The following is a 57,161-nucleotide window of genomic DNA, read 5'->3' as shown; positions in this document are numbered from 1 at the left end:
TCCTCTTCACATCACTGACATTGGTCTGGCAGAACAATGTCAGGCCGCCAATCTGACCGCAGTACAGTGCCTTCGGCACCCGGTTCACGCCGTGGTCATGAAGATAAAGCAGATTCCCCGCTTCCCGTTCGAACAACGCTGCCACTTCAGGATTGTCCGTAGCCTTACAGTACGCAAGAACCTGGGGGCCTCGAGAAATCTGCATGACCACCTTTTGATGCGCACCGGGAGTACCGCCGAAGAAGGAACAGTCGACCGGCCCACCAAACAAATCAGAGAACAGCATGCGAATTCCCGGAACCAGTGAATAGTTCGCACGAACGAATCCCAAGGCTCGGCATATAGCTGGGGAATGATGGATCAGCGGGAATGCAAACTTGACTGCCTTGCCCTTAAGCGCAGTCGGTTGATACAGTCCGAATGCGGTTCGTACGAAAGAGTCGCGGATGAGCCACCGTTTGCCCGCACTGTTGTGCAGATCATAATAGGCAGCCCCGTGTTTCTCCTTCAGGGCGATTGTCTCGATGAGATCCGTGTTCATGTTCTTCCTTGGTGATGCGGCTGTTGCTCATCGGCCGTCGACGTACGGCTTTCAGTGCTTTTTGGACTGGTACCACTTATGCTGCAGGCGCTTAGAAAGCAACAGAAGATTCAGCGCCAACCCCCGGTATCCGCTGTACGTTTCCAAGTAGTAGACACGGCTTTTATGGAATTCCGCCAAGCGTCTCCTCGGATCGCCCTTCTCCGACTCGATATGCATGTGATATGCCTTCAAATCCGCGCAATAGTATTCATGCAGCCCCTCATGCGCCACTGTGGCGGCGAGGATTGGCTCCTCGCAGTACAGGAAAACATGCTCATCGAAATAACCGACGCGATCAATGAAGTCCATACGCACGAACAGGCAGCAGCCAGATACCTTGCGGCAGTATCCCGATACGCTGGAATCGCCCATGTAGAGGCGCTTCTTAATCTTGTTCCGCACCAATTCGATGGGCCAAAGAAGTTCCTCACGGTAGTTGGGCTCACGCATGGGGTTTTGATGCAGCCCGTCCATGTCGATGATGTCAGTCCCCAGCACGGCGATCGAAGGGTCGGCATCCATAATGGCGACGGCATCCTTGACGTAGTGCTCGTCTCTGATCTCCATGTCGGGGTTGATGATCATGGCATAGTCACAGCCCAAGGATGCGGCACGGCGGAGACCGACATTGTTGCCGGCGTTGTATCCACCATTTGCGCCCGATTGAATAAATATGCATCCATTGTCGGCGCATGCCTGTTCTAGGCCGGTAACGTCTTCAGTGGACTGGTTGTCCACTACGATGATCTTCAGATTCGTATCGGCCTGTTTTTTGAGGTGCGCAATGCAGCGCACACAGTAGTCCGAGGAGTTGTAGTTAAGAAGAATCGCGGCGGTTGTCGTCATGTCAGTTTCCTCCGTGCCCATTTGGATTCTCATTCGTTTGTTTGCGTTCGTCGTCCAATTCGGCAAGCACGTCCTCCATATGCGCGGACACGCTGTCCCATGAGAATTGCTCCTCGATACGGCGGCGTGCCGCAAGTCCCATACGGCGCCTGAGCATCTTGTCTACGATGAGCTTCTCCATCGCACGTGCAAACGCCTCGCGTGTTGTCGAATAATCGCCGGGGGTAATGCGGATGGAGGTCTCGTCCGTGGTGATCATGCCCATGCCAGTCCAATCGAGGCACACCGAGGGAAGTCCCACAGACATCGCCTCCATCAGACTCCACGATCCGCCCTCCCTCAAACTTGGCAGAAGATACACATCCGCATCAGCCAGTTTCCCAAGGAGCTCAGCACGTGGCATCTCCTTAATCATCCGCACTCGGTTCGTCAGATTGCGGTCTTCGATGTACCGTTCGATCCTGGAACGTTCAGGTCCTTTGCCGATGATGGTGAGATGCGCCTCAGGATGGTCATGGGCGATCGAATCAAACGCTTCGACAGCCATCGGCACGTTCTTGAACGGTACGAGCCTTCCGGTGATAAACAGTTCGACACGGCGGGCACCATCGGAAGCATGTTCCGCTTCTGACATGTCCCCTTTGCACCGCGGGAATGCGGCAACATCCATCGCGGTTTCGAGGATGACCTTCGTCTTGTTCCGATATTTCCTCGGTATGGCTCGTGCGTTGTTCTCCGTGCGACACAGAATGACTGACGCCTTTCGGCTCGGAATCGCCACAAGGGGATTCATGAATGACGTCGCGATCAACACGTAGCGCAGGCTTTGAACCATACGCTGTTTTGCCGGAAGGATGTGCAGCAGGCTCCGGGGGACTCCATCGCCACCGCCCACAGGCCCCCAAATGAACGGGGTGTGAAAGAACGGCAGGAACGTCGGCATCCATAGGCTGCCGAAGGTCAGGTGCATCGTGTAATCGAAATCATCCTCACGCAGCAGTCTGCGAACAATCGGGACGATGCCGATCTGCCATAGCAGATAGTACAGGTACAGCCCCTTCTCCTTGCGCTTGATACGTTGGAGGATGCGTGGGGTGTCGTAGTACGTGAAGGTAAGGTTGCCAGCAACTTCGGCAGGAAGGTTCCTCTCGATTTTCTCCCGGTCATTGCGACGGGTGATGACATGGAGTTTATTGTGCCTCGCCATCTGCAACACCCAGTTCCAGCCGACGCCGGCTTCGGAGCCTCTACCGGGCTCACAGCCATAGGCACTCACCAGAATGCGTTTCATGCTCGCACCTTCCGCGTGTACCTATCCACAATGATTCGAGCGGCCTGACGGACGATTTCGTCAGGCGTTTGGCCCGCATCAAGTTCCACCGCATTAGGCAGCATTCGCTCCAATGCGGAGAATTCACCCAGCTGACGGTCAATTTCCTCAAGTGTCAGTTCCTGCTTGCGACAATACACGGTCTCCGCATCGGTCATGAGCACAAACGTGACGTCCGGCTGCGGCACGGATTTTGCGAACGCGATGCGTAATTTCTTCGGCAGATTGATACGTGAACGCAACGGGTCGACGACGAAGTCGTAGATGTACCTGTCGAAAATCGAGAACTGGTCGAACTGCACGTCCTTGCGGATAACGATCCATCCACCGACGATGTAGTCAATCCAGTAGTAGCCCATACGCAGCAGGGAGCTCAACGGGCTGGCAGGCTTGTTGCGATGCGGATTGGTGAAGTCCTTGTCCTGCTCCATGACCTTCATCTTCTCCCCCACCGCGCCAAGATTGGGCAGCAGCGTGGGACGGAAGTGATATACGTGCATCTTCTCGATGTCGCACACGAATAGTTTGGCGAGTTCAACGCGCAGACCGTCGATGAACGTGGTCTTGCCGGTACCGTCGGGGGCCTCGACCGCGATGAACTTCCGATACCGCTTCGGGCGCATGATGATACGATGAACCTTCTCGGCGAGGAAGGAGACGATACGGGCCGAGGTTTTCAGCGGATGACGCCGCATGGCGAGTTTCTTGGTCTGCTCGGAGATGTTCCTTGCGTTGCGTTCGAACCAGTCGTAGTTCTCGGCGGCGAGATGCGCAACGACCTCGTCCAACAGGGACTTCGGCATGACCGATTCCAGAATACGGTTCACCTGCACTGCATACCGTGCGTATCCGACCGAAATCTGCTCGCGATACGCCTGCTTGAGCGTCTTGGCGTTGATGACCTTGTACAACAGCAGCATGGCGATGTCATATTGATCATTGAGAACGCGGTAGCCCTTATAGTCAATCGTATTCGCGTACAACGTGTCGAAGGGAATCAGCTCAAAGCCCTTGTTCACGTACCCCTCGATGAGGTCGATGTGGATCGCGAAGCTCTTGTCAACGTCTATGCCGAACCAGCAATGAACCCGTTCGTATTTCACGACATAATAGTTCGACACATCGTGCTTACGAAGGATGTCCAAGAAGATGGCCTTGGCCCTCCGATACGTACCGGGACGGATAATCACGTCCACGTCCTTGGAATCGTTGCGTTCCGGCAGTCCCTGATAGTTGCGCAGGATGAAACAATCGACACCCGCCTGGGCGTATGCCTTGAGCAGGTCGTCCAGTATCCGCGCATGCAGATCGTTCCACTCATATTCGATTTCATGCATGATGCGTGCTCCCGTCCGTTCAGCGCAGTTTCTCTCGTATACGGTTTTCGATGGCCTTCGTTCGTTCCTTGCCGAGAAGACCTGTCAGCACTCCGCGCGCGCCTTTCAGCATCGGCCGGAACACATTGCGCCAAATAACGTTTGTGCCGCGCCGTTTCTCTCGCTCGGTGAGCCAGCTGCCGGAGAATCGGTGAATAGTAACGCTACGATCGGTAACAGCGAATTCATCCTCACCCAGTTTCTTCGGGCAGAAAATGTCTCGTTCGTAAACGTGGATCTCGCCAAGATCCTGCTCGGAATTGGCTCGCTCGAATCCAAGGTCGGTCAAAATGTCCGTCAGGATAACCACGTTCGTAGTCGGGTCCATATTGCCGTTCGCATCAACGAACGCATGATGATCGTAGTAATCCAGCATCCGCTCGATCACAGGCGAATGGGCTTCCGCGCCGATGATGCCGGTGCCAACCATCGTTCTGTTCTCGAAACCCACGAATGCCTTGTTTCCGAGAAACTTGTCAAGGCTGGATAACGCCTCGACGTCTGTGTCCAGATACACGCCGCCATAATCGTATAAGGCTCGCATACGGGCATAATCGCTCACGAAGGCGTATTTGCCTTTCTCATAAGCCTGTTTGGCGTACAGGGAGCCGGAGATGTCGAAGGTCTCCTCGTTCCAGAACATGATTTCATAGTCGGGCATGAGTCGCTTCCATGACTCAATGCACGCCCGTTCACGTGCAGGCAGGTCGTTCGGCCCGAACCAGCAGTAATGGATGATCTTGGGGATGCTCATGGTCTCCTCATCTCAGTGATGACGGTCTTGTATTGCTTGATGACATATTCGGCATGCTCGTCGAACGATGGCGCGGAGAACTGGCTTCGGATGTTCTCCTGGGCTGTGCAGATGTCGGCACGCTTAAGAGAGTCCAGTACCTGTGCCATTTCATCCGGAGAACCGTTTCCAAGAGAAAAACCGCTTCCTGCTGGGATCATGTCCCAGGCACCCACGCAATCGGTGGCCATAACCGGCATGCCGGCGCATAGCGCTTCAAGCGCCACGAATCCGAAAGACTCATATGTCTGGCTCGGCACAATCACGACATCCTCTTCCGCCATAGCCGTCATGAAGTCGGAAAAGGCAGGTTTGAATGACACAGTCGGCGTATCCGCGCCATGCACGCCGTAGACGTCGAGATGCCAGCAGCGGGAGGCACCGGTAGATATCGACTTGGATTCGGTGATGCGAACCGCCTCGAGCAGAGCCGACAACCCCTTGTACGGCCGACTGCCCCCGAGGAAAGCGATGCGAATAGGCGCATCGGCGGGATCACTGGAATCATCACGGTCGGCGAGCGTCTTCGGCAGACCGTTATGAATGACCGGAATCACAACGGATGCTTGTGGGGCACAGTACCGTTCGTAGGCGCGCTTCGACACTGTGCTGTTGTACATCACGAGGTTCATGTGTTCCAGCATGGAGACCTCGTAATCACGGAATGCAGAGTAACGTTTCACCTCGATCGACGCGGCATCCATCGTGGCCCCCGTTGTGGTATCCAACGACTCCGTTGACGATTCCACCGATTTCGTCAAGCGAACAGCGGAAAGCACGCTGAACAGCTTACGAACAATTGTGGAGCTCTTAATAAAGCGCATCGCCGGCGATTGATCCAATCGAATCTTCTTCAAAGACGGAGCACCGGAATTGATACGGCTGCATTCGCCATCGGTGAGACAGCGATCCATTGGATAGATCTCATTCATCGGGTACAAACCGAAGAAATCATGTGTTGTGAACACCGTAGGTATGTCACAAGCACGAGCCGCATCAAGAAACTCACGATGCAGTCCCTGCAGTGTGTGGATGTGCACGACATCAGGCTGAAGGCTCTTAAGAAAACGGCGGTATGCTTCGCCATCCACCGGATAATGGAAGGCATCGGGCTCCCCCACCGGCTTGTCCAGAACGACAGGCAACGGGTTGCGCAGCTCATAGGAGCGTATGCTGCCAACCTCTCGGTGACGAGTGATGCATGGATTCACATCATGCGTCATCCGGCCGGGCCATAGCATGGCTACGGCATGACCGGATTTCTCCTGGGCCTTCATCAGATCCATCACGTATCGGGTCAGGCCGCCTGAGCGGTATGGCGCAAAACCCAGGGCGTAATGCAGTATTCTCATCGTTCACCTTCGACTACGTCGGGACGCGGAATATTGTGTCGGATTCAACGTCCTGATTCGGGACCATCAAGGAATAGCCGTTCATATTCGTCGGCGATGAAACGCCAACTGTAAGCATCTGCGATGCGACGCTTTGCTTTCATTCCCAATGCGCGGATTTCATCCGCATTCATTCTGTCTGCCTTATGGATTAAAGCACTGAGACTTCCGGGAATCTTCGTCCAGTACAATGCCGAATCTTCGGCCACTTCACGATTGAAGCCCACGTCCAGAAGCAAATTCAGATCGGTGCTGCCTAATGCTTCCAATAGGGAGGGGTTGGTACCGCCGACCTCATGACCGTGAAAATACCCGTAAGCATTCTCACGAATCTTCATAAGCAGTTCCTTGTCGTATACGGTACCGACGAACTTGATGCGTGGATCACGATCGAAACCGGTTTTATCCTTCAATTCGTCAAGGAATTTGTCGCTTACATTCGTGATAAGCGCGAAATCATGCTCTGAATCGCTTGCCATGAATTCACGAATCATCGTCTCATAGTTGTTTTCAGGCACGAAACGACCGACGACCAAGTAGTAGGACTTGGCAGAAAGCCCCTTTTCGCGGTACCAATCCAACAGCTTCGGATCATCGTCTGAAAGGCCGCTTTTGCGCGTTTCCGCTCCATAGGAAATGAACAAAGTTTGGGGATTATACCTGTCATATTCCTCATGAATATAGGACTCGATATTCATCGAATCACAGACCAGCAAATCACAATGTTTGGTCATCATCTGTTCCGAGATTTTCCAATACCGACGTACCGGAGCACTCCACTTGGCTCTCATCCACTCGTGACCGTCAGGATTGATATATAATTTGCCTCCGAGCCGGTGGATCACACGCTGGAAATGCGCCATAAACGGACCGATACGGCACGCGAGAATATACACAATCGGATGCTCGATGTGATTTCTGCGAATATACGAAACACATTCATTAAGCGCAGCGACATCATAATAAATCGCCTGGGCAGGACCAATATTAGGCACTTTGACATTGAAGCAATCAGCATTGTGATAGGAGAAGCGCTGTCGATCCTGCGCTTTGCAGGCCACATGGTATTTCAGGAGTTCATTGGTCTGATGATATTCCGTGAGACGATCCACAAAAGTCTCGTATCCACCATAATTTCCCGGAATACCCTTAGATCCCACAATAAAAACATGTTGCGGAGCGGCCATTCTCAGTCCTTCGCTTGTTCGGTCTTTTTATGCTGGCGCTGGCTCTTCTTGCCATGGCCGGATTTACTATCGTCGTAATAGTAGTAGTAACCCGTCTTATGGGATTTATCGGGTTCTGCGTAATTCATAGCCACACCAGCTGCATGGATGTCAAGGGTATCGAGCTCTCGGATGGTTTGCTTCAGCGCACGCTTATCCGTGACGTTTAGGCCAGCCACCAACAGCAGTTCCGGTCCTTCCTTGACGAACACAGCAGCGTCGTTGGCTACCTGCATCGGGGCGGTGTCCACGATCACGTAGTCGTAGGCACCGGATACCTGGTCAATGAGCGCCTTCATCGCACGCGAGTTGAGCAGGATGCTCGGGTTCATGGTCTGGGTGCCGGCCGGCAGCACGTGAAGGTTCTGCTTCCAATAACGCTGGATGGCGTCCTGCGAGGAGACCTGGTTAGTGATGAGGTGGGTCAGCCCCACATTGCCTTCGATGCCAAGCTTGTCGCTGACGGAAGGGTTGCGCACGTCGGCGTCGATAAGCAGCACCTTGCTGTCGTTTTCCGCGAAAGCCGTGGCCAAATTGACGGACAATGTGGTCTTACCCTCGGATGGACCGGCGGAGGTTACCACAATCACATTGGACTGGGGACCGTCCGGCAATGCGAACATGAGGTTGGTACGCAAACGGCGAATCTCTTCGGCTTCACGAGACGCCGGTTTGGCGATGATAACGGGCGTCTTGTCCGCATACGCATCGTCTCTGCTGAGCGTACCCAGCATCGGCGAATTAATGAGACCGGCCACATCCGAATCCGAACGGACCTTGGTATCCAACAGACTTCTGCCCAAAGCCATCATGACACCCAAAACGATGCCGGCCACCACGCCGATCGCCAGATTCATCTTCACGTTCGGCGAGCTCGGGGAGGCCGGAGCGTAAGCCTGCTGCACCACGGTAAGGTTCACCGGAGAGACGATCTTGTCGCCTTCGTCGCTGTACAGCGTGGAGGTGACCTGTTTCTTGAGGCTTTCGGCCACGGCGTTGGCGATGGTGGAGGCGGTCTTCGGGTCGGCATTCTCCACGGAGATGTCGACAAGCATAGTGTCGCTCGGGTTGGAGGCGGTCACCGTGGCGGCCAGCTCCTTGACCGAACTGTTCAGTCCCAGATCGTCGATCACGGGCTGAAGCACGGATTCGGTCTTCACCAGCTGCGGGTAGGTCTGGATCTGGCTGTTGATATAGCTGGCGCCGGAGTTCAATTCGTTGCCGGAGCTACCGGTGGTCGAGGCCGAAGTGCGGTAGGTGGCCAGCAGCTCGGAGGTCGCCGTGTACATCGGCGTGCGGGTGAACGTGTAGCCGGCAGCAGCAGCGATCACGACCACCAGTGTGATGATCGCCGTGACGAAATGCTTTTTCAAGGCGCCCAGCACGTCAATGGTGATGACGTCGTTCTGGATCTGTTCGGTTTCGCTTGCCAAACGATGCTCGCTTTCTGCAGATTCGTATCTGTTCTACTGTAATTGAAGGGGGTACCCCCACCACGAGGAGGGTGTCTGGCACCCGGCCGTCAGTCGGTCGAAGGGGTCTGGCGTATGGTCGGCTCGGTGTTGCCCGCCGAGGCACTCGCCAGCACGTGGATGGTGGTGGTGAACCGCTCCCCCGGCTCCAGGGTCACGGTCTTGGCGCCCACGGTGAGGCCGTCGTGCGTGGCGATCTGGTCGAAGTCCTCGCTCCAGTCCACCAGACGGCCACCAGCCGGCGCGTATACGTACAACACGGTTTCTATTTCGCCATGGCGAGGCTTGCCATCGTCGTCATAACCGCGCAGCAAGTCGGGGGCCGCAGCCACGGCCGAAGCGTCGGCGGTGTTGGTGAGCGTCACGGTGAGCGTGTACTGGCGTGCCCCGTTGGGGTAGGTCTTGTCGTACTTGCTGGTCACCTCGCGTTTCAGGTACCAGTCCATCTTGCCCATGGTGGCATCGTTGAAGTAGACGCCGATTTCAGGCTGGGCGGGCTTGGAGGACAGCGCGCCGGAGACCTGCACGCCGGCCAGTTGCTCCTGCTCGGCCTCGTGCGCGCTCCAGAGATACAGGTGGCCGTCCTGGACCGCCTGCCGCACGGTCTTGAGCATCTGCATGCCCTTGCCGTCGAGGTTGTGCAGCACATGGTCGAAGACCTGGCTGGCGGCCAGTGCGAAGAACATGTCCTGTTCGGACTGCGTGCTGGAGCCCAGGTAGATGCGGTTGAGCAGTATCTGCGCGGCGTTCTGGCCGTTCAGGGTCACGTCCGAGCCGCCGCTGCCCGTGCCGCTGTCGCCCGCACCGCCGCTCAACAGGGCACTGGCCGTATCGTCCAGCGTGACCGGCCCCGCCACGGCGAGCAGCCGTTGCAGGAACACCGGGTCCACGCTGATCACGCCGTCCACGCCGCCGTTGCCAGCACGCTTCCAGATGTCATGCGCCAGTTTGGCGGTGCGGGTGAAGTCCGGCGTGAAGTTGATGTCCTGGTAGTCGGTGGCCATTTTGGTGGAGAACAGGTTGCGCTCGTCCGCCGTGAGTACGCTGCGGGCCTCGGCGTCGCTGAACACCGCGTCCGAGGGCGGGGTGGCGAACGAGCCGAGCGCAAGCCTGCCCGCGCTGATGGTCAGCACGCCCCACGAGCTGGCGATGCCGCCGGTGGCGCGCAGTTCGGCGTTGTTCTGGGCCAGCACCAAGTACGTGCGGGTGCCGCCTGACTCCCCCGTGGCCAGCATCGACGGCAGGATGCTTGCCAGGTTGCCTGCCGTGCCGGTCAGATCGGCCAGCGTGCCGAGCTGTTCGCGCCCCTGCGTGATGGCGCTGTTGAGTTGCGGGAAATGCGTCTCGCCCACGGTGTTGAGCTGGGCGACGGCATCCGTAAGCGACTGGTTGGCCCGCGCGAGGTCCGGGGCCACGTCATCCAGTCCTCCCAGTGAAATCACGCCGTCCTTGATGCCGATGTCGTCCAGGTCGACCGTTCTCGCCACGTTGGCGAGCGCGGGCATCGCGTTGTTGGATACGTCCTCGAGGATGCGCACGACCTCGCGCACGGTTCTGATGTCCGAACCGTAGTGGGGCGTGAACTCGGCGAGCGCCCACACCGGCTGGCTGGTCTGCGCGTAGGTCCGGTCGATGTGCAGTGAAACTTCGTCGATGCCGTCCGCGATCTTGTCAAGGTCGATGTCGCCGTCCTGCACTTGGGCTTGCAGGCTTTTCGCGGAGTTTACCGCGGCCTCCACCTCACCTTTGGCGGTCCATGCGGACGCGGCGAACCAGCCGGTCAGCGCGACGATCGCCAATGCCAGCACGCCGAGCACGGCAAGTACGATTCGGCGGCGTGTGCGGGCACGCTTCATGCGGGCCACGGACGCGCGGCTCATGCGACGGCGACGCTGGGGCGCGGAACCGCTGGAATCGGTCTGGTGACCGGCATCGAACGAATCGTTCGGCCCGTCGGCACGCGAAGTCACGGTCGCTGCGGAAGAAGCGGGCGCCACGGGCGGCTTGGGCGGCTCACCGGAGGCCCATGTCGGGCGAAAGTCGCTCATCAGTAGGCCCCCTTGTGGCTCAGCACGGCCCCCACCGTGCGGAACATGAGCCCGATGTCGCCCAGAATCGACCAGTTCTGCACATAGGCCACGTCCAGCGCCTCGCTTTCCGCGGCCGACAGGTCGGAGCGGCCGGACACCTGCCACGGTCCGGTGATGCCGGGTTTGACCAGCATGCGCGTGGCGTACAGCTTGTTGTATCGCGCGTATTCCTCGGGCAGCGGCGGCCGCGGCCCCACGGCGGACATGTCGCCCTTGAAAACGTTGAGGAACTGGGGCAGCTCGTCGATGGAGAAGCGGCGAATGAACCGGCCCACCGGCGTGATGCGCGGGTCGTCCTTCATCTTGAAGATGAACCGATTGGTCTGGCCGGTCTGTTCGGCGAGGGCGGCCTTGAGCGCGTCCGCGTTGGTGACCATCGAGCGGAACTTGATCATCTCGAACGGTTTGCCGTTGAGGCCGATGCGGGTTTGGGTGTAGAACACCGGGCCGCCGTCGGTGAGTTTGATGGCGATCGCCACCGGCACGGTGATGATCGAGGAGCAGATGATGGCCAGCGCGGAGACGACGATGTCGAACATGCGCTTGGCAAGGCGCACGGACGGCGAGTACTGGGCGAGCCGTTGGGTGATGATGGTGACGCCCTGGATGGAGCGGACCTGGAACTCGTGGTTCGCGGTGTCCGCCGCGGAGGCGAGCATCGCGATCTCCAGTCCGGAGGATTCCATGCGGGCGCAGAAGATGTTGTAGTTGTCCGAGTAGCGGCGCAGCTCGTCCGCCACCAGCACGGTCTGGGCGTTCATGTCGATGATGCGGCGGGCCAGGTCAGTGTCACTGTACTGCAGGACCGGAAGCGAGACGCCCCAGGAGTCCGCGAGCGCGGCTTCCACCGAAGCCAGGTCGAGGTCCGGTTCGATTAGGCCCGTCGTCTGGTTGCAGCGAATCGGGCAGACGGCCACCGGACGGTAGTTGAGCTGCTGCCGCATGCGCAGGAACCGCAATGTGTGGCCGATGCCTTTCGGTGAGCCGACGATCACCGTGCCATAGGCGAACTGGCCTTTGCTACGGCTGCGGGTCAGGAACAGACGGGATACAATGCGCTCCGCCAGGGTCAGCCAGCTGCCGGCGAGCACCATGATGGTCAGCGTGGTGAGCGTCAGGCGGAAATCGAAGACGTAGTCGAATGTGCAATGCACCATCCAGCACAGGGCCGTGCCCTTGCCGAGCAGCATGTTCACGCGGTAGCCGTCGCCCATGACGTGCCGGTGGTAGATGCCCACGGCCCGGATGGACCAGACCCAGATGCCCGCAGCGATGACCAGATACAGCGTGGGGTCCATCGTGAATCCGAAACGCATGGAATAGAGCGGCAGGTTGCTGCGGCGCAGGTTCAGCACGGTGGCGCCGGCGATGATGAACATGGCCGCGTCCACAAGCATGAGCGCCATGTTGACGAAGAACCGCCAATAGAGCACTTGGGAGAGCTGCCGCTGACGGAGGTCGCTGAATTGCTCGTCGGTGCGTTCGCGGAGTTGAGCTGTCTGAACCACTGATCCACCCTGCGCTGATCGAAGTCGTATGTGTGCCTGAAAACATGGTCGGCATTCCGGGCGGCGAGCGCGGGTCGTATATGCCATTCCGAGGTCAGCCGGAAGGTCCGAAACACCCCCGAACTGCGGAAAATATTGTACAGGACCCCCTACGACTCACGGGGGTGGCCGGTGTCGAAATCAGTCGTTGCGGTCGGCGTGGTTGCCGCGCTTCCTGAGCTTGTCGATCTCCTGTTCGAGCTGGATGATGTACCGGACCTGCTGGCGGATGAGCTGGTCGCGCAGATCGTCGCCGTCGGATACGGAGAACGCAGCAGGCACGGTCGGAACGGCCGAATCAGCGGACGGCGCATCGGCGGACCTGAACGGTTCGGCATCGTCCGCATGGACGGCGAATCGTGCGGCCTTGGATCCGGCACTGCCCGCGGACCAATCGCGTGCGGGCAGCGGGGCCAGCACCGACCTGTCGTTGGCGGCTCCGGCGGTCATGCGACGGCCGCGCACCTTGCCTTGCGCGGACTTGGCCTCGTTCGCCGGAATCTCCCCGGAGAAGATCTCGGCGGCGGACTCCCTCCAACGAGAGAAACAGCGCTCGATGCGCTTGTATCCGATGAGTTCCGGCGGCAGGCCCGCCTTGCGGAACAGGTCGACCGGGCTGCCGCCCTGATAGTAGCTGGTCAGGCACTAGCGTTTGAAGACGGTGGTGTAGGTGATGCGCACCGCCGAGGCGGAGGCCACCGCCGGCAGGCTTTCGAGATAGCTGATCTGTTCTTTGGTAAAAGGCGCTCTGCTGCTCATGGTGTGGCGCGGTCTCCCCGATGCTTGTACCGCAGACGTGTGCGATCCGCGGACGGTAAGGGGTTCAACATCGAGTTCCGTCATGGTCAGGGTCGCTTTCATGGTCTCAACAATCGTGTATTTCCCTGAGGCTGACCGGTCACACAATCAAACTCCAACCAACCGATGCCACCTCGGGGCAACATTCTAGCTGTTAACGTTCACACCCACTAGAACGTTGCAGAAAATTTCATATTCCGAAGTGCTGGGCGTTCTCATCGCGGACAGTCTTCGCCGTGCAGGCACTGCACTGTTACTGAAAATCGATTGACACGATGCCAGCAAATATGGACATTCCAGCAACCCCATTGTCCGGCATATGACCATCGCAACGCCTACGTACCTCACGCTGCATGGTTGCGTACGCCCGGCCGTGTTCCCGCGCTTCCCGTACGGCGGACGGACGCCAACGCACCAGCCAATATGCGGAAACGAGGGGATGCGGACATGCGTGAACCGACCACCCCTGGGTATAGCGTATTGGGGTGCTTTTGAGTGGGCCGCCCGGCCCGGCACGAGGACAACGACGGGTCGCGCGAAGAGGAACCACCGGGAGAACCTGAGGAACCACACATCATCCGACATCGCCGGAAACCATATGGCTGGACGGTACGGAAGTGGAGTGTGCGTGGCAGGGATGAGCGGCAACGAACGTAGGGGCGGACATGGCCTGGGCGCGCGACGCGGCGAGCTGCAGCGGGTGCTCAGCCAGGAGGAATCGTACGTCGACGGCAAGCTGAGCCATGCGGCGTTCGTCTCGATCGCCATCCTGACCTTCATCACGTTCGTGGGCAATTTCACGCAGCTGCAGCTGAGTTCCGCACTGCCGATCATCGTCTCCGAATTCGGCATTTCGGTGACCACCGGCCAGTGGCTCACCTCGGTCTTCCAGCTGGTCATGGGCGTAATGGTGCCGCTGACCGCGTTCCTGACCCGCCGTTTCTCCACCCGTCAGATCGTGATCTGCTCGATGGCCGTGTTCACCGTGGGTTCGGTGCTGGCATGGCTGGGCCCGAACTTCCTGTGGGTGCTCGTCGGCCGCGTGCTGGAGGCGGCCGGCACTGGCGTGATGTGGCCGGTACTGCAGATCACCGTGTTCTCCATCTACCCGCTTTCCCGCCGCGGCTTCGCAATGGGCACGGTGGGCATGGCCATGAGCGTGGCCCCCGCGATCGGCCCCACGCTGGGAGGCTGGCAGACCGACGCCAACGGCTGGCGCTCCATCTTCCTGACCATGACCGTGATCGGCGTGCTGTCGCTGCTGGCGGCCATGTTCGGACTGCACAACTTCGGCTCGCATGACCCCTCGGCCCGCGCGGACTTCTTCTCGGTGGCGCTGTCCGTGTTCGGCTTCGGCGGCCTGATGTTCGGTTTCACCAATTCGGAGGCCTACGGATTCGCCGCGCCCGTGGTGTGGGGGCCGATGCTCGTGGGTCTGGCCGGCATCGTCTGGTTCGCGGCGCGCAACATCAGGCGAGGCAGGGCGTACCGCGCGGCGAAGGCGGCGGTTGCGGAGACGCCGGATGGTCAGGCCGTGGCTGCGGGTACGTCCGCAAACGCAACCACGACGTCCGCAAACGGAAACGATAACGCTAACGCCACTGCGGCCGCCGGACGCCCCGCGCTCCCCCAGCCGCCGCTGCTCGACCTGGCCGTGCTCAAGAACCGTTCGTTCACCATCGGCACCATCACCGCCTCGCTGGCGTTCTTCGCGTTCAGTTCGATTCTGGTCATCATGCCGCTGTATATCCAGACCGACCGCGGCTATTCGGCCACGATGAGCGGCCTGATCATGCTGCCGGGCGCCATCGGCCAGTGCGTTTCCCAGTTCTTCGGCGGCCGTGCGATGGATCGGTTCGGCGCACGCCCGGTGGCCCTGTTCGGTTCGATCGTGCTCACGGTGGGCACGCTGGGCATGTCGCTGGTGGCGATGGATACGTGGATCTGGTGGGTGTCGATCTGCCAGTTCGTCCGTCAGATCGGCATGGGATTCCTGCTGATGCCGATTACGACGTGGTCGTTGAACTGCCTGAACGGGCCTGACGAGGTGTCCGCCGGCTCCTCGGTGACGAATACCGCCCGTCAGATCGCGGGTGCCGTGGGTGCGCCGGTGCTGGTGATTCTCATGGAGACGTTCGAGGCGTGGCGTCACGCTTCGGGCGCGTCCACCGTGGCCGCTTCGATCTTCGGCATCCAGTGGGCGCTGCGCGTGTCCGCCGGCATCTGCCTGATCATGGTGCTGCTGGTGGCGTTCGGCGTGCGAGGCGACGGTGCCGGACGCACGCGCGACGCCATCTCCCTGCACGTCCTGCGCCGCCGTCTGCATCGGGTGTAAGGCCGGCTCCCCTCTCTGAGGGGAGCCAGAGAAACTCACGCCTTGCCGAGCGCCGTCAGGACGATGAGCAGCACGTTGAGCGCGATGATCAGCACGGCCACCACGATGAAGATGGCATGCTTGACCGCACCGTCCACCCATTCGCCCATCAGGGTCTTGTCATGCGTGTACCGCATCAGCGGGATGATGGCGAACGGGATGCCGATGGACAGGATCACCTGGCCCACCACCAGCGCTTCGGTGGGGTTCGGCGCGAACCACAGCACGATGAGTCCCGGCACAAGCGTCACCACGCGGCAGGCCCACATCGGCGCCTTGATGCGCAGCAGTCCGTGCATGATCTCGGAACCGGCGTAGGTGCCCACCGACGTGGAGCTCAGCGAGGAGGCCAGCAGTCCGATGGAGAAGATCGTGCCGATCACCGGACCGAGCACGGCGACGATGGCGTGCTGCGCGCCTTCGATGGAGTCGGTGCCCTTCATGCCGTACAGCGAATTGGCCGCCAGGATCAACAGGCTCAGGTTCACGGTACCGGCCAGCAGCAGCGCCCAGAACACGTCGACCTTGGACCCGTCAAGCAGACGCTTGATGCTCGGCTTGGCCTCTCCCCCGGCGTAATGGTCGTTGACCAGCGTGGAATGCAGGTAGATGGCGTGCGGCATCACCGTGGCGCCGAGCATCGAGGACGCCATGAGCACGGAATCCGTGGTGGTGAAGTGCGGGATCAGGCCGCCCGCCACGTCGGCGGGGTTCGGCGGGTCGATGAACAGGCCGGCGATGAAGCCGAACGTGATCACCAGCAGCAGCGCGATGACCATTTTCTCGAACATGCGGTGCGTCTTGCCGCCTTCGAACATGAGCAGCACGGTGGAGACCGCGCCGATCACGCAGCCGCCCAGGAACAGCGGCAGTCCGAACAGCAGGTTCAATGCGATGGCGCCGCCGATGAGCTCGGCCAGATCGGTGGCGATGGCGATGACCTCAGCCTGCGCGAAGAACATGAACCGCCCGGCGTCGCTCATGCGCTCGCCCAGCAGTTCCGGCAGCGATTTGCCGGTGACGATGCCGAGTTTGGCGGACTGGTACTGGATGAGCACGCTCATGGCGTTGGCCAGCACGAGCACCCACACCAGCAGATAGCCGTATCGGGCGCCGGAGGTGATGTTGGCGGCCACGTTGCCGGGGTCCACATAGGCCACCGCGGCCACGAACGCCGGGCCGAGGATGCCGGCGAGCGCATGGCCGTGCGCGTGATGTTCGGCCTTGTCTGCCTGGACACCTTGCGCCGCGCGGCGTTCCTTGTCGATTTCGGCCTCGGAACCGTCCAGATCGGTACGGTGGGCCAGGGCCTCGGCGTCGAGGATGTTGACGTCCGGGTGGTCCACGGCGAGACGGGGATTGTCCGGGTGGATGACACGTCGCTTGTCGATGGTGTGCATGCGGCCGTAGCCGCGGCCGTGTTTGCTGCTGACGATGGTCGGGTCGTTGGTGGTGGCCGGAGCCGTACGGCCGGTCTGGCCGGTGCCGTTGTTCGGAGTCTCTGGTGTCGATGATGCCGATGATGCCGATTCGCTCACGTTGTCGTTCATGTCCCCTGCTATGCGCTTCCCTTCAAATACCGGGCCCAGTTATAGCGCAGGCATGTTTCGCTCGTCAACAGCGGGAGCGAAAAGCGCTTACGCCATCTGTTCGTGCACGGAGGCGTTGACCCACTGGTGCTGTTCGACGTTGTATCCGGAGAAGATGCCGATGTCGAGCATGCAGTCGCGGTAATCGCGACCGTGGGCGATGGTGATGTAGTTGTCGTCCACCAGACGGTTGTGCGTGGGGTCGAGTCCCACCCATCGGCCGTCCTGATAGACCTCCACCCAGGCGTGCGTGGCACCTTCGCCGCCCAAAAGGCCGGCGATGTACCGGGCGGTCAGGCCCACGTGACGGCATACGGACAGCATCACATGCGCGTAATCCTGGCACACGCCCTTGCGCTGGGCCAACGCCTCCTCGGCGGTGGTGCGGATCGTGGTGGAGCCGGGGGTGTACACGAAGGCCTTGTAGACCTCGTCCATCACCTCGCTGGCCCGTTCGACTGGCGTGGCGGAGGACGGCAGGCCGCCCAGACGTTCACGGCACACGCCGATCATGGCCTCCACGCACGGTCCGGGGATGGTGAGCGCGGAGTTGAAACGGTAGAGCGGCTTGTAGATCTCGGTCTTGATATGCGCGTTGTCCACGAACGCGATGCCCGTGACCGAATAGTTGAACACGTCGTGCGGTTCGGGGATGAACCCGGTCATGACCACGGAATCGAAGGAGTCGATGGTGGTTTCCAGCTCGGTTTCGGGAGTGAGCTTCACCTCGACGTCGATCACCTGCTGTCTCGGACCAGTGGCGGGAATGCAGCGCAGCTGGAAACGATGATCGGTGACCGGCGAGCTGAAGGAGAGCTTCATCTCATAATCGAACACGAGTTTCTTCAAGGCGTCTCCTGCGGAAAATCAAACAACCTGTGCCATGGTGGGCACGAACCGGCTAATGAACAACGGTCGTGTACCACCATAGCATTTCCGTCTGTCAGGGGCTCCGGTCAGGGCCGCTTGGCGTCCATGTTCATCGCGCTCAGCGAGCCCATGTCCTTGATGGCCAGGGCGCTGATGCGGCCGGAATAGTCGTCCAGATACTGCTTGAGCAGGGTGGCCACCTCTTGGTAGCCGCGAGCGGGCAGCTGTCCCACGAGCCAGCTCAGGCCGTCGGCGAAGCAGCTCGGCAGCGGCATGCCGTCCAGCACCATCGAATAGGATGCGAGCTTGCGCAGCGGGGCCTCCATCTCCTCCATGGACAGACCGAAGCGCGTGTACAGGTCGATGCGTTCCAGGTACTTGCCGATGAACACGAACGCCTTGAGCGTGGGCTCGACGGACGAGTTCTCGATGCCGCCCCAGAAGGCGAGCATGTCGTCGGCGATGTCGCGGTGGTTGTACAGGTCCTCGGCGCTGGCGGCGTTCTTGGCGGCGTCCGTGATGTTGGTCATGGACAGTTCCACGTACTGCAGCAGGCGCGAGCTCAGTTCCGGGCGCAGGATCACGGCGTTGTTGAACGCGGCGGTCACGGCGGAACGCACGGAATCGGGGTTGTTGCCGTCGTACAGGAAGTTCTTGACGAACTCGTCGAAGTCCTCGAAGTCCTCCGGCAGGTCGAGCGCGTGGGCGAACGGGCGGAAGGCGTCCACATCGGTGTCCATGACGCGGTCGTAGAACGGGAAGAACTGGTTGAGCGTGGTGAAGGCGCGTTCGGTGTAACGGCCGAGCCAGTACAGGTTGTCCGCCTTGGAGGCGGTCACCAGGGACAGCGAGTGGCGGCGGGACTGGCTCAGCAGGTTCGCCACCTGCACTTCGGCGCCGAGCTCGTGCTCCACACCGGTTTCGGGCGCGAGCACCCACGTATCCTTGAAGCCGCCGCCCTGCGAGGAGTTCACGATCATCTGGCCGGGCACGGACGAGTAGCGGGTCAGGCCGGAATACCAGACGTGCGTGTTCTTGCCGGTCACCACGAACGCACGCAGATCGCACTTGCGCGGCGACATCTCGCCGGTCTTGGGGTCGAACACGTCGATGTCGCGGAACTGGATCACTTCCTGAGCGATGAAGCGGCGCGGATCCTCCTTGATGCGGTCGGCCAGATCCTCGCGGGCCTGGGCGTCCAGCGACGAGCCGAACACCACGCCGTAGCCGCCGGCCTCGGCCACGTCCTTGATGACGAGCTCGCCCATGCGGTCGAGGACCTCCTTGCGGTCGGCCTCGAACATCGGCATGTAGGTGGGCGCGTTGTGCAGGATCGGTTCCTCGCCGAGGTAGTACTTGATCATCTGCGGCACGAAGTAGTAGATGGCCTTGTCGTCGGCCGCGCCGTTGCCGGGCGCGTTGACGATCGCCACGTTGCCGGAACGGTAGGCGGAGAGGATGCCCGGCACGCCGATCACGGAATCGGGGTTGAAGGCGAACGGATCGAGGTATTCGTCCGAGAGGCGGCGGTAGACCACGCCCACGCGGTGGCGCTTGCCGGCGTAGTCGAGGAAGTAGACCTTGTTGTCCACCACTTCGAGGTCCTCGGGGAAGGCGAGCGCGGCGCCGGTTTTCTCGGCCAGGTAGGCGTGCTCGAAGAACGCGGAGTTGTAGCGGCCGGGGGTGAGCACCACGGCGATGCCCTCGGTGGAGACGAAGTCCATGGCCTTCCTGAGCAGTCGCGGGTATTCGCGGTTGTCGCGGATGTGCACGTCGCGGAAGAGGCGCGGGGAGATGCGGCGTTCGATGTCGCGCACGAACAGCGGGTAGCTGGCGCCGGAGGGGATGCGCAGGTTGTCCTCCAGCACCCACCAGCGGCCGTCCTCGCCCTGGACCAGATCCTCGCCGGCGATATGCGCGAAGATGCCGCCGGGAGGGGTCACGCCGTTGACCTGCGGGAAGTAGCCGGCGGAGGTGTAGACGTATTCCTCGGGAATCACGCCGTCGTGGATGATGGCCTTGTCCGAGTAGATGTCCTTGAGATAGGCGTTGAGGGCGTTGACACGCTGTTTCAGGCCCTTCTCCAGTTCGTCGAACTCGTCCGATTCGATGATGCGCGGCACCGGGTCGTACGGGAAGAGACGGTCGTGGTATTCGCCGTTCTTGTAGATGCCGAAGCGTACGCCGTTGCGGGAGAGCTCGCGGTTGATTGCCTCACGACGGTTCACCAGTTCGTGGGCCAGCTTTTGTGCCGCGGATTCGATCATGCTGCCTGCTCCTTGCCTTTGCCGTGACTCGTCCGACCGTTTCGGGCCGTTGCATGCGTTTGCTGCCACCCCTACCGTGCCGGCACCGGCGACGCTTTGAGCGCGCTGACGCCAACCGCAACGGGGTGTGTTGCTTGTAATCTAGGCCGGGCCCGTTTCGGCAAACGTGCGGATATGTTACGGGCAGGTCACTTGGGCATGCGTGCAGGCGGGGACATGGGTAAGTGCGCAGGCAGGGCCTGAGTATGCGCATGGCCGTGATGCCTTCCGATGCCGATAGGATGGTGGGCTATGACGATGACTCGACTTCGCCTTGATTTGGCTTATGACGGCGGCGGATTCTTCGGCTGGGCACGCCAGCCCGAGCTGCGTACGGTGCAGGGCACCATCGAGGACGCATTGCACAAGGTGTTGCGTGTGCCGGCCGATGACGCCGACGAGCCGTTGCGGCTCACGGTGGCAGGCCGTACGGATACCGGCGTTCATGCCTCGCATCAGGTGGCGCATCTGGATGTGTCGCCGGAGGTGCTCGCCCGTTGCCAGGGCCATATGGATGTGCCGGTGTGCGAGGCTCTGGCCCGCCGACTCAAGGCCGTGCTGCCTGCGGACATCGTGATGCATCGGGTGTCCGTGGCACCGGATGGGTTCGATGCCCGGTTCTCCGCTTTGGAGCGCACGTATGTGTATCGTGTGGCCGACCGGTCCAGCGAGGTGGACCCGCGTCTGCGCGGATGTGTGCTGCGTGTGGACGAGGCCTTGGATGTGGACGTGATGAACGCGGCCGCCGCGATGACGATCGGCCTTCATGATTTCGGTTCGTTCGCCACTCCGAACCCCGGCGGCACCACGATCCGCGAGGTCAAGGCCGCGTATTGGCGGCGGGTACCAACCACTCCCCTGGTTCCTGAGGAATTGGCCATGGGCGAGGCCTATCGGACGCCGTCGTTGGAGTCCGGCCTGCTGGTGTTCACGATTGTGGCGGACGCCTTCGCCCGCAATATGGTGCGTTCCCTGGTCGGCTCATGCGTGAAGGTGGGGTCGGGACGCAAGTCGTTGGACTGGTTCGCCGGGAAGATGGCCGAACCGGTGCGTGAAGGTTCAAGCGGGCCGATCGCGCCGCAGGGCCTGACGCTGGAACACATCGCCTATCCGGCCGACGACCAGCTCGCCTCCCGCGCCGAGGCCATCCGTGCCGTCCGCACGCTCCCCTGATCCGCAAGGCTCCGTGAGGACTCCATGCATCACGGCTCTCCCACGGTGTGGTAATTTCCGCACCGTGTGGTTGACAACAGATGCACTCAGACGCCAAAACCGCATAATAAAGCCGTTCCTGCGAACCACACGGTGCGGGAATTACCACACCGTGGAGTGGCGATGGAGTGGCAACCACCGCCTGATACGCAATGAGGGTTGGAACCCAAACGGATTCCAACCCTCATTCAGCTTCAACAGCTAGATGCTGTGCTTCAAGCTCACTCGGCGTTCTCGGCGGGAGCCTCGGCAGCAGCGGTCTCCTCGGCCGGAGCCTCAGCAACCGGAGCCTCGTCGGCAACCTTGGTGGCAGCCTCGGCTTCCTTCACCACGGCCTTCTTGGCAACCGGCTCGGTGACGAGCTCGATGATGGCGGCCGGAGCGGCATCGCCGACGCGCGGGGCGATCTTGACGATACGGGTGTAGCCACCCTCACGCTGCTCCATCTGTTCGGCAATCTGGGTGAACAGGACGTGCACCACGGACTTGTTGCGGATGACGCGCATCACGCGACGGCGGGAGTGCAGATCACCGCGCTTGGCGAAGGTGATCAGGCGCTCGGCCAGCGGACGAAGGCGCTTGGCCTTCGGCAGCGTGGTGGTGATGCGGCCGTTCTGGAACAGGCTGGTCGCCATGTTTGCCAGCATGAGGCGCTCGTGTGCGGGGCTGGAAGCCAGACGCGGGCCCTTCTTAGGTGTAGGCATGGGATTAACTCCTTATTGTCCGTGAGCCCGGGCAGGTGGGCATATGCCCGAACATCCGCTCGGGACTCACCGGACGTGTTTTAGTGAAAGGGGCAGATCACTCGTCTTCCGGCGAGAAGAAGGTGCCACCTTCGAGATTGTTGGTGTCGAAGGCCATCGGCGAGGACTTGAGGCTCAGACCCAGGGTCTGCAGCTTCTCCTTGACCTCATCGATCGACTTCATACCGAAATTGCGGATGTCGAGCAGGTCCTGCTCGGTGTGGGAGACGAGCTCGCCGATCGTGTGGATGCCCTCACGCTTGAGGCAGTTGTAGGAACGCTGCGTCAGGTTGAGGTCCTCGATCGGGACCGCCATCTCGGGGTTGGTCTCCTCGGCCACCGGGGCCGGACCGACCTCGACGCCCTCGGCCTGGGTGTTGAGCTCACGGCACAGGCCGAACAGCTCCACCAGGGTCGAACCGGCGGAAGCCACCGCATCACGCGGGGAAATGGCGGGCTTGGTCTCCACGTCCAGAATGAGCTTGTCGAAGTCCGTGCGCTGTTCCACACGGGTGGCCTCGACCTTGTAGCTCACCTTGAGCACCGGGGAGTAGATGGAATCGACCGGAATACGGCCGATCTCACCGTTATCCTGCTTGTTCATCTGGGCAGGCACATAACCGCGGCCGCGCTCGACGGTGAACTCGATCTCGAGTTCGCCATCCTCGGCGAGGGTCGCAATGTGATGCTCAGGATTGGCGATGGTGACGCCGGCCGGCGGGGTGATGTCCCCGGCGGTAGCCTCGCCCTTGCCGCTCTTGCGCAGGTACATGACCACAGGCTCGTCATATTCGCTGGTGAGCACGATGCCCTTGGTGTTCAGCAGGATCTCGGTGACATCCTCCTGGACGCCCGGCAGAGTGGTGAACTCGTGCAGGGCACCGGAGATGCGCACGGAGGTCACGGCAGCACCCGGGATGGAACTCAGCAGCGTGCGACGCAGCGAGTTGCCGAGCGTATAGCCGAAGCCAGGCTCAAGCGGCTCGATGGTGAAGCGGGAGCGCTGCGGATTCAGAGATTCCTCGGTCAGAGTCGGACGCTGTGCAATAAGCACTGTGGTTATCCTTTCAGCTTGACTCGGTGGTGCACTCACCGGTTAAGCGGTTTTGGATGGATTGGTATTGCTGAGTGCTCAGACGCGACGACGCTTCGGAGGACGAACGCCGTTGTGGGCTTGCGGGGTGACGTCGGTGATGGAGCCGACCTCGAGGCCCGCGGACTGCAGGGAGCGGATGGCGGTCTCACGACCGGAACCCGGACCCTTGACGAACACGTCGACCTTCTTGACACCGTGCTCCATGGCCTTGCGGGCGGCGGACTCGGCAGCCATACCAGCAGCGTACGGCGTGGACTTACGGGAGCCCTTGAAACCGACATCGCCACCGGAGGCCCAGGACACCACAGCGCCGGACGGATCGGTGATCGAGATGATCGTGTTGTTGAAAGTGGACTTGATGTGAGCCTGACCCACCGGGATCGACTTACGGTCGCGGCGACGGGCGGGCTTACGAGCGGCTTGCTTAGGAGCTGCCATTGACCCTCGTTTCCTAGTAACGAACTTTATTGTTGACGCCCGGACGATGGGATGGGATCATCCCGTGGCCCGGATCATGCCACCGACTACTTGGTGGCCTTCTTCTTTCCGGCGACCGTACGCTTCGGGCCCTTGCGGGTGCGGGCGTTGGTCTTGGTGCGCTGACCACGCACGGGAAGTCCCTTACGGTGACGCTGGCCTTGGTAGCAGTTGATCTGAATCTTGCGACGAATGTCCGCATCGATTTCACGACGCAGGTCACCCTCGATCTTGTAGTTGGCCTCGAGGTAGTCACGCAGCGTAATCAGCTGCTCGTCGGTGAGATCCTTGACGCGGATGTCCGGGTTGATACCGGTCGCGGCAAGCGTTTCCTTGGCACGAGTGCGACCCACACCGAAAATGTAGGTGAGGGCGATCTCGATGCGCTTCTCATTGGGGATGTCGACTCCGGCAAGACGTGCCATTGCGATTCCTTCTTGTTTCCGTAGGTCTTGCACCCACTCGCCCGGTTTCCCGGCACGGGCCTACGTACCCGTGGTTCAGTGTCGTTCCCTGACGGGAAGCACTGTGAGGGAGTGCCTGTTTACTTAATGCCGCTGGAGAATCTGCTCTCAGCCCTGACGCTGCTTGTGGCGGGGGTTGGTGCAGATCACCATGACGCGGCCGTGACGACGGATCACGCGGCAGTTTTCGCAGATCCTCTTCACGCTAGGGCTGACCTTCATGGTTATCCTTTTCTGTGTACCTTTACTTATAACGGTACGTAATACGTCCGCGGTTCAGGTCGTAGGGGCTCATCTCGAGCACGACACGATCCTGCGGAAGGATGCGGATGTAGTTCTTACGCATCTTGCCGGAGATCGTGGCGAGCACGATGTGCTTGTTTTCGAGCTCTACGCGAAACATCGCGTTCGGCAGTGCTTCCACTACCTGACCTTCGACTTCAATCACACCGTCTTTTGCCATGCGCCTCAGTGTCCTATCCTTGGATGATTACTATGACGTGTACGAAGACACACCAACCTATAACTATATACGCAGATGCCCCTTTGCGGCACTCGGCGTGTCGCAAAGGGGCATCTGTTGGAAAATATGCTAACCAGCTGGGCTGTACGGTCGGTCAGCCAACCGACCGGCAACCGGCAATCAGCCGAGCTCAGCGATGATCGTCTTGCTGATCTCGTCGATCTCGCCGACGCCGTTGACGGCGACCAGCAGGCCACGGGACTTGTAGGTGTCCAGCAGCGGGGCGGTCTCCTTCTCGTAGGTCTCCAGGCGCTTGGCGATGGCCTCCGGCGTGTCGTCGGCGCGGCCCTGCTCGGCGGCGCGTTTCTTCATGCGCTCCAGCAGCACGTCGCGGCCGGCTTCGAGGGCCACCACGTGGTCGAGCTTGGTGCTCAGCTCGGCGAGCATCTCGTCGAGGGCCTCGACCTGGGAGGCATTGCGCGGGTAGCCGTCGAGGATCCAGCCGTTGGCGCAGTCCTCCTTGGCCAGACGGTCCTTGACGATCTTGTTGGTCAGGGAGTCCGGGACCAGCTCGCCCTTGTCCGTGTAGCTCATGGCCTCAAGACCCAGCTCGGTCTTGTTCTTGATGTTGTAGCGGAAGATGTCGCCGGTGGAGATGGTGGGGATGCCGTAGTGCTCGGCGAGCAGCGCGGCCTGGGTGCCCTTGCCCACGCCCTGGGGGCCCATGATCAGCAGACGCATGATGTACTCCTTAACAATGCTGTATTTGGGGGTTATATGAGCTCCCCTCAGTCGCTTGCGCCAGCTCCCCTCAGCGAGGGAAGACTATCAACGCACATGGCTCCCCTCTCTGAGGGGAGCTGTCAGCGGAGCTGACTGAGGGGAGCCGAGGTCGTGTGGCCTTCCATTTGGGAAAGGCCAAAACAATACACAGATGCGGTACCGGCCGGATGACCGATACCGCATCGGAAAAGGTTTACTTGCCTTCCTTGTGGTCCACGTTCTCGAGCAGGAAGCCGGTGTACTGGAACTGCTCGGTCTGGGCCTTGGCCTGGCGCAGGGTGTCGAGGCCCACGCCGGCGATGATCAGGATGGTGGTGCCACCGAACGGCAGCTTGGCGTTGAGGCCGAGGGCCATGATGAGCACGGTCGGGATCAGGGCCACGAACAGCAGGTAGACCGCACCGACGGTGTTGAGTCGGTTCATGACGTAGGTCAGGTAGCGGGAGGTGGCGCTGCCGGCGCGGATGCCGGGGATGAAGCCGCCGTACTGCTTCATGTTGTCCGCGGTCTCGTCCGGGTTGAACGTGATCGAGGTGTAGAAGAAGCAGAAGAACACGATCATCAGCGCGTACAGCGCGATGTACCACACGGAGGTGGTGTTCGCCAGGTTGGAGTTGATCCACTTGACCCAGGACTGGTCGGACTTGCCGAACTGGGCGATCAGGGTCGGGATGGCCAGGATCGAGGAGGCGAAGATCGGCGGGATGACGCCGGACATGTTGATCTTGAGCGGCAGGTAGGTGGAGGAGCCGCCGTACATCTTGCGGCCGATCATGCGGCGGGTGTACTGCACCGGCACACGGCGCTGGCACAGCTCGACGAAGTCGACGAAGATGAGGATGACCACGAGCACGGAGACGACGATGCCGAACTTGGCCCAATCGCCATCAGTGCCGTTGGTGCCCCAGCCGATCTCCCACAGCTGCGGCAGGAAGCCGGAGCAGATGGACATGAAGATCAAGATGGACATGCCCTGGCCGATGCCCTTGTCGGTGATGAGCTCGGCCATCCACATGATCAGGCCGGTGCCGCCGGTCATGATGAGGACCATGACCACGAGGTTCCACACGGAGCCGTCCGGGATGACCTGGTCGCACTGATAGTTGAACAGGGCGCCGGAGCGGGCGGTGACGAGGATGGTGGTGGACTGGAGCACGGCCAGGCCGATGGTCAGGTAACGGGTGTACTGGGTGAGCTTGGCCTCACCGGACTGGCCTTCCTTGTGCAGGGCCTCGAAGCGCGGGATGACCACACGCAGCAGCTGCACCACGATGGAGGCGGTGATGTACGGCATGACGCCCAGCGCGAAGATGGACAGCTGGAGCATGGCGCCGCCGGAGAAGAGGTTCACCAGTCCGATGAAGTTCTCGGACGCGGTCTGCATCTTGCCCGCGCAGTCCTGGACGACCGAGTACTTGACGCCCGGGGTCGGGATGAACGAGCCGATACGGTAGACGATGATGATGAACAGGACGAAGAGAATCTTCTTCCTCAGCTCTTTGGTCTTCAGGGCCTGGATTAGTGTCCTCACCTGGGTTTCCTCCCTATGACGCCCCCTCGGGCGTGCGAAATTACACAAACTATCAAACGAGCATAGTCTAACGGGCCTACTTAGGCCACCATATGTCTCGTGGATGTTTGCTGGATGGTATCTCTGTCATGCTGAACGAGGTGAGGCAGCTGCGGATGCGGGCGAATCGCCGGTGCTCCACTGCGCTCAGAATGACCGCCTTTTATGCGCAGTGGCCCCCGTCCACCGATTGGCGGGCGGGGGCCACTATCAGGCTATTGTGCCCCTAAGGACGCTCAGTCCTCGGAGACGGAGCCGCCAGCGGCTTCGATCTTGGCCTTGGCGGAAGCCGAAGCCTTCACGCCCTTGAGCGTGAACGCCACGGTGGTCTCGCCTTCGCCCAGGACCTTCACCGGGGCGTTGTTGCGCACAACACCCTTGGCGACCAGGTCGGCCGCGGTGATCTCGCCGCCCTGAGGGAAGACCTCAGCGAGCTTGGCGATGTTGACCACCTGGAACTCGACCTTGAACGGGTTCTTGAAGCCACGCAGCTTCGGCAGGCGCATGTACAGCGGCAGCTGGCCACCTTCGAAGCCCGGACGAACGTGGTAACGCTTCGTCTGGCCCTTGGCGCCACGGCCGGCGGTCTTGCCCTTGGAGCCTTCACCGCGGCCAACGCGAATGCGATCGCGGTTGGCGCCCGGGGCGGGCTTCAGGTCATGCATCTGCAGGATCTCGTTATCTGCCATAATCAGTCAACCTCCTCGACGGTGACCAGGTGACGCACGGCGTTCACCAGACCACGGTTGGCCGGGGTGTCCGGACGGACGACGGTCTTGCCGATCTTGTTCAGGCCGAGGGTCTTGACGGTGGCGCGCTGAGCCGGGGTACGGTTCACGATGCCGTGGTGCAGGGTAATCTTCAGGTTTTTAGCCATGGGAATCACTCACCATCCTTCTCGTCAGCAGCGGCCTTGGCGGCAGCCTCTTCACGAGCCTTGCGGGCCTCGGCGATGCCTTCGGCGCGAGCACGCAGCAGAGCGTCGGGAGCGACCTCGTTGAGGGCCAGACCACGACGGGCGGCGATCTCCTCGGGCTCCTCAAGCTGCTTGAGGGCGTCGACGGTAGCGCGCACCACGTTGACAGCGGTGGCGGAGCCCATCGACTTGGACAGGACGTCGGTGATGCCCGCGCACTCCATGACGGCGCGCACGGAACCGCCGGCGATTACACCGGTACCGGGAGCGGCCGGACGCAGCAGGACGGTGCCGGCGGCGTCGTGACCCTGAACCGGGTGGGTGATGGTGCCCTTGACGCGCGGCACAGTGAACATGTGCTTCTTGGCGTCAAGCTGGCCCTTGGCGATGGCGGCCGGGACCTCACGGGACTTGCCGTAGCCGACACCAACGGTGCCGTTACCGTCGCCGACCACAACCAGGGCGGCGAAGCTGAAGGTACGGCCACCCTTGTGGGTCTTGGACACGCGGTTGATGGTCACCACGCGATCGAGCAGCTCGTCGCCGTGGTTCTCCTCACGACGGTTGCGACGCTCGCCGCGACGGCCTTCGCCGCGCTGGCCACGACGACCCTTGCGGTCCTCGTTGTTGGATTCGGTCGCCACAGTGTTCTGAGTCTCTTCAGCCACTTGGGTTTCCTTCGTTTCGTTGTCGCTCACAGTGCAAGACCTCCCTCGCGGGCGCCTTCAGCAACGGCTGCGACGCGACCGGTGTACTTGTTGCCACCGCGGTCGAAGACGACCTCGGTGATGCCGGCGGCCTTGGCCTTCTCGGCGATCAGCTCGCCGACCTTCTTGGCAGCCTCGACCTTGGTGCCCTCAAAGCCGGCGAAGTCGGCCTGCAGGGTGGAGGCGGACACGAGGGTCATGCCCTTGGTGTCGTCGACCACCTGGGCAACCATGTGGCGGTTGGAGCGGGTGACCACCAGGCGCGGACGCTCGGGGGTACCGGAGATACGCTTGCGGATACGTGCGTGACGGCGCTTGAGGGCGACCTTCTTGCCTTTTCCGAGAATCTTGACGCTCATATCACTTACCAGCCTTTCCAGCCTTGCGCAGGATGTGCTCGTCAGCGTACTTGATGCCCTTGCCCTTGTAGGGTTCCGGAGCACGCAGCTTGCGGATGTTGGCGGCGACCTGACCCACGGTCTGCTTGTCGGTGCCCTTGACGATCACGGTGTTCGGGTTCGGAACCTCGAAAGTGATGCCGGCAGGCGGGTTGACGGTGATGGTGTGGGAGTAGCCGAGGAAGAACTCGATGCCCTGGCCCTTGGCGACGGCGCGGTAACCGGTGCCGACGATCTGGAGGGTCTTGGAGTAGCCATCGTGCACGCCCTTGACCATACCGGCCATGATGGAGCGGGCCAGACCGTGCTTGGCACGGGTCGGACGCAGGTCGTCGGCCGGGGTAACGATGATCTCGTTGCCCTCGACGGCGGCGGTGATGCCTTCCGGCAGGGTGTAGGAGTCAGAGCCCTTGGCGCCCTTGGCGGAGAAGGACTGACCCTCGATCGTGACTTCCACGCCAGCAGGGATGGCGATGGGGAGCTTACCAATATGCGATGCCATGTTTCAGCTCTCCTTTCTCACCACACGAAGGCGACAATCTCGCCGCCAATGCCTCGGTCGAGGCATTCCTTCTGAGTCAGCAGTCCCGAGGAGGTCGAGATGATGGCGATACCCAGACCACCGAGCGGCATCGGCAGGGAGTCGGACTTGGCGTAGCGACGCAGGCCCGGCTTGGAGATGCGCTTGATGCCCTGAATGGAACGCTCACCGTTCGGACCGTACTTGAGGGTGACCTCAAGAGTCTGGCCGACCTTGGCTTCCTTGGCGGTGAAGTCCTTGATGTAGCCTTCACGCTTCAGGATCTCGGCGATGTTCGCCTTGAACTTGGAGTACGGCATATCCACGGTTTCGTGCTTAGCCGCGCTCGCGTTACGCAGACGAGTCAGCATGTCTGCGATCGGATCTGTCATTGTCATTTGGGCTTGTTGCCCTTTCTCGCTATGGTTTCCGCCGCCCTCACGCTTCACTTGTGGAAGCGATCGGGCCGCGGACCTTCAGCGTCGATGTTTACCAACTGGACTTCGTAACGCCGGGCAGCTCGCCGCGGTGAGCCTTCTCACGAAGGCAGATGCGGCACAGGCCGAACTTGCGGTAGACGGAGTGGGGACGACCACAAACCTGGCAGCGCGTGTAGGCGCGAACCTTGAACTTCGGCTTGCCGGCCGCCTTGTTCTTCAGAGCGGTTTTTGCCATATCAGTTCTCCTTGAAGGGGAAGCCGAGGTGCTTGAGCAGCGCGTAGGCTTCCTTGTCGTCCTTGGTGGAGGTCACCACAGTGATGTCCATACCGCGCACGTGATCGATCGAATCGGGATCGATCTCGTGGAACATGGACTGCTCGGTGAGACCAAAGTTGTAGTTGCCCTGGCCATCGAACTGGTGGCCGTTGATGCCGCGGAAGTCGCGGATACGGGGCAGCGCCAGGGTCAGCAGACGATCCAGGAACTCCCACATGCGGTCGCCACGCAGGGTGACGTACGCACCGATGGCCTGGCCCTCACGCAGGTGGAACTGAGCGACGGACTTCTTGGCCTTGGTGATCTTCGGCTTCTGACCGGTGATCACGGTGAGATCCTTGACGGCGCCTTCGATGAGCTTGGAGTCGCGAGCGGCGGCACCAACACCCATGGAGACGACGACCTTCTGCACACGAGCGACCTGCATCGGGTTGGAGTACTTGAACTCCTTCTCCAGCTCAGGGATGATCTGCTCGTTGTACTTGACCTTCAAGCGCGGGGTGGCCGGCGCTTCGACGACGGTAGTATCGGTCATGCCAGCTCCTTTCCGGACTTCTTGGCGACGCGCACGCGCACGGTCTTCACCTTGCCGTCACGCGCCTCTTCCTTGATGGTGACGCCCACGCGGGTCGGCTGCTTGGTCTCCGGGTCGATGACCATCACGTTGGAGCGATGGATCGGAGCCTCGACGGAGACGATGCCAGCCTGCTGGCCCTGCTGCGTGGCGCGCACGTGCTTCTTGACGATCTGCACGCCTTCGACGATCAGTCGGTCGTTCGGCAGCACCTGCTTGACGGTGCCTTCCTTGCCGCGGTCCTTGCCGCGGATGACCTTCACCAGGTCGCCGCTCTTGATCTTGGCTACCATGTCAGATCACCTCCGGGGCGAGGGACACGATCTTCATGAACTTGTGCTCACGCAGTTCACGACCAACCGGTCCGAAGATACGAGTGCCCTTCGGTTCACGGCCGGAGCCGAGAATGACGGCGGCGTTCTCGTCGAACTTGATGTAGGAACCGTCCGCACGACGGGATTCCTTGACAGTACGGACGACGACGGCCTTGACCACATCGCCCTTCTTGACCGACCCGCCAGGGATCGCATCCTTGACGGAGGCGACGATCACGTCGCCGATGCCGGCATAGCGTCGCTTCGATCCGCCGAGCACGCGGATGGCGAGGAGTTCCTTCGCACCCGTGTTGTCGGCGACATGAAGCCGCGTTTCCTGCTGAATCATTGATTCTCCTTAGCCGAGCTGGTTCTCCCCGCACACCGGGCGCGGTCGGATAAACGCACAGAACATCTATCTAACCGCGCCCGGTGGACGGCGAGCCTTGCCGAACTTGTTTTTACTTGGCGCGCTCGATGATGGACTCGAGACGCCAGCGCTTGGTCTTGCTCAGAGGACGAGTCTCCATGATACTCACGAGGTCGCCAACGTGGGCTTCGTTGTGTTCATCATGGGCCTTGACCTTCTTGGTGGTACGCACAACCTTGCCGTACAGCGGGTGGGTCGCGCGCTTCTCGAGCTCGACGGTGATCGTCTTGTCCATGGCTTCGGACACGACGTAGCCGCGGCGAACCTTACGGAAGTTACGCTCTTCAGCCATAATCACTTCTCCTTGGATTCGGTAGCGGCCGGCTCCTGGCTGATGCCAAGCTCGCGCTCGCGCAGCACGGTGTACATGCGGGCGATATCGTGCTTGACGGCCTTGAGACGGGCAGTGTTATCGAGCTGACCGGTGGCGGACTGGAAGCGCAGGTTGAACAGCTCTTCCTTGGACTTCTTCAGGAAGCCCTCGATCTCCTCGTTGGTCTTCTCGTTGAGATTCTTGATGGAGTACTCAGCGGTACCGACTGCCATCAGATATCACCACCTTCACGTGCGATAATGCGGCACTTCATCGGGAGCTTGTCGATGGCGCGGCGCAGGGCCTCGCGAGCGACATCCTCGGACACGCCACCGATCTCGAACATCACACGACCGGGACGGATGTTGGCGACCCAGAACTCCGGGGCACCCTTACCGGAACCCATTCGGGCGCCGAGGGCGTGCTTGGTCAGCGGACGATCCGGGAAGACCGTGATCCACACGCGGCCACCACGCTTGATGTAGCGGGTCATGGCGATACGGGCGGCTTCGATCTGACGGTTGGTCACGTAGGCCGGGGCGAGGGACTGGATGGCGAAATCACCGAAGTTGATCTCGTTGCCGCCCTTGGACATGCCAGAACGCACGGGGCGGTGCTGCTTGCGGTACTTAGTCCTCTTGGGGATAAGCATTCTTGCTCACTCCTTCGTCTCTGCAGCTTCGGCAGCGGGAGCCTCGGCCTTCGCGGCCTCGGCAGCCTGCGGGGCGGCAGAACGGTTGCCACGGCGCGGACGGCGATCGCCGCGACGGCCCGGGCGGTTGTTGTTCTGCTGAGCCTGCTGCTCTTCGAACTCGGATTCGGTCATGTCGCCCTTGTAGATCCAGACCTTGACGCCGATGCGGCCGTACGTGGTCTTGGCCTCAAAGAAACCGTAATCGATGAGGGCGCGGAGGGTCTGCAGCGGAACGCGGCCCTCACGGTAGAACTCGGAACGGCTCATTTCCGCACCGCCGAGGCGGCCGGAGAGCTTGATGCGGATACCCTTGGCACCGGCGCGCATTGCGTCCTGCTGGGCCTTGCGCATGGCACGACGGAAGGTGACGCGGTTGGTCAGCTGCTCGGCGATGCCCTGAGCGACGAGCTGGGCGTCCAGCGCGGCGTTCTTGACCTCGAAGATGTTGAGCTGAACCTGCTTGCCGGTCATCTTCTCCAGCTTGGCGCGGACCTTCTCGGCCTCGGCGCCACGGCGACCGATCACGATGCCCGGACGGGCGGTGTGAATGTCGACGCGGACGCGGTCACGGGTGCGCTCGATCACGATCTTGCTCACGCCGGCGCGCTCGAGGTCCTTGTTCATCTCCTTGCGGATCTGATCGTCCTCAAGCACGAAGTCGCGGTAGCGTTCGCCGGCCTTGTTGGAGTCGGAGAACCACTTGGAGCGGTGGTTCTCGGTGATGCCCAGACGGTAGCCAAACGGATTGATCTTCTGACCCATCTTTAGCGGGCTCCTTCCTTGTTAGCCACGACGACCGTGATGTGGGAGGTGCGCTTGTTGATGCGAGCGGCACGGCCCTGGGCACGAGCGCGGAAGCGCTTGAGGGTCACGCCTTCGTCAACGAAGGTCTCCTTGATGTACAGGTCGTTCTCGCGGAACGGCTCGCCGGCCTTGTCGGCCTTCACGCGGGCGTTGGCGATGGCGCTCTCCAGGGTCTTGCGGACCGGCAGGGCCGCGGCCTGAGGGGCGAACTTCAAAATGGTGACGGCTTCGGTCGCCTTCTTGCCGCGGATGAGGTCGACCATGCGGCGAGCCTTGCGCGGCGTCACGCGGACGTGACGAGCGATTGCTTTAGCTTCCATGTTCTTTTCCTTATCCTTTAGCGGCGGGCCTTCTTGTCGTCCTTCACGTGACCCTTGAAGGTCTTCGTGGGGGCGAACTCACCCAGCTTGTGACCAACCATGGCCTCGGTGACGAACACCGGGACATGCTTGCGACCATCGTGAACGGCGAAGGTGTGTCCGATGAAGTCAGGGGTGATCATCGAACGACGGGACCACGTCTTGATGACGTTCTTGGTGCCCTTCTCGTTCTGCTCGTCGACTTTCTTCTGCAAGTGGGCGTCGACGAAGGGGCCCTTCTTGATGCTACGAGTCATCTTCTCGATACTCCCTTACTTGCGGTTCTTGCCGGACGGACGGCGACGAACAATCATCTTGTTCGAAGCCTTCTTCGGACGACGAGTACGAACCTCGCCCTTGCCCCACGGAGAGACCGGCGGCTTACCACCGCGGGTACGACCGCCGTGCGGGTGGTCGACCGGGTTCATGGACTCACCACGGGTGATCGGACGGTGGCCGATCCAGCGGGCGCGGCCAGCCTTGCCGAGCTGGATGTTGGCGTGGTCCTCGTTGCCGACCTCGCCGATGGTGGCGCGGCAGCGCGCATCGACGTTGCGGATTTCGCCGGACGGCATACGCAGCTGGGCGTAGGCGCCATCCTTGGCGACGAGCTGGACGGCGGCACCGGCGGAGCGGGCGATCTTGGCGCCGCCGAGCGGGCGGAGCTCGATCGCGTGGACCACGGTACCGGTCGGGATGTTGGCCAGCGGCAGGTTGTTGCCCGGCTTGATATCGGCCTGGGCACCGGTCTCGATGACGTCACCCTGCTTGATGCCCTTCGGCGCGATGATGTAGCGCTTCTCGCCATCAGCGAAGTGCAGGAGGGCGATGCGGGCGGAACGGTTCGGATCGTACTCGATCTCGGCAACCTTGGCGGGCACGCCGTCCTTGTCCCAACGCTTGAAGTCGATGAGACGGTACTGGCGCTTGTGGCCGCCACCGCGGTGACGGGAGGTGATACGGCCGTAGGAGTTACGACCGCCGGTCTTGGAGTTCTTGCGAACCAGCGACTTCTCAGGCGTGGAGCGCGTCAGCTCGGAGAAATCCGAGACAGAAGCGTTGCGGCGGCCTGCGGTCGTCGGCTTGTAAACGCGGATAGCCATAATGTAGTTCTTCCTTTAACTTTTCTCGGCTAGCCTTCAGTTGCCGAAGATGTCGATCGTCTGGCCCTCGGCGACGGTCACGATCGCGCGCTTCTGGGAAGCACGGTAGCCGAAACCGGTGCGGGTGCGCTGCTTCTTGCCAGCGCGGTTGAGGGTGTTGACGTTCGTCACCTTGACCTTGAAGATCTCTTCGATTGCCTGCTTGATCTGGACCTTGTTGGCGTCCTTAGCAACCACGAAGGTGTACTGGCCACGGTCGGAAGCGGCGTAGCTCTTCTCGGAGACGACGGGCTTCAGGATCACGTCGTGAGCGGGCTTGTGGATAGCGACCATCTAAATCAGGCCTCCTTCGGCTCGGTCTTGGCAGCCACGAAAGCCTCGAAGGCTTCCTTGGTGAAGACCACGTACTGCGCGGTGACCACGTCGTACGTGTTGAGCTGATCGACGAAAATCGGGTGAACGTTCGGCAGGTTGCGCACGGAGAGCCACTCGTTGATGTTGTCGCGAGTGAAGACAATCGTGGCGAACTTGTCGGCGGTGATCGGGTTCAGCGCGGCGAGAGCGGCCTTGGTGGACGGGGTATCGGTGATGCCGAAGTCCACAACGGCGATGCGACCGGCGTTGGCGCGATCGGACAGGACGTAGCGCAGGGCCGCGGCCTTCATCTTCTTGGGGGTGCGCTGGGCGTAGCTACGCGGCACCGGGCCGTGGATGACGCCACCGTGGACCCACTGCGGAGCGCGGGTCGAGCCCTGACGAGCGCGACCGGTGCCCTTCTGCTTCCACGGCTTCTTGCCGCCGCCGGAGACCTTGGACTGGTTCTTGACGGCGTGGGTGCCCTGGCGGGCAGCCGCGAGCTGGGCGATGACGACCTGGTGGACCAGCGGCACGTGAGCCTGGATATCCTCGTTGGAGATACCGAAGAGCTCAGCGGGGGCTTCGATGGTACCGGTGGCCTGGCCCTTGGCGTCGGTGACGTTCAGAGTAACGTTTGCCATGGTTTATCAGGCTCCCTTCACAGCCGAGCGGACGAGAACGATGCCGCCCTTGGGGCCGGGGACGGCACCCTTGATGGCGATGATGCCGTTCTCGACATCAGCGGAGACGACGGTCAGGTTCTGCACGGTGGAGGTCACATGACCCATGCGGCCAGCCATGCGCTTGCCCTTGAGAATACGGCTCGGAGTGGCGCATGCGCCCACGGAGCCAGGACGGCGCTCGTTCTTGTGAGAGCCGTGGGAACGACGGTAGGACTTGAAGCCCCAGCGCTTGATGGTGCCGGCGAAGCCCTTACCCTTGGTGGTGCCGGTCACATCGACCTCGGCACCTTCCTCGAAGAGGTCGGCGGCCAGTTCCTGGCCAGCCTCGAACTCCTCGACGTTGTCGGTGCGCACCTCGACGAGGTGGCGACGCGGGGTGACACCGGCCTTGGCGAAGTGGCCAGCCAGCGGCTTGGTCACCTTGGTCGGGTCGATGGCGCCGTAGCCGAGCTGCACGGCCTTGTAGCCGTCGGTCTCCTCGGTCTTGACGGCGGTCACCACGTTGGTGGACACGTCGACGAGCGTGACGGGCACGAAGAAGCCGTTCTCATCCCACACCTGGGACATGCCGAGCTTCTTGCCCAGCAGAGCCTTGCGATTAGACATAATGCTTCCTCCTCCCTTACAGCTTGATCTCGATGTTGACGTCCGCAGGCAGATCGATGTGCATCAGAGAGTCCACGGCCTTGGGGGTCGGGTCCACGATGTCGATGAGACGCTTGTGAGTGCGCATCTCGAAGTGCTCGCGAGAATCCTTGTACTTGTGAGGAGAACGAATAACAACAAAGACGTTCTTCTCGGTCGGCAGCGGAACGGGGCCAACAACAGTTGCGCCCGCGTTCGTCACCGTTTCGACGATCTTCTTCGCCGATTGGTCGATGACCTCGTGGTCATAGGACTTAAGCCTGATGCGGATTTTCTGTCCCGCCATTGCCGTCCGCCCTTTCTAGCGATGTTCGTTGTACTGTTTACCAACCTGCTTCTAGGGCACCGGCGCGTAATGCCCTCCATTGGACATGAGTCCTCTGGCGGTCATCCACATCAGTGCGCAGTCTCCGGCATCCGCTCCCTTCGAAGCACTCCGGCCTGCGCTCGCTTTTTTAATTCCAATTTGCGAGCCCAAATCAGGCAACTTGTTTATCTAAGCATTCGGGCGGGACTAAACGGCGGCCTGAGGAACTCGGGCGTGTCGCCGCCAATCGGTTCGTGGCGAAAGTCACGTCCGGAGCGGGAGGACGGGGATTGTGCGGGCCGGGCGGGGCTATTAACGTGACTGGCGTGACGCAATCGTTGGCCAAGAACATCCGTCCCATCACCGAGCACGGCGCGAACGTGTTGTACCAGCACGGCACGTTGGCACTGCTGGTGCCGGGCCTGCTGGAGGGCACCACCACCATCGGCGAGCTGCTCAGGCACGGCGACACCGGCATCGGCACCGGCGAGGGGCTGGACGGCGAGCTCATCATCCTGGACGGCATCGCCTACAAGATCGGACAGTCCGGCGTGGCCGAACGGGTACCGGACGACTTCACCATGCCGTTCGCCAATTCGCACCGTGCAGCCTACCAATACCAATGCGAGCGCACGGATATCGGCCTCGAGGAGCTCAACAAGCGCATCGTGGAGGCCAACGGCCGCGCCAACAGCTTCTTCTCCGTGATCGTGCACGGCACGTTCAGCTTCATGAAGACCCGTGCCGTCATCAAACAGCAGGCGCCCTACCCCACGTTGCTTGAGGTTGCCGACCGGCAGGCCATCTTCCTGCGCCACGACGTGACCGGCACCATGCTGGGCTACTTCTCCCCCGTGATGTTCCACGGTGCGGCCGTGGCCGGGTTCCACGAGCATTTCCTTTCCGACGACCACACCTTCGGCGGCCATGTGCTCGACGCGGTGCTCGGCCACGGCAAAATCTATAGCCAGGTGTTCGACACGCTGGTCACGCATCTGCCGGTGGACGACCCGGAATATCGAAACCACGATTTCAGCCGGGACAACATCGCCGAGGCCATCACCAGCGCCGAGGGGGACACCGCTCATTGAAGACGCATGCGCGTGCCTTATACGTATATATACGTATAGGCAACACAATCCATTACTAGTGCCATGGTCTGCCTCCTCCGCCTCCCCTCTTGCACATGTGACAAGTCATGGCTTCGCCCTGCCGCACAGATTTGCCTAGTCTCCCTGTTGCACACGGCCCGGGCCTGATACCTTGGGAACCATGAGCGAACAGCCCTCCACCTTGCAGCGGCGGCCATCATCATCCGCAGCACACCCGTCGTCACGCCGGAAAACCGCCGTTCGCGACTGGATTCCCGATCAGCCCGGCGCATGGGCGATGGCGCTCCTGCCGGCGCTGGCCGGCATGATCGCAGGTGGCACGAACGCGGTCACCGTCTGGCTGTTCGCCGCATGGGTGTTGTGTTACTGCACGCAATTCACCGTAGCGCGTTGGCTCAAGTCACGATTCGCGCGCCGCTACGCGCCGCCGGTTGCCGTATATACGGTATTGCTTGCCGCGGCCGGGCTTCCATTCGTGATCTTCCACCCGGCGGTCCTGTGGTGGGCGCCGTTATACGCCACGCTGGCCGCATTGTCGTTCGTCGCCGCATGGCTGCGCCGAGAACGGACGCTCTGGGGCAATTCGGTCGCGATCCTCGCCGCCTGCACCATGGCGATGGCCGTCGGCTCGTTCGGCACCCATGCGGCAGACGCGAAGTATCCGGCGCTCGCCAACGGCGGTCTGCCTGCCGCCATCGTCTTTCTGCTCACCCAGTTCGGGTCGGTGCTGTTCGTGAAGACGATGATTCGGGAACGCGGCAATAGAGGATATCTCTGGGCCTCGTGGATTTGGCATGGCACGCTGCTGGTCGCGGCATTCGGCCTGTGGGGGCTGCTGGGATTCAGACGATTGTTCGTGATGCCGGCGATTGTCTGCCTGTGGCTGCTGGCCAGGGCGATTGCCATGCCACTGATTGCCCGGCAACGCAACATCAAACCGATTGCGGTGGGATTGGTCGAGATGGCATCGAGCCTGGCCGTTTTCGCGGCCGTATTGATGACATTCTGAAGCCCTCAAAAAAGGAAGGCTCTGTTAAACCAAGATTCGCACAATTCCGTCGGACTACCCCTCAGTCAGCTTCGTCGACAGCTCCCCTGACAAGGGGAGCCGAGAATGGGAACATGTCAATCTTGGTTTAACAGAGCTAAAAGGAAGCCCGTCCGGGAGTGGACGGGCTTCCTTTATATATGCGATATACGCATCCGGCTAGCGGCCGGAATCAGGCGATCAGACGCGCTCGGAGGCTTCCTCGGTGGCGGCCTCGCCTTCACGCTCGACGCGCAGCTTGTGGCCTTCCGCCTGGGAGACGCCGTAGTAGGCGGCCACGGCGATGTCCTTCATGTCGTTGATCAGCGGGATGCGCGGGTTGGCCGGGGTGCACTGGTCCTCGTAGGCGCGCATGCCGATCTGGTCGAGCACGCTCCAGAAGTAGTCCTCGTCCACGCCGCAATCCTGGAAGCTCTTGTTCATGCCGAGCTTGTTGTCGCGGTAGTCCTCCACGGCCTTCGCCAGGTTCTCGACGGCCTCGGCCGGGGTCTTGCCGGTGTCGATGCCGAGGTTGCGGGCGATGTCCTGGTAGCGCTCCGGGGCGATGTACTTGTTGTACTTCGGCCAGGAGGTGGGCTCCTCCGGGATCTGGCCGTTGTAGCGGATCACGTACGGCAGCAGGATGGAGTTGGTGCGGCCGTGGGCGATGTGGCACAGGGCGCCGATGGTGTGGGCCATGCCGTGGCACATGCCGAGGAACGCGGAGCCGAAGGCCATGCCGGCCATGGTGGCGGCGTTGTGCATCTTCTCCTGGGCGTCGGTCTTGGCCAGGCCGGGCTCGCCGTTGACGGACTCAGCCAGGTTGTCCCAGATGAGCTTGGCGGCGTGCAGGGCCATGCCGTCCGTGAAGTCGTTGGCGTACACGGACACGTAGGCCTCGAAGGAGTGGGTCAGGGCGTCGAAGCCGGCGTCGGAGGCCAGCTTGCGCGGCTGGGTGCGGGCCAGCACCGGATCCACGATGGCCACGGACGGGGTCAGCGCGTAGTCGGTGATCGGGTACTTGTAGCCGGTCTTGTGGTCGGTGATCACGGCGAACGGCGTAACCTCGGAACCGGTGCCGGAGGAGGTCGGGATGCACACGAGCTTGGCCTTCTTGCCCAGCGGCGGGATCTTGAAGGCGCGCTTGCGGATATCGAAGAACTTCTCGCGCACGTCGGAGAAGGCGATTTCCGGGTGCTCGTAGAGCAGCCACATGATCTTCGCGGCGTCCATCGGGGAACCACCGCCGACGGCGATGATGGTGTCCGGCTCGAACTCCTCGCGCATCATCTCGGCGCCCTTCTCGACGGTCTCGACGGAGGGCTCCGGCTCGACGTAGTCGATGATGCGGAAGGTCACGCGGTTGGCGCGGGCGCGCAGCTGGTCGATGATCTTGTCGACGATGCCGAGCTGCTCCATGACCTTGTCGCACACGATGACGGCCTTCTCGATGCCGTACATGTCGCGCAGGTACTTGACGGCGTTCGGCTCGAAGTAGGTCTTGGCCGGGATCTTGAACCACTGCATGTTGTTGTTCCTCCGAGCGATGCGCTTGATGTTGACGAGGTTCACGGCCTGCACGTTGCCGGACACCGAGTTGCCGCCGTAGGAGCCGCAGCCCAGGGTCAGGGACGGGGCGATGGCGTTGTAGATGTCGCCGATGCCGCCGAGGGAGGAGGGCTGGTTCCAAATGATGCGGCAGGCGTGCATACGGACGCCGTACTCACGCACGAGCTCCTGGTTGTTGGTGTGGATGGCGGCGGTGTGGCCGGCGCCGAGCTTGAGCATCTTCTCGCACATCTCGAAGGCCTGCTCCTTGGAGTCGGCCTTGAGCACGGCCTGCACCGGGGCGAGCTTCTCGTGGGTCAGCGGCTCGTCGTCGGAGACTTCCTTGCACTCGGCGGCGATGATGGTGGCGTCGGCCGGGATCTCGAAGCCGGCGGCCTTGGCGATGAACTGCGGGGACTTGCCCGGCACCACGGAGTTCAGCTTCGGCATCTGGCCGCTTCCGGCGGTGCAGCCGAACATGTACTGCTCGAGCTTGGCCTTCTCCTCGGCGTTGACGAAGTACGCCTTGCGGGCCTTGAGCTCCTTGATGAGCGGGGCGTAGACGTCCTTGTGGGCGATGATGGCCTGCTCGGTGGCGCAGATCATGCCGTAATCGAAGTGCTTGGAGAGCACCAGGTCGTTGGCGGCGCGCACGATGTCCACGTCGGAGTCGATGTAGGCCGGGGCGTTGCCGGCGCCCACGCCGAGAGCGGGCTTGCCGGAGGAGTAGGCGGCCTTGACCATGCCCGGACCACCGGTGGCGAGGATGGTGGCGATGCCCGGGTGCTTCATCAGGGCGCCGGTGGCCTCGATGGACGGGTGCTCGATCCACTGGATGCAGTTGGCCGGGGCACCGGCCTCGATGGCGGCGTCACGCACGATGCGGGCGGCCTCGACGGAGCACTTCTGGGCGCCCGGGTGGAAGCCGAAGATGATCGGGCAGCGGGTCTTCAGGGCGATGAGCGACTTGAAGATGGCGGTGGAGGTCGGGTTGGTGACCGGGGTGACGCCGGCGACCACGCCGACCGGCTCGGCCACTTCGTCGATGCCCATGACGTCGTCCTCGCGGATGATGCCGACGGTCTTCTGGCCGGCGAGGTAGTTGGTCACGTGCTCGCAGGCGAAGATGTTCTTGGTGGCCTTGTCTTCCACGAGGCCACGTCCGGTCTCGTCGACGGCCATCTTGGCCAGGACCAGGTGCTTGTTCAGCGCGGCGATGGACGCCTTGGCGACGATGCGGTCGACCTGCTTCTGGTCGAGGTTCTCGAACTCATCCAGAGCCTTGAGGCCCTTGGCGACCAGGGCGTCGACCTCGGCCTGGGCCGCGGCCTGCTTCTCTTCGGGGGTCGGCTTGACGTCTTCGACCTTGTTCTTTGCTTCTGCCACTTGGGGTCCTCCTCGATCTTTCTTGGGGTATATGGCAAAGTTCCCTTGTGCAGCGGGCTGCCATGCGCCGTCCGGATCCCGGCATGGGGTACCGGCCCGGGGCGATCGCAACCGTGCTGTCGTCACAACGCTGTGTGACCTGAGTCACAATATACAGAAGGCCCCACGGTGCTGCATGCGCACAAAAACGACGGCGTTTCATGTTTGATTATGAACTGTTTTTGTAATGTTCTGTGCGAAATAGCTTAAAAAGAGCGTCAATCTCGGCATTTTTGATACTTTTTGTGCGTTTTTTGACGTTCCGCACAGCAATATCCCACCATCTCCCGCACAACTTTATAAAAGCTATTTTCTAAAAGTTCCCCCATCTTGCCTTTTTTTGGAAAACGTGTTTAGATAAGTGCCAGCAATCACCGTAATTCCAACGTCTGAGCGTTCGCAATCCTCGAGTCCGTGACCAATGGAGGTCGTCCATGAAGCCGCTGCAGCCCAATCAGGTCAAGGCGCACAATCGCAGCGCCATCATCCGTTACCTCTATGCACACCGACACGTGACCAAGCAGGAGCTCGAACGCGAACTCGGGCTGAGCCTGCCTACCATCTCGCAGAACCTGCGCGAGCTGCAGGCCGACCGCATCGCCGGCAAAGGAGACCTGCGGGATTCCACCGGCGGGCGCAAGGCCCAAGGCTACGAGTTCAACCCCGACCATCGCACGGCCATCGGCGTGAGCATGGACCCCCACGAACTGCGCCTGTGCGCGGTGAACCTGTACGGCGGCGCGGTGGCCCGGCTGAACACGCCCATCCCCTACCGCAACACCAACGTCTACTACCAGCGCATCGGCGGCATCATCAACAACTTCGCGGCCGACGTGGAGCGCAAGCACGGGCCAGTCCTGGGAGTCGCCTTCTCGATCCGCGGCATCATCGCGCCGGACGGCTCGCAGGTGACGTTCGGCCCGGTCCAGGGCAACACCGGTCTCACCCTCGACACGCTCACCCAATCGGTGCATCTGCCCGCGCTGATGATCCACGACTCCGACGCCTCGGCCATGGCCGAACTGTGGTTCGACGCCACCCTGCGCGATGCCGTGTGCGTATACCTCGACCGACGACCGGGCGGCGCCGTGATCATCGACGGCAAGCTGCATCAGGGGCCGAACCAGTGCAACGGGGCCATCGAGCACATGGTGCTGGTGCCGGGCGGCAGGGAATGCTACTGCGGACAGCATGGCTGCATGGACGCCTACTGCTCGCTGGAAACGCTGCCCGAGGACTACGAAAGCATCCCCGGCTTCTTCAGCGTGCTCGAGCAAGGCGAACGGCATCATCGCGAACGCATGGACGAATGGCTTGATTACGTGGCGCAGGCCATCGTGAACGCGCGCTCTGTCATCGCCGGGGACGTCATCATCGGAGGCGAGGCGGCCCCGATGCTGGAGGACGACGAAATCGAGGACCTCAGGAACCGCATCGTCAGGCGCAGCCCGTTCGGCACGGACCACTTCACGCTGCGCAGGAGCTACTGCGCCGAGGACCAGGACATCATCGGTGCAGCCTTGCGTTTCTCGCAGCGCTACCTGGACGAGATCCGCGGGCTGACGCACGGGATGTGACCGGCGGTCGCGACAGACCGCGACAGGCCCGGCCAGATGCGCCGCACTGCCGGCTCAGGGGCCACGTCTACAATGGGTGTATGAGAAATCCACCGTTGCATCGTTACGCTACTCGCCCAGGTTTGTATTTCACCGATGACGGTGGTGCGGACGTCGTGGTCCGCTCGGAGACCGCCGGTCAGGTATGGCTGTGTGTGCTGGAATCCATCGACCAGCCCAGCGCCTTCTTCCAGGACTCCATCCGTCTGTTCTCCGATCCGGGAACCTCGTTCATCCAGCAGATCCACGAATTCCCGGTCTGCACGCGCATCATCGAGCATCTCTACCTGCGCGAGACGCTGTTCCGCATGGATGGCCCCAACTACGGCCTGTGGTACGTGCACCTGCCCAAGGCGTGGGACGGCATGCGTTACGGCTACCGCGTGGACGGCGCTTGGGATCCCAAGCACGGCGTGCGGTTCAACCCGTACAAGTTCCTGCTCGACCCGTACGGCAAGGGCGTGGAAGGGGCCATGGAGCTCGATCCGGCCGCCTTCTCCTACGCCTGCGAGGTCAAGGATCGCAAGGTGATCGGTTCGGCGTACGGCGAGATGAGCACGGTCGATTCGCTTGGCCATGTGCCGGTGTCCGTGGCCATCGACGACCGCGATATCCACAAGCACGAGGGCGACCCGGATCATCCGCATGTGCCGTGGCGCAAGACCGTGATCTACGAGATGCACGTCAAGGGATTCACCGCCAACGCGCCCTGGCTACCCGAGGAACTGCGCGGCACATACGCCGGCCTCGCGCACCCCATCACGCTGGCCTACCTGCAGAATCTGGGCGTCACCTCCATCGAGCTGCTGCCCATCCAGGCCAAGCAGGACGAGCTGTTCCTGCAGGAGCACGGCCGCAAGAACTACTGGGGCTACTCCACCCTGAGCTACTTCTCCCCCGAGCCCACGTACGCCACCAAGGCCGCGCAGGAGAAGGGCGCCACGGCCGTGCGCCAGGAGGTCATCGACATGGTCCGCGCCCTGCATGAGGCCGGCTTCGAGGTGATCATGGACGTGGTGTACAACCACACCTGCGAAGGCGGCGTGGAAGGTCCCACGATGTGCTGGCGCGGTCTGGACGACCTGGCCTACTACCGGCATCAGAAGTCCAATGCGGGCCGTCTGGAGGACACCACCGGCTGCGGCAACACGTTCGACTTCACCAACACGCATGTGGTCACGTTCGCGGTCGATTCGCTGCGGTACTGGGCCAAGCGCATCGGCATCGACGGCTTCCGTTTCGATCTGGGTGTGACGCTGGCCCGCCTCAACGGCGAGTTCACCCAGCATCACCCGTTCCTCTACGCCCTGCGCTCCGACCTGCTGCTGGGCAACCTGAAGCTCATCATGGAGCCTTGGGACCTGGGCAATCTGGGCTGGCGCACCGGCCAGTTCGGCATCCCGTTCGCCGAGTGGAACGACCGTTTCCGCGACACGGCCCGTACGTTCTGGCTGCAGGATGTGGACGGCAGCTCCGATTTCGGCCGCACGCAGATGCAGGAGATGGCCACCCGCCTGTGCGGTTCGGCCGACCTGTACGCCACCGATCCGGGACGCGGCGCCACGGCGTCCATCAACTTCGTCACCTGCCACGACGGCTTCACACTCACCGATCTGACCCGGTACAACAGCAAGCACAACGAGGCCAACGGCGAGCACAACAACGACGGTTCGTCCGTGAACCATTCCGCCAATTTCGGCGTGGAGGGCGTGACCAAGGAACCGGAGATCATCGCCGCCCGCGAGCAGGCCGCCATGAACCTGACCGGCATGCTGCTGCTTTCGCTCGGCACGCCGATGATGCTGGCCGGCGACGAGTTCCGCAACACGCAGGACGGCAACAACAACGCCTACTGCCAGGACAACGACATCACCTGGATGAACTGGGACTGGCTGTATTCGCCGCACAAGACGCGCGAGATGCGCCGTCTGGAGACGGTCTCCCGGCTGGTCGCGCTGCGCAAATCGCTGGATCTGTACCATCACGAGGACTTCTTCACCCGTCTGACCCAGCTGGGGCTGCTCAAGCCCTCGGACCGCGTGAAGTGGTTCCTGCCAAACGGTCAGGCGCCAATCGAACGCGACTGGTTCGACCTGTCCACGCGCAGCTTCACGATGCGTCTGCTCTCCAACAGCGAGGTGGACGTGTGCATCGTGGTCAACGGCGTGGCCGAGGACCGACAGTTCCATCTGCCCGCGGACAGCAAGTGGATGCCGAAGTGGTGTTCCGCGGAGGTCAACGGGCGTTGGCCGGGGCATGGCGGGCATGTGGAATCCGACGACACGGCCGAGGACATCAGCGTGTGGATGCAGCATGTGCAGAACGCCAACGAGACCGTGCGCAGGCTGGCGGAACAGGCCCGTGAGGCCGCTGCGGCCGGTGACGGGACCAGCGGGGCCTTCAGGGGCCCTGTGGCTGGTGCCACGACGGCCACGGACGCCAACGACGCCGATAACGTACGTACCGCCGAATTCAGGACCGTGCGGGCTTCACGCACGGCAGCGAATGCCGCTTCGGCTTCCGGCGTGGCCACGGGTACCGGCGCCGATACCGATTCGGTCCAAAACGCTGAGGATACGCGACTGTTGCGGATGACCGCGGCTTTGGAAATGGTCGGCAGTGCGGCGGCAGCGGCTGTAAGCGACAGCGTCGAGCCGTCGTCGTCCATCGCTGACGACGCCGATGGTAACGGTGATCGTGCCGCCCGTACTGACAAGCCAGCACCGCTCGACGACAACGTCTGGACGATGCCCGCACTCAGCATCACCCTGATGAAGCAGATACAGCACGAATAAACGAGGTTCTCTAGCTGCTAAGTCCCTGTTTTGCCCCGCTGACACGTCGTCAGAGCGGCAGAACAGGGACTTTATCGTCAGAGAGCCGCGGTAGCGCTGCCCCAACGCGGCAATACGGGGGCCTGTCGCCGCCACGCCGCGGGGCGCGCCCTTCAGCGAGGCGAAACGGTTCGTACATACCTGAGCCGCCTCGCTAGGGCCCAAGTCATCACGGCATGTGATGGGTCAGCTCCCTGGATTACCCCGCCAGGCGATTCCTGTGGTTCCACTGCCGACAATCACATACGAATACGGAAAGCCCCTCCGTGGAACGAATCCACGAAGGGGCTTTCTGTGCTCGGAATTGCAGTAATAAGCGAAATTAACGCTTGGAGAACTGCGGGGCGCGACGGGCCTTGTGCAGACCAGCCTTCTTGCGCTCCACGACGCGGGCGTCGCGGGTCAGGAAGCCGGCCTTCTTCAGGGCGGCGCGGTTGGCGTCACGATCGATGGCGTTCAGCGCACGGGCCACGCCGAGACGGATGGCGCCGGCCTGGCCGGTGGTGCCGCCGCCGTCAACGAGGACGATAGCGTCGAACTTGCCTTCGAGCTTGAGCAGAACGATCGGGGAGTTGACCTCACGCTGCAGCAGCTTGGAGGGGAAGTACTCCTCCAGGGTGCGGCCGTTGATGGTCCACTTGCCGGAGCCCGGAACCAGACGGACACGGGCGACGGCCTCCTTGCGGCGACCGGTGCCGTAGCCCGGCTCGATCGCGGAGGTGCCGGTGCCAGCGCCAGCGTTGGTCTCGGTGGTGTAGTTGGTGAGCTCCTCTTCGGTCTCGACAACCTGGGAGTCGTTGGTGTTTTCAGCCATGATTCTTATCTCCTCTCAGGTTTCACTTGGCCTGCTGCGAGATCTGGGCGATCTCGAAGACCTTCGGCTGCTGGGGGGTGTGCGGGTGCTCGGCACCGCGGAAGATGCGGAGACGATCCAGCTGCACCTTGGCCAGACGGTTCTTCGGCAGCATGCCCTTGACGGCAGCCTTGATGATGCGCTCGGGGTTCTTCTCAAGCAGCTCGGCGTAGGAGTCGCGGCGCAGACCGCCGGGACGACCGGAGTGAGAGTAGAGCTCCTTGCCCAGCTTGTTGCCGGTGAGAGCGATCTTGTCAGCGTTGATGACGATGACGTAATCGCCGAGATCAGCATGCGGAGCGAAGGTCGGCTTGTTCTTGCCGCGCAGCAGGGTAGAAACCTGGGTGGCGAGACGGCCCAGCACCACATCGGTGGCGTCGACGATGTACCAGTCGTGAGTCAGATCAGCTGGCTTCGGAGTGAAAGTTTTCACTGGATTACCTTTTCTATTCATTGTGTTCCGGGTTTTCGGCTGCTTGATGTGTGCTTGGTCAGAGCGCGCGTTCAAGAAGCGTCGAACCTCTTTATCCGTGGGCTCCCTGAAAGTCCTCGGTGGCGAGTGGGAAAGCGCTTTGAAGGACCCCTTAGGGAAACACAACAATCCACTAGTATATCGCCGGGCTTGACATCGGGCAATGCGGCGTGGTGAAGCAAAAAGCCCTGCTAGGCCGGATTGACATGCCCCGAGGGACTACCCCTCAGTCGGCTCCGCCGCCAGCTCCCCCTGACAAGGGGAGCCGAGAAAGAAGGCGGCGGCGATCTCGGTCTAACAGAGCTCTATTTCAGCTGTTGAAGATTTCGGCGAAGCGCTGGGCGCCGGGGGTGTCGAAGAGCACTTCGAGCGGCACCACGTTGCCCTTGGCGTTGGCCAGCGGCACACGCCAGTTCGGGTACTCGTTGTTGGTGCCGGGCTGGTTCTGGGCGCGCTTCTCCCCCACCGCGTCGGTGATGGAGGCGGCCAGCAGCTTGCACGGCGAGCCCTTGAGCGCGCGGTAGAGCGCATCGATGATGTCCGCCTCGTGCTCCTCACGGTGCTCGGCGAAGTCGGCGTCGAGGTAGCCCTGCTCCACCAGCATGGTGAGCATGGCGTCCTGCTCGGCCTTGGCGGACTTCTCGAATTCCTCGGCCGGGCCGGTCAGCAGGCCCAGACGCTCGCGGATCTTGACGTGCTCGTACTCCAGATATCCGGCGGCCGGCGGCAGGTCGTGCGTGTTGACCGAGGCGAGGGCGTACGGACGCCACTTGGACGGGGCGCGGAACACGCCGTCGCGCTGCTCGAACCATTCCACGGCGCAGCCGAGGATGCCGTGGCTGGACAGGGAGTCGGCCACGTACTCGGGCACCACGCCCAGATCCTCGCCGACCACCACGCCGTTCGTGCGGGAGGCCTCAAGGGCCAGGATGCCGAGCATGATGTCGGAATCGTAGTAGACGTATGCGCCGTCCGTGGCGGGACGGTTCTCCGGGATCCACCACAGGCGGAACAGGCCCAGGATGTGGTCGATGCGCACGGCGCCGGCACGGGCGAACATGCCATGCACCATATTGCGGTAGGTGGTGTAGCCGGTCTCCTCCAGGTCGATCGGGCTCAGCGGCGGCTGGCTCCAGTTCTGGCCCTGCTGGTTGAACATGTCCGGCGGGGCGCCCACCGTGGCACCCTTGGCGAAGCGTTCCGGATGCCACCAGACATCGGCGCCGAGCGGGTGCACGCCCACGGCCATGTCGTTCATGATGCCGATCTGCATGCCGGCGTCCTTGGCGGCCTGCTGGGCCGCGGAAAGCTGCTCGGAGGCGATCCATTCGAGCCAGCGGTAGAAGTCGAGCGTGTCCGGGAACTGGCCCTTGAGTGCGGCGACCTCGGGGGATTCACGGTTGAACTTGCGCTCCCAGTTGTCCGCGTCGGCGGCGGGGGCACCCCACTTGTCGTAGCACAGGCACCAGGTGGCGTACGCCTCCAGATCGGAGCCGCAGGCCTTCTTGAACTCCTCGAATGCGGCCTGGCGCTCGGCGGAGCGGCCGGCCTTGAAGATGATCCACAGGGCGTGCATCTTGCTGCGCCACATGGCGTCGCGGTCGATGAGCTGGGAGTCGCCGTTGAGCGCCTCGGCGTCGGCGTGCAGGCCGTCCACCTGGGCCTTGGCATCGGCCGCGAGCGCGGCGTATTCCGGCACCGATTCGGGGCGGATGTACGTGAAGTTCACCAGTCGTCGGCTGACGGGCAGGTACGGGGATGGGGTGAGCGGCGAGACGGGTTCGGCGGCGTGCACCGGGTTGATGAGCACGAAGTCCGCGCCGGTCTTCTTCTTGGCGTCCACGAGCATGGTCTTGAGATCCTCGTAGTCGCCCACGCCCCAGGAACCGGAGGAGCGGATCGAGTACAACTGGGCCATCCAGCCCCACAGGCTGCCGCCCTTCATCGGGTCGAGCAGTTCCACATGGTCGGGGGCGCTGATCAGGGTGGCGTTCTGCATGCGGTTGCCCACGCGCACATGCAGCGTGTGGTAGCCGACCGGCAGGTCGGCGGGGATGATGAGCGCGGCGGTGGAGACGAACGTGCCGTCGAGGTCGTAGGCCTGGGAACCGTCTCCCGGGCCGACCTTGATGGTTCCCTCGTACGGTTCGCCGTTCTCCAGGGTAATGGCGGCGGACGGCACGTCGAGAATGCCGGTGTTGACGAAAATCTTGTCTTCCTTGCCGGCGATGTGGAGCACGGTGGGCGCCACCAGACGACCGTGACGACGGTTCAGGATGCGACGGATGGCGGTTTCCTGAGCGTTCTCGCTGCTGGCGTCGATGCCCAATGCCGCGAGCACGGCCACCAACACATCGTCGTCGATTTCGTGGTAGTCGTGGCTCATGCCTACGTAACTGGTGCCAATACCGACCAATTTGGCCAGCCGAATCAGCGGACGGGCCAATCGAACTTCATTCTCGGTGCGCTCACTCATAGCCCCAGTCTAACGCCGAAGCGACGCGCCACACCGTATTGAAGGCAAAGCAACGCGGTGGAATTCGGCATATTCCGGGCCTGACACCCCATATCGGTGTCCGAATGGCGAACGATTGGCGTGAGACAGGTACCACGCCGCCTCCATCCGTCTCCCGATCAGGCAGACCGCTTCCGACTTTCCACGGCGTGGCGAACCTCATCCGAGGGGTCCTCGGCGAGTTTGGCGAGCATATCCTGAGAGGTATTGGGATTCAGCGCCACGGCACGGCGCACCATCGAGGAGAGCACCGCGGGGGCGCCTTCCTCCAGCGTGGTGCCGAGGGAGCCGAGGAAGTCCAACGTCTCGGCGTCCACTTCCGGGTTCTGTGCGCCTTCGAGACGCATCTTCCAGCTGGTGCGTTTGTTCTTCAGGGCCGTATCCCGCACGGCGGGCACCGGGTCCTTGGTCAGGCGGCCCACCAGCCAGTTCTTGTCGTCCACGTTGCCGGCCACGGCCTGACGCACGGAGTCGTCCGGGTCTTCGGACAGCTTGACGAGCACGTTCGGGAACGGCATGGTGCTGGCCAGGAACACGCGATCCTCCACCGGGGTGTGCGCGTTGCCGGCCACGGCTTCCAGCAGTGCGGTGGCGCGGGAGAATGCGGCCTGGTTGGCGCGATCCGGCAGCGGGCGGCGCGCGAACTCGGACAGTTCGGCGGCGTCCGTGGAGTGGCGCAGACGCTCGTAGGTGGCGGTCAGCGGCTCGAAGTCCTTGGCTTCCTGCGCTTCCTGGGATTCGGCCTGCGGCTCGGTGGTGGTTTCGTCGGTCATGGGCTCCAGCTTAATCAAGGGGGACGGGGATGTTGACCATATCTACCGGTTCCGGCGTAATGGCGGCGTTGAACGTCTCCCGCACGCGCTCCTCGAACCGTGCGGTGGCATCGGCCGGAATCACGGCGGTGAGTCGGATGTCGGCCGCATACTCCTCATCTTCCTGACGGCCGTCAAGCTGCGCGAGGATCTGCTGGAACCGGGCCAGCTGCGGGTAGTCGAGGCGGATCCGGTAGCGTCGCGCGGTCATGATGCGGGCCACGCGCGCGGTTTTCATCGCCATCGAAGCGGCGGACGAGTAGGCCCGCACCAGGCCGCCCGAGCCGAGCAGGATGCCGCCAAAGTAGCGGGTCACGGCGATGACGCAATCGGTGGTGCCGGACTGCTTGAGCACGTCGAGTATCGGCTTGCCGGCGGTGCCGGAAGGTTCGCCGTCGTCGCTCATGCGTTCGGACAGGCGGCCGTCGGCTCCCCCGCACACGGCGGCGTACGCCACGTGACGGGCCTTCGGATGCTGTTCGCGGATTGAGGCGACGAACGCGAGCGCCTCGTCGAGCGAATCGACGTGCGCGGCGTCGCCGATGAATTCGGATTTCTTCTCGACCAGCGAGTCGTGCGCGGGCTGGTCGGCGGTGTTGAGGATCGTCTGCATGGCTGTGCGTTGCGTTGCGTGCGGTAGTGACGGTTGATGGTGACGATGAGTGCGGACGAGCGGTCAGCGCTCGGAGACGACGACGTTGAGGTCGTCTCCGGAGAAGTAGGCGGCGATGCACGCGACCATCTGACGGGTGAGTTCCTTGAACGCGCCGTCCGTACGCCAGCCGACGTGCGGGGTGAGCACGATGCCGGGAATGGCGCGCAGCGGGTCGTCGGCGGGCAGCGGCTCATGGTCGTACACGTCGAGGGCCGCGGGGATGTCGCCCTGCTGCAGGCGGGCGACCAGCGCGCCGGGGGCGATGACTTCGGCGCGGGCGGTGTTGATGAACAGCGTGCCCGGCTTCATGTGCGCGAGGTTGTCCGCGGTGATGAGGCCGCGCGTGGCCCCGTCGATAAGCGGCATGTGGACGGAGACCACGTCCGAGGAGGCGATGAGCTCGTTGAGGTCGTCGACGGGCGTGGCGCCGGATTCCTCGAACCGTTCGGCTGGCGTCTGGCTGGTGCGCCAGGCGGCGACCTCCATGCCGAAGGCCCGTGCGATGCGGGCCACCGTGGAGCCGATGCCGCCGAGGCCGATGATGCCGAGCCTGCGGCCGGCCAGCTGCAGGCCGTCTCCGTGCGGATTGGCCCAGACGCCGGACTTCACGCCGCTGCTGAGTTCGCCGACGTGGCGCACCAGTTCGAGCAGCAATGCGAACGTATGCTCGGCCACCGCGTTGTCGCCGTAATGGACGGCGTTGCAGATGCGCACGCTGAGTTCGCGTGCGAGGGCGAGGTTGATATAGCTGGCCACGCCGGTGCCGGAGAAGACGATGCATCCGACCTTGCCGCCTTCGCCGCCACGCACGCCGCCGGACAGTCTGCGCAGCAGGTCGTCGGACAGGTGCGGGCCTCCGTTGATCATCACGTCCGCGTCGGCCGTGCGCTCGGCGATGAGGTCGGCGTCTTCGGTGAAGTCCAGATACAGGCGCACGCGGGCCACGTCCTTGAGTACGGGCAGTTGCGCCTTGAGCGGTTCGACCATCGAATCGAGGATCGCGGGCATCACCACGAGCGGGAGGTCGGTGCGTTCGGGCTGGGTTTCGTAGATCTCGGTCATGGGCACCACATTAGGCCGGCGGCGGGAGAAGCGGGCGGGAACAACTACTGTTCGGCGGCAATGCGAACATCATCCTGTGATGCGCCGGAATCGCGACCGGCGGGATACCGACGCAATGGCGGACAGGCCACCCGCCGGCCTCCGGGAGTCGGCACCTGCCACCGGCCGCTTACCGCGCGGACTTGGCCGCCTGCTCCTGGGTGATGTTCCACTCGCGCACCACGTTCTGGTCCGCGCCCATCGAGTAGATGACGTTCCAGATGCGCTGGCGTATCTGCGCGTCGTACGTCTCGTCCCAACAAGCGCCTATGGGGTGGTCGCTGGAGATCGGACACCACTGGTAGCTGCCCTGATGCACGTTGGCGGTGGGCACCCAGTCGATGCGGTTCACGCGCCAGGATCCCTTGACGCCCTTCTTGCCGGCGAATTGGATGCGCGCGGTGACGCCCTGGTTGTTGACCAGCGTTTCCGGGGTGTTGGCGGATTCGGTCACCGCGTTGCCCAGGCCGTAGATGATCCAGGTGCCGTTGTAGTTCTCGATGGGTTGCGCGCAGTGGCATCCGGCTCCGTAGATCACGTCGAACGCGCCGGTGTCCGCAAGCTCGTGGGCTTCGGAGACCTGCCACGAATCGGCGTAATCGAGGTATTCCTGCACCGAATGCATGGCGATGGCCACCACGTCCGCACCTTGTTCGCGGGCCTTGTTGGCCTTGTCCACCGCACGCTGGATATCCGAATCGTGGTTCGGGTCGCCGGCCTCGCGCAGGCGGTCCACCTGCCAGTCGTAGTCGGCGGTCATGCCGTTGAGCGAGACGGTTCCGGTCACGAGGCCCAGCTTGCCGCCGCCAGTGGGCGAATCGATGACCAGCGGCTTTTCGGAATCGGCCTCGGTCTTGTACGAGCCGGTCTGGGCAATGCCGTCCGCCTCAAGCGTGTCCCACAGGCGCGCGATGCCGTCCGAACCCTGGTCCCAGGAGTGGTTGGTGGCGTGCGTGCAGGCGTTGTATCCCACGTTCTTGGCCGCATCTGCGACCTCCGGCGGAATGTTGAAGATCGGATATGCGGCGTAGGGGCCGCCGCGCTGGGCGATCGGCGTCTCGAACTCGCATACGGCGATGTCCGAGGCTTGGATGTACTGCTTCATCGGCGCGAACAGCGGGTCGAAATTGAAGGCGGTGCCGTCCGTGGCATTGGGATTGGCACCTTGGAAGTGGCTCCACAGGCCCTCGTGGAACAGCAAGTCGCCGTTGACGAGCATGGCGATGCAGTCCGTGTCCGGACAGTCCGGGGAGTTGCCGTGATGTTCGGCGACCGGCTTGGGTGTGGACTCGGGTTTCTCGATGGTGGTGCTTGCGCTCGCGTTTGCGCCGGTACCGCCGTTGGCGTTCGGGGATGCGGAACCGTGGGTGGCGAACCAGATGCCGGCGCCCAACGCCACGGCGAGCGCCACGATGAACACGACGATGACAGCCATCGTCGCGTTGGTCACACCGTACGCACCTGTCCCTACGGGCTTTGCGCGATGCTGGCCCCGACCTTTGATATGACTCATGCCACTTCCCCTTCGATTGGCTCTTCTTTCACTATCAGACTACCGCCTGGTTGTGTCTCGGGCCCGCGCATGTTTCGGCGTCTGCGCACGACGGGGGCATGGCGGACGGGCTGCGGACGGGCTGCGGACGGGCTGCCGGGAGCCACCGAACGGACCGGGAGGGCCCGCCTGCATATGCGACAATTTGTCGATATTTGCCGTGACATCTTCGACGTGCCGCCGGCCCGATGCCGCTAGAGTTATGGATTGGAGGCGGACGGACAATGGCGTACCTCCGGCTCCGCTACTCATAGCGGATGCATGATGAGGTTCTGTTTCGCACATTCTGGATGTGATGTAATACCCCCGTACTGCGGTATGATGCGGAAACGCGCGGGGCCGATGGGTTCGGTTTTTGCATGGTCGCGGTTCGATCGTCGCTCGTTTGTCGCCCGGATTCGATCGGACTTGTTATCGATGCGTCCGGCTGTCTGTCCGATGATTCCGATGTTCTTTTCCCGGCCTTACTCCTCACCGTTCCAGCAGCAGCTTGATCAGCACTTCGATGGCGATGACGAGGATGAAGGTCGCAACGCCGATCGCATATCGAACGACAAGCTTGCGCTCGCGGCGTTTGCGCACCTGATCCATGCCCGTCGGGTCGAAGGCGGTCTGCGGGCTTGCGGCGGCCATGCGCCGCAAGTCGCGTTCGATGCCGGATCGCTGCTCGGCGAACGCGCCACGACGCATCAGCGAGGTCTCCGCAGCATTGCTCATGCCCGAAGCTGCGCCGGCGACAAGCGTCCACATCACGGCCATCAGACCGAGCATCGACGTCGTTTGCGCGGCATCATCGGAAAGCAGCAGCACGATGGCCGCAGTGATCAGCGTGAACCAGAAGGAGAACCGTCGCGCGTAGAGGAACCAGCGTAGATTGGCCTTCGCCGGACTATGGAGGAAACCGAACGCGGCGATGGCAGTGGCAAGCGGCGGAATGGCGATCATCACCATCGCCACGAACATGACCCGACTGAAGAGATTCGGCAACAACAACGCCCCGCAGACACCGCCTGCGGCGAACACCAGAGCCACCACGGCCATCAGTACGCCGACGATGAGCACCTTGCGACGGTGAAGATCGGGGTTGATAGGCGGACTGGTCCACCACCATTCCATCGAGCCGAAGACCGGACCTTCGAGGGTATATCGCGCCCAGATTTCGTCGCCGGCGCTCGCGGCGTGCAGTTGACGGCTGCCGCGCGACCAACCCACCAGGTATGTGACGGCGACGATGAACACGGCGAGCGCGGCGATGGCCAGATACCCATACGCTTTTGCGAGCGCGGTGCCTTTTGGCGCGGACCATGCAAGGACGGCGGCGGCAAGCACGATGACGAACAGGACCGTCCAGATCAGCGCCTTGGCACGTATGCGGCGGAGCACGGCCCAGTCGCGCTCTTGAACCGCATCGTTCGCGGCGGACGTATCGTTTGCAGCGGACGTATCGCTTGCATCGAACGCAGCGTTTGCATCGAACGTATCGGATGCGACATCAGCGTTGACGGGGTATCGGCCTTCCATGCGCCCATGCTATTCCCGCTTGACATCGGCATTCTGCCGGTACAACCAACGGCCACGCACCGTGCATGCCTCGTTCATTTCAAACATTTCAAACCTGCGATTCAAACCCTCACTATGTATGCGCTTCAACCATGCCCTCGCATACATAGTGAGGATTTGGACATGCGAAACGTCACTATGTATGCGGACCCTTCGTCCAGCCGCATACATAGTGAGGGTTTGAGAGATGGCTGGCCGTCTCAGACGGTTCCAACGGTTCTAAGACGAGAAAAGGGTTTCCGGTTTTCCCGGAAACCCTTGGTGGCGGAGTCAGAGGGATTCAAAGGCAAGGTTGAAATAACGCCATTTATTAGGCCTTTTCAAAATCATGCCCCTAAAACTGCCCCTCCGGGCGTGTCGCATTAAGGACGTACCTGCATGCGGTTGTCATTTCTGTGCATCGTTCAGTAGTCGGCGCATTCGGTCGAGTTCGCGTTCCAGGTATTGGATGTAGTGGATCTGCTGGGTGATCAGCACGTCACGCGTATCCGCCACGCGCCCCGCACGAGACGGCACGGCACCCATACGGACGGCGCCCGCCGAAGGACCGTCCACGACGCCACGGCCGGCGACGGACGCGGCACCGGCGGAAGACACGCCCCCGGCGCCGGCCGGGCCACGATCACGGGCATTACCGGCCGGCACGCCCCCGCCAGAACCATCCGCAACCCCGGCGACGGTCCCGTCCGCCGACCGTTCCCACGGCAGGGCGGGCTCATGCTCGGCCTGCTTCCACCGGGCGAACGCACGCTCGATACGCTTATACCCCACCAATCTCGGATCCAAGCCCGCGTCACGGAAGATCGACACGGGACGACGGCCCAGCGCATACTGGCGCA

General features: G+C 62.1%; 58 protein-coding genes and 1 pseudogene (1 of these 59 running past the window's edge). 6 read left to right on the top strand and 53 right to left on the bottom strand.

Annotated elements, in window-relative coordinates:
• From KIH81_RS09610 to KIH81_RS09560, 11 genes are all read right to left on the bottom strand, one after another.
• Positions 1–541 carry the beginning of a phosphotransferase gene (locus tag KIH81_RS09610; RefSeq protein WP_214305111.1) on the bottom strand. The gene continues 584 nt to the left of window position 1, outside the view, so 541 of the gene's 1,125 nt are visible here — the first part of the coding sequence; it begins with the start codon at positions 539–541; the stop codon falls past the left edge of the window.
• A gap of 51 nt (positions 542–592) precedes the next feature.
• Positions 593–1,429: a glycosyltransferase family 2 protein gene (locus tag KIH81_RS09605; RefSeq protein WP_214305110.1), complete on the bottom strand. Its 837-nt coding sequence runs from the start codon at positions 1,427–1,429 to the stop codon at positions 593–595.
• Between the two features lies 1 nt (position 1,430).
• A complete protein-coding gene (locus KIH81_RS09600) occupies positions 1,431–2,720 on the bottom strand; it encodes a glycosyltransferase family 4 protein (protein WP_214305109.1) in 1,290 nt (429 codons plus the stop codon).
• Positions 2,717–4,096 (bottom strand): hypothetical protein, encoded by a 1,380-nt coding sequence (locus KIH81_RS09595; RefSeq protein WP_214305108.1) that lies wholly within the window; start codon positions 4,094–4,096, stop codon positions 2,717–2,719. Before KIH81_RS09595 ends, KIH81_RS09600 begins: the two co-directional genes overlap by 4 nt.
• A 19-nt stretch (positions 4,097–4,115) precedes the next feature.
• Complete coding sequence (locus KIH81_RS09590; protein ID WP_214305107.1) at positions 4,116–4,889, bottom strand: glycosyltransferase family 32 protein; 774 nt, start codon at positions 4,887–4,889, stop codon at positions 4,116–4,118.
• The gene (locus KIH81_RS09585) at positions 4,886–6,280 is read right to left on the bottom strand and encodes a glycosyltransferase (RefSeq protein ID WP_214305106.1); all 1,395 of its coding nucleotides are present in this window, start codon (positions 6,278–6,280) and stop codon (positions 4,886–4,888) included. The genes KIH81_RS09590 and KIH81_RS09585 overlap by 4 nt, the downstream gene beginning before the upstream one ends.
• 44 nt (positions 6,281–6,324) lie before the next feature.
• Positions 6,325–7,506: a beta 1-4 rhamnosyltransferase Cps2T gene (cps2T, locus tag KIH81_RS09580; protein ID WP_214305105.1), complete on the bottom strand. Its 1,182-nt coding sequence runs from the start codon at positions 7,504–7,506 to the stop codon at positions 6,325–6,327.
• Between the two features lie 2 nt (positions 7,507–7,508).
• A complete protein-coding gene (locus KIH81_RS09575; protein ID WP_217624914.1) occupies positions 7,509–8,978 on the bottom strand; it encodes a tyrosine-protein kinase domain-containing protein in 1,470 nt (489 codons plus the stop codon).
• An 89-nt stretch (positions 8,979–9,067) separates the two neighbouring features.
• The gene (locus KIH81_RS09570) at positions 9,068–11,065 is read right to left on the bottom strand and encodes a DUF4012 domain-containing protein (RefSeq protein ID WP_236029478.1); all 1,998 of its coding nucleotides are present in this window, start codon (positions 11,063–11,065) and stop codon (positions 9,068–9,070) included.
• Positions 11,065–12,513, bottom strand: a complete 1,449-nt coding sequence (locus KIH81_RS09565) for a sugar transferase (RefSeq protein WP_236029496.1) — start codon at positions 12,511–12,513, stop codon at positions 11,065–11,067. The genes KIH81_RS09570 and KIH81_RS09565 overlap by 1 nt, the downstream gene beginning before the upstream one ends.
• Before the next feature lie 282 nt (positions 12,514–12,795).
• Positions 12,796–13,104, bottom strand: coding sequence for a hypothetical protein (locus KIH81_RS09560; RefSeq protein ID WP_214305103.1), 309 nt, complete (start codon positions 13,102–13,104; stop codon positions 12,796–12,798).
• Positions 13,105–14,089: 985 nt separating this feature from the next.
• On the opposite strand from KIH81_RS09560, the gene KIH81_RS09555 reads away from it, so the two are divergent.
• The gene (locus KIH81_RS09555) at positions 14,090–15,787 is read left to right on the top strand and encodes an MDR family MFS transporter (protein ID WP_236029494.1); all 1,698 of its coding nucleotides are present in this window, start codon (positions 14,090–14,092) and stop codon (positions 15,785–15,787) included.
• A 35-nt stretch (positions 15,788–15,822) separates the two neighbouring features.
• Here the strand turns inward: KIH81_RS09555 and KIH81_RS09550 are convergent, their stop codons facing one another.
• The 3 genes from KIH81_RS09550 to KIH81_RS09540 form a co-directional block, all read right to left on the bottom strand.
• Complete coding sequence (locus tag KIH81_RS09550) at positions 15,823–17,094, bottom strand: Nramp family divalent metal transporter (protein ID WP_338024758.1); 1,272 nt, start codon at positions 17,092–17,094, stop codon at positions 15,823–15,825.
• Between the two features lie 369 nt (positions 17,095–17,463).
• A complete protein-coding gene (locus KIH81_RS09545; protein WP_214305102.1) occupies positions 17,464–18,264 on the bottom strand; it encodes a transglutaminase family protein in 801 nt (266 codons plus the stop codon).
• A 107-nt stretch (positions 18,265–18,371) separates the two neighbouring features.
• Positions 18,372–20,552, bottom strand: coding sequence for a circularly permuted type 2 ATP-grasp protein (locus KIH81_RS09540; protein WP_214305101.1), 2,181 nt, complete (start codon positions 20,550–20,552; stop codon positions 18,372–18,374).
• Positions 20,553–20,849: 297 nt separating this feature from the next.
• Between KIH81_RS09540 and KIH81_RS09535 the strand changes: the two genes are divergently transcribed.
• Positions 20,850–21,764: a tRNA pseudouridine synthase A gene (locus tag KIH81_RS09535; RefSeq protein ID WP_214305129.1), complete on the top strand. Its 915-nt coding sequence runs from the start codon at positions 20,850–20,852 to the stop codon at positions 21,762–21,764.
• A 260-nt stretch (positions 21,765–22,024) separates the two neighbouring features.
• On the opposite strand, the gene rplQ is transcribed toward KIH81_RS09535, so the two are convergent.
• From rplQ to rpsJ, 29 genes are all read right to left on the bottom strand, one after another.
• Positions 22,025–22,507 carry a 50S ribosomal protein L17 gene (rplQ, locus tag KIH81_RS09530; RefSeq protein WP_214305100.1) on the bottom strand — a complete coding sequence of 161 codons (483 nt, stop codon included), beginning with the start codon at positions 22,505–22,507 and terminating at the stop codon, positions 22,025–22,027.
• Between the two features lie 97 nt (positions 22,508–22,604).
• Positions 22,605–23,600 carry a DNA-directed RNA polymerase subunit alpha gene (locus KIH81_RS09525; protein WP_109057469.1) on the bottom strand — a complete coding sequence of 332 codons (996 nt, stop codon included), beginning with the start codon at positions 23,598–23,600 and terminating at the stop codon, positions 22,605–22,607.
• A gap of 78 nt (positions 23,601–23,678) precedes the next feature.
• Entirely contained in the window at positions 23,679–24,080 is a 402-nt protein-coding gene (gene rpsK / locus KIH81_RS09520; RefSeq protein ID WP_034527262.1) for a 30S ribosomal protein S11, read from the bottom strand.
• Between the two features lie 86 nt (positions 24,081–24,166).
• Entirely contained in the window at positions 24,167–24,544 is a 378-nt protein-coding gene (gene rpsM, locus KIH81_RS09515; protein ID WP_014484255.1) for a 30S ribosomal protein S13, read from the bottom strand.
• A gap of 147 nt (positions 24,545–24,691) precedes the next feature.
• On the bottom strand, positions 24,692–24,805 hold the full coding sequence (rpmJ, locus tag KIH81_RS09510; protein ID WP_003814578.1) for a 50S ribosomal protein L36: 114 nt from the start codon (positions 24,803–24,805) through the stop codon (positions 24,692–24,694).
• A gap of 22 nt (positions 24,806–24,827) precedes the next feature.
• Positions 24,828–25,046 carry a translation initiation factor IF-1 gene (gene infA, locus KIH81_RS09505; protein ID WP_003808114.1) on the bottom strand — a complete coding sequence of 73 codons (219 nt, stop codon included), beginning with the start codon at positions 25,044–25,046 and terminating at the stop codon, positions 24,828–24,830.
• Positions 25,047–25,226: 180 nt separating this feature from the next.
• Positions 25,227–25,787: an adenylate kinase gene (locus tag KIH81_RS09500; RefSeq protein ID WP_214305099.1), complete on the bottom strand. Its 561-nt coding sequence runs from the start codon at positions 25,785–25,787 to the stop codon at positions 25,227–25,229.
• A gap of 235 nt (positions 25,788–26,022) precedes the next feature.
• Positions 26,023–27,360 carry a preprotein translocase subunit SecY gene (gene secY, locus KIH81_RS09495; protein ID WP_214305098.1) on the bottom strand — a complete coding sequence of 446 codons (1,338 nt, stop codon included), beginning with the start codon at positions 27,358–27,360 and terminating at the stop codon, positions 26,023–26,025.
• A gap of 275 nt (positions 27,361–27,635) precedes the next feature.
• Positions 27,636–28,088: a 50S ribosomal protein L15 gene (gene rplO / locus KIH81_RS09490; RefSeq protein WP_109057472.1), complete on the bottom strand. Its 453-nt coding sequence runs from the start codon at positions 28,086–28,088 to the stop codon at positions 27,636–27,638.
• A 2-nt stretch (positions 28,089–28,090) separates the two neighbouring features.
• Complete coding sequence (gene rpmD / locus KIH81_RS09485) at positions 28,091–28,276, bottom strand: 50S ribosomal protein L30 (RefSeq protein ID WP_094666801.1); 186 nt, start codon at positions 28,274–28,276, stop codon at positions 28,091–28,093.
• Between the two features lie 5 nt (positions 28,277–28,281).
• The gene (rpsE, locus tag KIH81_RS09480) at positions 28,282–29,013 is read right to left on the bottom strand and encodes a 30S ribosomal protein S5 (protein WP_214305097.1); all 732 of its coding nucleotides are present in this window, start codon (positions 29,011–29,013) and stop codon (positions 28,282–28,284) included.
• Positions 29,010–29,381, bottom strand: a complete 372-nt coding sequence (rplR, locus tag KIH81_RS09475; protein ID WP_109057474.1) for a 50S ribosomal protein L18 — start codon at positions 29,379–29,381, stop codon at positions 29,010–29,012. The genes rpsE and rplR overlap by 4 nt, the downstream gene beginning before the upstream one ends.
• Position 29,382: 1 nt before the next feature.
• Entirely contained in the window at positions 29,383–29,922 is a 540-nt protein-coding gene (rplF, locus tag KIH81_RS09470; protein ID WP_214305096.1) for a 50S ribosomal protein L6, read from the bottom strand.
• A 17-nt stretch (positions 29,923–29,939) separates the two neighbouring features.
• A complete protein-coding gene (gene rpsH, locus KIH81_RS09465; protein WP_003829896.1) occupies positions 29,940–30,338 on the bottom strand; it encodes a 30S ribosomal protein S8 in 399 nt (132 codons plus the stop codon).
• Between the two features lie 91 nt (positions 30,339–30,429).
• Positions 30,430–30,615, bottom strand: coding sequence for a type Z 30S ribosomal protein S14 (locus KIH81_RS09460; protein WP_003814530.1), 186 nt, complete (start codon positions 30,613–30,615; stop codon positions 30,430–30,432).
• 1 nt (position 30,616) lies between these two features.
• On the bottom strand, positions 30,617–31,192 hold the full coding sequence (gene rplE, locus KIH81_RS09455) for a 50S ribosomal protein L5 (RefSeq protein WP_109057476.1): 576 nt from the start codon (positions 31,190–31,192) through the stop codon (positions 30,617–30,619).
• Positions 31,189–31,524: a 50S ribosomal protein L24 gene (rplX, locus tag KIH81_RS09450; RefSeq protein ID WP_094666734.1), complete on the bottom strand. Its 336-nt coding sequence runs from the start codon at positions 31,522–31,524 to the stop codon at positions 31,189–31,191. Before rplX ends, rplE begins: the two co-directional genes overlap by 4 nt.
• A gap of 1 nt (position 31,525) precedes the next feature.
• Entirely contained in the window at positions 31,526–31,894 is a 369-nt protein-coding gene (gene rplN, locus KIH81_RS09445; RefSeq protein ID WP_003829893.1) for a 50S ribosomal protein L14, read from the bottom strand.
• Between the two features lie 112 nt (positions 31,895–32,006).
• Positions 32,007–32,267, bottom strand: coding sequence for a 30S ribosomal protein S17 (gene rpsQ, locus KIH81_RS09440; RefSeq protein ID WP_094666732.1), 261 nt, complete (start codon positions 32,265–32,267; stop codon positions 32,007–32,009).
• Between the two features lie 2 nt (positions 32,268–32,269).
• The gene (rpmC, locus tag KIH81_RS09435) at positions 32,270–32,521 is read right to left on the bottom strand and encodes a 50S ribosomal protein L29 (RefSeq protein ID WP_109057477.1); all 252 of its coding nucleotides are present in this window, start codon (positions 32,519–32,521) and stop codon (positions 32,270–32,272) included.
• A complete protein-coding gene (gene rplP / locus KIH81_RS09430) occupies positions 32,521–32,940 on the bottom strand; it encodes a 50S ribosomal protein L16 (RefSeq protein ID WP_109057478.1) in 420 nt (139 codons plus the stop codon). The genes rpmC and rplP overlap by 1 nt, the downstream gene beginning before the upstream one ends.
• Before the next feature lie 6 nt (positions 32,941–32,946).
• Positions 32,947–33,744, bottom strand: coding sequence for a 30S ribosomal protein S3 (gene rpsC / locus KIH81_RS09425; protein ID WP_109057479.1), 798 nt, complete (start codon positions 33,742–33,744; stop codon positions 32,947–32,949).
• A gap of 2 nt (positions 33,745–33,746) precedes the next feature.
• Complete coding sequence (rplV, locus tag KIH81_RS09420) at positions 33,747–34,106, bottom strand: 50S ribosomal protein L22 (protein ID WP_109057480.1); 360 nt, start codon at positions 34,104–34,106, stop codon at positions 33,747–33,749.
• 17 nt (positions 34,107–34,123) lie between these two features.
• On the bottom strand, positions 34,124–34,402 hold the full coding sequence (gene rpsS, locus KIH81_RS09415) for a 30S ribosomal protein S19 (protein ID WP_003814508.1): 279 nt from the start codon (positions 34,400–34,402) through the stop codon (positions 34,124–34,126).
• 15 nt (positions 34,403–34,417) lie between these two features.
• Complete coding sequence (rplB, locus tag KIH81_RS09410) at positions 34,418–35,248, bottom strand: 50S ribosomal protein L2 (RefSeq protein ID WP_109057481.1); 831 nt, start codon at positions 35,246–35,248, stop codon at positions 34,418–34,420.
• Positions 35,249–35,284: 36 nt separating this feature from the next.
• A complete protein-coding gene (rplW, locus tag KIH81_RS09405) occupies positions 35,285–35,581 on the bottom strand; it encodes a 50S ribosomal protein L23 (RefSeq protein WP_109057482.1) in 297 nt (98 codons plus the stop codon).
• A 5-nt stretch (positions 35,582–35,586) separates the two neighbouring features.
• Positions 35,587–36,246 (bottom strand): 50S ribosomal protein L4, encoded by a 660-nt coding sequence (gene rplD / locus KIH81_RS09400; RefSeq protein WP_109057483.1) that lies wholly within the window; start codon positions 36,244–36,246, stop codon positions 35,587–35,589.
• A 6-nt stretch (positions 36,247–36,252) separates the two neighbouring features.
• The gene (gene rplC / locus KIH81_RS09395) at positions 36,253–36,894 is read right to left on the bottom strand and encodes a 50S ribosomal protein L3 (protein ID WP_109057484.1); all 642 of its coding nucleotides are present in this window, start codon (positions 36,892–36,894) and stop codon (positions 36,253–36,255) included.
• A 16-nt stretch (positions 36,895–36,910) separates the two neighbouring features.
• Entirely contained in the window at positions 36,911–37,219 is a 309-nt protein-coding gene (gene rpsJ / locus KIH81_RS09390; protein WP_003808013.1) for a 30S ribosomal protein S10, read from the bottom strand.
• Positions 37,220–37,566: 347 nt separating this feature from the next.
• Between rpsJ and budA the strand changes: the two genes are divergently transcribed.
• Positions 37,567–38,331: an acetolactate decarboxylase gene (gene budA, locus KIH81_RS09385; RefSeq protein ID WP_109057485.1), complete on the top strand. Its 765-nt coding sequence runs from the start codon at positions 37,567–37,569 to the stop codon at positions 38,329–38,331.
• 181 nt (positions 38,332–38,512) lie between these two features.
• A complete protein-coding gene (locus KIH81_RS09380; RefSeq protein ID WP_109057486.1) occupies positions 38,513–39,361 on the top strand; it encodes a YwiC-like family protein in 849 nt (282 codons plus the stop codon).
• Positions 39,362–39,580: 219 nt separating this feature from the next.
• Here the strand turns inward: KIH81_RS09380 and adhE are convergent, their stop codons facing one another.
• Positions 39,581–42,313: a bifunctional acetaldehyde-CoA/alcohol dehydrogenase gene (gene adhE, locus KIH81_RS09375; protein WP_214305095.1), complete on the bottom strand. Its 2,733-nt coding sequence runs from the start codon at positions 42,311–42,313 to the stop codon at positions 39,581–39,583.
• Positions 42,314–42,786: 473 nt separating this feature from the next.
• Between adhE and KIH81_RS09370 the strand changes: the two genes are divergently transcribed.
• On the top strand, positions 42,787–43,929 hold the full coding sequence (locus KIH81_RS09370; protein WP_214305094.1) for an ROK family transcriptional regulator: 1,143 nt from the start codon (positions 42,787–42,789) through the stop codon (positions 43,927–43,929).
• Between the two features lie 80 nt (positions 43,930–44,009).
• Positions 44,010–46,322 (top strand): annotated as a pseudogene (glgX, locus tag KIH81_RS09365) (glycogen debranching protein GlgX); the annotation flags it as partial.
• A gap of 802 nt (positions 46,323–47,124) precedes the next feature.
• Here glgX and rpsI read toward each other — a convergent pair.
• The 9 genes from rpsI to KIH81_RS09320 all read right to left on the bottom strand — a co-directional run.
• Entirely contained in the window at positions 47,125–47,616 is a 492-nt protein-coding gene (gene rpsI / locus KIH81_RS09360; RefSeq protein WP_094666719.1) for a 30S ribosomal protein S9, read from the bottom strand.
• Positions 47,617–47,638: 22 nt separating this feature from the next.
• The gene (gene rplM, locus KIH81_RS09355; RefSeq protein WP_214305092.1) at positions 47,639–48,088 is read right to left on the bottom strand and encodes a 50S ribosomal protein L13; all 450 of its coding nucleotides are present in this window, start codon (positions 48,086–48,088) and stop codon (positions 47,639–47,641) included.
• A gap of 349 nt (positions 48,089–48,437) precedes the next feature.
• On the bottom strand, positions 48,438–50,603 hold the full coding sequence (malQ, locus tag KIH81_RS09350) for a 4-alpha-glucanotransferase (RefSeq protein ID WP_214305091.1): 2,166 nt from the start codon (positions 50,601–50,603) through the stop codon (positions 48,438–48,440).
• Positions 50,604–50,761: 158 nt separating this feature from the next.
• On the bottom strand, positions 50,762–51,415 hold the full coding sequence (locus tag KIH81_RS09345) for an AbrB family transcriptional regulator (protein WP_214305090.1): 654 nt from the start codon (positions 51,413–51,415) through the stop codon (positions 50,762–50,764).
• A gap of 10 nt (positions 51,416–51,425) precedes the next feature.
• A complete protein-coding gene (locus tag KIH81_RS09340; protein WP_214305089.1) occupies positions 51,426–52,067 on the bottom strand; it encodes an IMPACT family protein in 642 nt (213 codons plus the stop codon).
• Positions 52,068–52,130: 63 nt separating this feature from the next.
• Positions 52,131–53,171: an NAD(P)-dependent oxidoreductase gene (locus tag KIH81_RS09335; protein ID WP_214305088.1), complete on the bottom strand. Its 1,041-nt coding sequence runs from the start codon at positions 53,169–53,171 to the stop codon at positions 52,131–52,133.
• 169 nt (positions 53,172–53,340) lie between these two features.
• Positions 53,341–54,660, bottom strand: a complete 1,320-nt coding sequence (locus KIH81_RS09330) for a CapA family protein (RefSeq protein WP_420829146.1) — start codon at positions 54,658–54,660, stop codon at positions 53,341–53,343.
• A 573-nt stretch (positions 54,661–55,233) separates the two neighbouring features.
• Positions 55,234–56,283: a hypothetical protein gene (locus KIH81_RS09325; RefSeq protein WP_214305086.1), complete on the bottom strand. Its 1,050-nt coding sequence runs from the start codon at positions 56,281–56,283 to the stop codon at positions 55,234–55,236.
• 426 nt (positions 56,284–56,709) lie between these two features.
• A partial coding sequence (locus KIH81_RS09320; RefSeq protein WP_214305085.1) for a hypothetical protein occupies positions 56,710–57,161 on the bottom strand: 452 nt, incomplete at its 5' end.

Origin of the sequence: Bifidobacterium miconisargentati, assembly GCF_019331675.1 — a bacterium.
Classification (GTDB): Bacteria; Actinomycetota; Actinomycetes; order Actinomycetales; family Bifidobacteriaceae; genus Bifidobacterium; species Bifidobacterium miconisargentati.
Note: the sequence above shows the minus strand (reverse complement) of the source record. Positions and strands in the feature narration are given on the sequence as shown.

What these genes read in the sequence shown, in the direction of transcription:
- KIH81_RS09535 (WP_214305129.1), top strand. Translation starts at nt 20,850, where the DNA reads ATGACTCGACTTCGCCTTGATTTGGCTTATGACGGCGGCGGATTCTTC.
- KIH81_RS09605 (WP_214305110.1), bottom strand. Translation starts at nt 1,429, where the DNA reads ATGACGACAACCGCCGCGATTCTTCTTAACTACAACTCCTCGGACTAC.
- infA (WP_003808114.1), bottom strand. Translation starts at nt 25,046, where the DNA reads ATGGCAAAAGACGGTGTGATTGAAGTCGAAGGTCAGGTAGTGGAAGCA.
- rplO (WP_109057472.1), bottom strand. Translation starts at nt 28,088, where the DNA reads ATGGCAGATAACGAGATCCTGCAGATGCATGACCTGAAGCCCGCCCCG.
- rpsC (WP_109057479.1), bottom strand. Translation starts at nt 33,744, where the DNA reads ATGGGTCAGAAGATCAATCCGTTTGGCTACCGTCTGGGCATCACCGAG.
- rplF (WP_214305096.1), bottom strand. Translation starts at nt 29,922, where the DNA reads ATGGCATCGCATATTGGTAAGCTCCCCATCGCCATCCCTGCTGGCGTG.
- rplN (WP_003829893.1), bottom strand. Translation starts at nt 31,894, where the DNA reads ATGATTCAGCAGGAAACGCGGCTTCATGTCGCCGACAACACGGGTGCG.
- rplC (WP_109057484.1), bottom strand. Translation starts at nt 36,894, where the DNA reads ATGTCTAATCGCAAGGCTCTGCTGGGCAAGAAGCTCGGCATGTCCCAG.
- KIH81_RS09345 (WP_214305090.1), bottom strand. Translation starts at nt 51,415, where the DNA reads ATGACCGACGAAACCACCACCGAGCCGCAGGCCGAATCCCAGGAAGCG.
- rpsS (WP_003814508.1), bottom strand. Translation starts at nt 34,402, where the DNA reads ATGACTCGTAGCATCAAGAAGGGCCCCTTCGTCGACGCCCACTTGCAG.
- rpsK (WP_034527262.1), bottom strand. Translation starts at nt 24,080, where the DNA reads ATGGCAGCTCCTAAGCAAGCCGCTCGTAAGCCCGCCCGTCGCCGCGAC.
- KIH81_RS09590 (WP_214305107.1), bottom strand. Translation starts at nt 4,889, where the DNA reads ATGAGCATCCCCAAGATCATCCATTACTGCTGGTTCGGGCCGAACGAC.
- KIH81_RS09500 (WP_214305099.1), bottom strand. Translation starts at nt 25,787, where the DNA reads ATGCGTCTGCTGATCATGGGCCCCCAGGGCGTGGGCAAGGGCACCCAG.
- KIH81_RS09565 (WP_236029496.1), bottom strand. Translation starts at nt 12,513, where the DNA reads ATGGCGCTCATGCTTGTGGACGCGGCCATGTTCATCATCGCCGGCGCC.
- rplD (WP_109057483.1), bottom strand. Translation starts at nt 36,246, where the DNA reads ATGGCAAACGTTACTCTGAACGTCACCGACGCCAAGGGCCAGGCCACC.
- rplQ (WP_214305100.1), bottom strand. Translation starts at nt 22,507, where the DNA reads ATGCCTACACCTAAGAAGGGCCCGCGTCTGGCTTCCAGCCCCGCACAC.
- KIH81_RS09335 (WP_214305088.1), bottom strand. Translation starts at nt 53,171, where the DNA reads ATGACCGAGATCTACGAAACCCAGCCCGAACGCACCGACCTCCCGCTC.
- KIH81_RS09570 (WP_236029478.1), bottom strand. Translation starts at nt 11,065, where the DNA reads ATGAGCGACTTTCGCCCGACATGGGCCTCCGGTGAGCCGCCCAAGCCG.
- KIH81_RS09370 (WP_214305094.1), top strand. Translation starts at nt 42,787, where the DNA reads ATGAAGCCGCTGCAGCCCAATCAGGTCAAGGCGCACAATCGCAGCGCC.
- KIH81_RS09325 (WP_214305086.1), bottom strand. Translation starts at nt 56,283, where the DNA reads ATGGAAGGCCGATACCCCGTCAACGCTGATGTCGCATCCGATACGTTC.
- rpmJ (WP_003814578.1), bottom strand. Translation starts at nt 24,805, where the DNA reads ATGAAGGTCAGCCCTAGCGTGAAGAGGATCTGCGAAAACTGCCGCGTG.
- rplR (WP_109057474.1), bottom strand. Translation starts at nt 29,381, where the DNA reads ATGAGCGTCAAGATTCTCGGAAAAGGCAAGAAGGTCGCCCTCAAGCGC.
- KIH81_RS09540 (WP_214305101.1), bottom strand. Translation starts at nt 20,552, where the DNA reads ATGATCGAATCCGCGGCACAAAAGCTGGCCCACGAACTGGTGAACCGT.
- malQ (WP_214305091.1), bottom strand. Translation starts at nt 50,603, where the DNA reads ATGAGTGAGCGCACCGAGAATGAAGTTCGATTGGCCCGTCCGCTGATT.
- rpmC (WP_109057477.1), bottom strand. Translation starts at nt 32,521, where the DNA reads ATGGCAGTCGGTACCGCTGAGTACTCCATCAAGAATCTCAACGAGAAG.
- KIH81_RS09600 (WP_214305109.1), bottom strand. Translation starts at nt 2,720, where the DNA reads ATGAAACGCATTCTGGTGAGTGCCTATGGCTGTGAGCCCGGTAGAGGC.
- rpsJ (WP_003808013.1), bottom strand. Translation starts at nt 37,219, where the DNA reads ATGGCGGGACAGAAAATCCGCATCAGGCTTAAGTCCTATGACCACGAG.
- rplX (WP_094666734.1), bottom strand. Translation starts at nt 31,524, where the DNA reads ATGGTAGCCAAGATCAAGAGCGGCGACCTGGTGAAGGTCATCCGCGGC.
- rpsM (WP_014484255.1), bottom strand. Translation starts at nt 24,544, where the DNA reads ATGGCACGTCTTGCCGGAGTCGACATCCCCAATGAGAAGCGCATCGAG.
- rpmD (WP_094666801.1), bottom strand. Translation starts at nt 28,276, where the DNA reads ATGGCTAAAAACCTGAAGATTACCCTGCACCACGGCATCGTGAACCGT.
- KIH81_RS09340 (WP_214305089.1), bottom strand. Translation starts at nt 52,067, where the DNA reads ATGCAGACGATCCTCAACACCGCCGACCAGCCCGCGCACGACTCGCTG.
- rplP (WP_109057478.1), bottom strand. Translation starts at nt 32,940, where the DNA reads ATGCTTATCCCCAAGAGGACTAAGTACCGCAAGCAGCACCGCCCCGTG.
- KIH81_RS09560 (WP_214305103.1), bottom strand. Translation starts at nt 13,104, where the DNA reads ATGACCGCCGGAGCCGCCAACGACAGGTCGGTGCTGGCCCCGCTGCCC.
- rplE (WP_109057476.1), bottom strand. Translation starts at nt 31,192, where the DNA reads ATGACCGATACTACCGTCGTCGAAGCGCCGGCCACCCCGCGCTTGAAG.
- KIH81_RS09595 (WP_214305108.1), bottom strand. Translation starts at nt 4,096, where the DNA reads ATGCATGAAATCGAATATGAGTGGAACGATCTGCATGCGCGGATACTG.
- cps2T (WP_214305105.1), bottom strand. Translation starts at nt 7,506, where the DNA reads ATGGCCGCTCCGCAACATGTTTTTATTGTGGGATCTAAGGGTATTCCG.
- rpsQ (WP_094666732.1), bottom strand. Translation starts at nt 32,267, where the DNA reads ATGGCTGAAGAGCGTAACTTCCGTAAGGTTCGCCGCGGCTACGTCGTG.
- rplB (WP_109057481.1), bottom strand. Translation starts at nt 35,248, where the DNA reads ATGGCTATCCGCGTTTACAAGCCGACGACCGCAGGCCGCCGCAACGCT.
- rpsH (WP_003829896.1), bottom strand. Translation starts at nt 30,338, where the DNA reads ATGACAATGACAGATCCGATCGCAGACATGCTGACTCGTCTGCGTAAC.
- rpsI (WP_094666719.1), bottom strand. Translation starts at nt 47,616, where the DNA reads ATGGCTGAAAACACCAACGACTCCCAGGTTGTCGAGACCGAAGAGGAG.
- KIH81_RS09460 (WP_003814530.1), bottom strand. Translation starts at nt 30,615, where the DNA reads ATGGCAAAAACCGCTCTGAAGAACAAGGCGGCCGGCAAGCCGAAGTTC.
- KIH81_RS09585 (WP_214305106.1), bottom strand. Translation starts at nt 6,280, where the DNA reads ATGAGAATACTGCATTACGCCCTGGGTTTTGCGCCATACCGCTCAGGC.
- KIH81_RS09380 (WP_109057486.1), top strand. Translation starts at nt 38,513, where the DNA reads ATGAGCGAACAGCCCTCCACCTTGCAGCGGCGGCCATCATCATCCGCA.
- rplV (WP_109057480.1), bottom strand. Translation starts at nt 34,106, where the DNA reads ATGGAAGCTAAAGCAATCGCTCGTCACGTCCGCGTGACGCCGCGCAAG.
- KIH81_RS09555 (WP_236029494.1), top strand. Translation starts at nt 14,090, where the DNA reads ATGAGCGGCAACGAACGTAGGGGCGGACATGGCCTGGGCGCGCGACGC.
- rplW (WP_109057482.1), bottom strand. Translation starts at nt 35,581, where the DNA reads ATGGTCGCTATCCACAAGCCCGCTCACGACGTGATCCTGAAGCCCGTC.